Here is a 57,671-nt window from a genome sequence, read left to right on the forward strand (position 1 = left end):
GGTGCTGCGACGTTGAGTCATGCGTTCAATGTTTCGGGTTCGCATTCGGTGACGGCGGATTTTGTTCCGGCGGCTGGGTTTGTGGGTTCGTCGGCTGCTGCGCAGACGGTGACGGTCTCTGATCCGGCTCCGGTTGATGTGGAAACGTCTTTGGCGCTGGCTGTTCCGGCTGCTGCGACGACGGATGTGGCTGTTGATCTGACGGCGACGGTGACTCCGGCTGATGCTGTGGGCACTGTGCAGTTCCGTGATGGTGGCACCAATATCGGTGGGCCGGTTGCGGTTGCCGGTGGTGCTGCGACGTTGAGTCATGCGTTCAATGTTTCGGGTTCGCATTCGGTGACGGCGGATTTTGTTCCGGCGGCTGGGTTTGTGGGTTCGTCGGCTGCTGCGCAGACGGTGACGGTCTCTGATCCGGTCGTAGTCGACACGACGTCGACGACGGTGCTCAGTGTTGCCGGTGAAGCAAAGGTCGGTGTGGAGCTGGATCTTTCTGCTGCTGTTGCCGGTCAGCCTTCGGGTGATCCGGCTCCGTCGGGTGGCACGGTCGACTTCAAGGTCAACGGCAACAGTGTCGGTACCGCTCCGGTGGTCAATGGTGCGGCGACGTTGCCGTACACGTTCACCGCACCCGGTTCGGCGACTGTGACTGCTGTGTACAGCGGTGCCGGTACGTTGGCTGGTTCGACGTCGAACGAGTCTGCGGTCAATGTCACTGTCGAAACGCCAGTTGATGTGGATACGACGACGGTATTGACGGTTCCGGCTACGGGTGTTGTGGGCACAGCTGCGTCGTTGAAGGCGAATGTTTCGCCTTTGGGCAGCGTAGGCACTGTGCAGTTCTTCGAGGGCAATGTGCCGTTGGGTGCAGCGGTAGATGTGGTCAATGGGGTTGCTGTTCTTGATCACGTCTTCACCACCACGGGAAATCATTCGATCACTGCAGTGTTCAGCGGTGGTCCCGGGATGAATGCGTCGGAATCGGCTGAGTCGACGATCAACGTCACCGAAGCGACTACCCCACCCGGTGGTTCGGGTTCCTTGGGTAACATCTTCGGTTCGCTGGGTAACATCTTCGGCTCGTAGGACGGCCGATGATGGTTCTTTACCCGTAACGCGACGCGGGGCTGGAAGGTCTGACGACCTTTCAGCCCCGCTGTTCGCGTCACTGAGCTCAACACGCCGGGAACCGCAACGGTCAAGCAGCCTGTTGGTAATGGTCACCGCCGTCTTCAGTGGTGGCACCGGCGGAACAGGCTCACCCGGTGGGGTTTACTTCGGGTCCTGATCAATATCTGCTGTGCGCATTCACTACTGGTTTTGGTCGATGAAGGCGCACAGCATTTCCAGATTTAGCTCAACTGCTGTTGTGGCACTGGCTGCGGCGGTTGTTCCGTTTCAGTCAGTGCATCCAATGAGAGGCTCGAAGAACGTGAAAAACAAAAAGTTACGTCGGCTGTTAGCCGGCGCGAGTACCGCAGTGATAGCGGTGGGCTTCGCCGCGACGTTCGGCGCCCCCGTGGCGTCCGCTGCGTCAGTGAACCAGTCGACGAACTCCGGCCAGTGGACGTTCAACCGAACGATCAGCAACGGCACGCCCGCTCCGGGCGACACGATCACCGTCACCAATGCGATTCGCTGGAATGGCGGCCTTGCTCCGACTATCAGCGCCCTAAAGGACATTCATCCGGCCTGCCTGACGTACGTCGCGAACTCGTCAAAGGTCAACGGAGATGGCGTCACTACCAACGCGACCAACGCGACCTATGTGAGCATGACGGGTTCGTGGATCCGCAGCGCCGCCAACCGGAACATCGACTACACGCTCAACTACACCGTCGGCGCAAACTGTGCCCGGGACATCGCCCTGATCACGGGCGCCGGGATCAGCTCGAACCAGAGCCTGGGCTCCGAGACCGCCAATGCGGGTCCGTCTCTGACGGTCGCGAAGTCTGCGACGCAGACTGCCCTCGCGGTTGCCCCGGCCCCGCAGTCAGATCGAGCTTCGACGCTGACGGCCACTGTCTCTGCCGGTGCCACCGGCACCGTCGAATTCCGCAACAACGGCACCCTCCTGGGTACCGGCACGATCGCCAACGGCACCGCCACCTACGCGTGGACCCCGACCGGCGCTGATGCCGGTCAGCCCTTCTCGGTCACCGCGAAGTACCTCGGCGACGCCACCTACGCGATATCGACTTCGGCCGCGCAGACCGGCACCGTCGCTGCGGCTCCGACCGCACCGGCGGCCCCGACCGACCTGTCTGTCACCCCGGCGTCCGTCGTCGTCGGCGGTACGGTCACGGTTTCCGGCAAGGCCGAAGCCAACTCTTCGGTCACGGTCACTGCGGGTGACAAGACGTGCACCGCAACCGCAACCGCAGCAGGTGCTTTCAGCTGCGACATCGTCACCAGCGCGGCCGGCACCCTGACCGTGACTGCTGTTGCTGCGAATGTTGTTGGCACTGGCGCTGCTTCGGCTCCGGTCACTGTGACAGTCTCTGATCCGGCCCCTGTTGATGTGGCAACGACTTTGGTGCTGGGTGTTCCGGCTGCTGCTGAGACTGGTGCTTCGGTTGATGTGACGGCGACTGTTACTCCGGCTTCGGCGGCGGGCACGGTCTCGTTCAAGGTTGCCGGTGTTGAGATCGGTACTGCTCCGGTGGTCAATGGTGCGGCGACGTTGTCGCATGTGTTTGCTGTTGTGGGTGTGCAGTCGGTGTCGGCGGATTTCTCGGGTGCGGGTTTCACTGCTTCGTCGGCTGGTCCGTCGACGGTGACGGTCTCTGATCCGGCCCCTGTTGATGTGGCAACGACTTTGGTGCTGGGTGTTCCGGCTGCTGCTGAGACTGGTGCTTCGGTTGATGTGACGGCGACTGTTACTCCGGCTTCGGCGGCGGGCACGGTCTCGTTCAAGGTTGCCGGTGTTGAGATCGGTACTGCTCCGGTGGTCAATGGTGCGGCGACGTTGTCGCATGTGTTTGCTGTTGTGGGTGTGCAGTCGGTGTCGGCGGATTTCTCGGGTGCGGGTTTCACTGCTTCGTCGGCTGGTCCGTCGACGGTGACGGTCTCTGATCCGGTTGTAGTCGACACGACGTCGACGACGGTGCTCAGTGTTGCCGGTGAAGCGAAGGTCGGTGTAGCACTGGATCTTTCTGCTGCTGTTGCTGGTCAACCTTCAGGTGATCCGGCTCCGTCGGGTGGCACGGTTGACTTCAAGGTCAACGGCAACAGTGTCGGCAGCGCTCCGGTGGTCAATGGTGCGGCGACGTTGCCGTACACGTTCACTGGTGCAGGCACGGCGACTGTGACTGCTGTGTACAGCGGTGCCGGTACGTTGGCTGGTTCGACGTCAAATGAGGCTTCGGTCAATGTGACGGTAGAGACGCCGATCGATGCGGACTCGACAACGACGTTGACGGTTCCGGCATCGGGTGTTGTGGGTACAGCTGCGTCGTTGAAGGCGAATGTGTCGCCGATGGGCAGTGTGGGTACGGTCCAGTTCTTCGAGGGCACTGTGCCTTTGGGTGCTGCTGTGAATGTGGTCAATGGTGTTGCTGTTCTTGATCACGTCTTCACGACAACGGGTAGTCACACGGTCACTGCAGTGTTCAGTGGTGGTTTGGGTGTGAAGACGTCGATTTCGACTCCGTCGACGATCGACATCACCGCTGTGGACGACGGAACCGGTGGAACGGGTTCGCTGGGTTCCTTGGGGAACATCTTCGGTTCGTAACAGGTAACTCGTAAAACAAAGCGGGGCTGGAAGGTCTGATGACCTTCCAGCCCCGCTATTGTCTATTCGGGGATCAGAGCTTGCGTGTTCGCAAGTCGTGGCCCCGCGAGGTCTTGCAGGTACCGGTGTCGAGATCCCACTGCCAGCCGTGCAGGTTGCACGTGAGCTTGTTGCCTTCCACCACACCAAATTTGGTGAGATCGGCCTTGAGGTGCGGGCAACGACGCTGAATTTCGTAGCCACCCATCTCGATGGATGCGGTGTCGTCGTGAGCTTCGGAGAACCAACCGTCGGCATAGGCGATGCGCTCGTCGGTGAGGCACTTGAAGAACGTGTACAGGAACTCGTTGTAGCCGCCCACTCGCCAGGCCTCGAAGCGGGTGGAGAGGAAGATGGTGTTGACCCAGTCGGGCTCGTCGTCGCGCAGGACGGTACGAACCAACTCGGGTGCGATGCGGAATCCGTAGCGGTACTTGCCTTCACCGTCGATGGGTGCGCGGACGATTCGCTTCGGGAAGTCGAGAACCACTGTCTCGTCGCCCATGACGAGGCCCACCGGGTAGCCGATGCCGTCGCAGATGACGTCGGACTGCGCCATGATCGGCTCGAACTTCGCTCGCAGGGGCTCGAGGAGCGGCTCGCCTTCGGCCGACGCCCACGTAGCTTTTTCGGCTGCGAGGACAGGCGCCATCTTCTTGGCCATGTTCTCGATGTACTCGGCCTTGTTCGAGAAGATGGCATCTACGTCGGAATCCGGAATCGGATGGGAAAGAACAGCTTCGGATCCGTGAATATCCACAATGGAGCCGGGGATCATCAAGAGCCCGCCGTTGTTTCCGTGGATCCGCATCTGCTCGAGGAACACGATCTGGTCGGGGAAGATGTTGCCTTCGTCGCCGTGATCGTCGTTGAGGCTGCGCAAAGCATCGTCGAGGAAGACCGGCGGGCCGGCCGACGGAACCACCCAGGTTGCGTCGACCTGCTCGATGTAGCTACGGCAGCGGTCCATGCCACGCTGACGCTTCTGCTTACCGAAGTTGCGCTTGGTGCCGGTGGGGATGTCGTAGACCATCGGGTACCAGATGGCGCCCGAGTACTGCAGAAGGTGGATGTCGATCTTGCCGAACTGCTCGCCGAGCACATCCATGTCGACGGGACGAGCGTCGTTCATGTTGAAGCAGGTGGTCTCGCCGTCGGAAATCACGATGCCGGAGTCGCCGATCGGGCCGTCGGCCGGGGCGCGCAACGCGATGATCATGATCTCCAGGTCACCCTTGGGGCCTGAAACGGTGTGCTTGACGGAGTCTTCGGTTTCGAAGAACTTGTGGAAGCCGAGTTTCTCGAGTTCGCGCTTGAGATCCGGCACCGGATAGTCCGGCAACAGGACGGTGGCGTCCTTGTTGACGTGCTTGCTCAGGGTTTCCGGATCGAAATGATCCTTGTGGAGGTGCGACACGTAGAGGTAATCGCAATTGCCGATGGCATCCCAGTCCAACTCCGTGTTATCGGGGAACGGGAACCACGACGCGAAATAGGCGGGGTTGACCCACGGATCGCACAGGATTGATCCTGCAGTGGTCGAGATGTGAAATCCGGCGTGACCGACGCTGGTGACCTGCACTGGTATGCCTCCTGAAAGAGCTGAGCGACGCTACCAGCGTAGGCCCTCTGCGGAGGGCCCTCGATCAAGCAACCCCTGAGCACTGCAAATAAACCGACGTCACCGCTGAAAACGCCCACCCGGACGGTGGGTCAGATCACGGGTTGACGGCTAGGCTGGGGACCCGTGGACCCCGTATACAGAACAGTCATCGGCATCGCCCGTACCGTCTTCGCATTCGAAGGCCTGAAGTTCTCGGTCCAGGGTGATCGAAACATCCCAGCGTCCGGCGGTGCGGTGATCGCCATCAACCACACCGGATACATGGACTTCACGTATGCAGGTCTGCCGGCGCGCACGCCCAAGCGCTACATCCGGTTCATGGCCAAGAAGGAAGTTTTCGACAACAAGATTTCCGGCCCGATCATGCGCGCACTCAAGCACATCCCGGTGGATCGTGGCGCCGGCGCCGATTCCTACCAGGCTGCCGTCGACTTCTTGAAGCGTGGCGAACTGGTGGGCGTGTACCCGGAGGCGACGATCAGTCGGAGCTTCGAGATCAAGGAATTCAAGTCCGGTGCCGCTCGCATGGCCATCGAGGCCGGTGTTCCGATCATCCCCGTCGCGATCTGGGGTGCGCAGCGCGTCTGGACCAAGGGGTTCCCGAAGAGATTGGGGCGCACCAACACTCCGATCTCGATCGTTGTCGGCGAGCCGATCGCCCCGTTCGAGCCGGCCAGTGAATTGACCGCGAAGCTGCACTCGACGATGCAGGAGTTGCTGCTCGAAGCGCAGAAGGGCTACCAGCACCCGGCCGGCGAATACTGGGTGCCGGCGCGACTCGGCGGCAGCGCACCCACCCTCGAGCAGGCCGACAAGATGGACGCCGAAGAAGCCGAGGCAAAAGCGAAAGCACGCGAGGCACGTAAGTCGGAAGGATGAGCTGATGGCCGTCGAACCCGTCTACAGCGCAGTGGAGGGCATCGCGCGTGTCCTCTGCCGCCTTCAGGGTTTGGCGGTCACCCGCACGGGACTCGAGAACATTCCGCCTACGGGCGGCGCGGTACTGGCGATCAATCACACGAGCTACGTCGATTTTGTCCAGGCAGCTCTCGCGGTGGGTGAAACGAAGCGCAAGCTTCGGTTGATGGCAAAAACGGAACTGGCCGACAACAAGATTCTCGGTTTCCTCATGCGAGGCTGCGGTGTCATCGAAGTGGATCGGTCCGCCGGTGCCGAAGCCTTCCGGGTCGGCGTCGACGCCCTACGTCGTGGCGAGTTGGTGGGGGTGTACCCGGAGGCGACGATCAGTCGGAGCTTCGAGATCAAGGAATTCAAGTCCGGCGCCGCCCGCATGGCCATCGAAGCGGGCGTTCCGATCATCCCGGTGATTGTCTGGGGCGCCCAGCGGCTTGTCACCAAAGGCGGGCCGAAGAATTTGGGCCGCAACAAGTTTCCGATATCCGTCGAAGTTGGCTCCGCGATCGAACCCGTCGAACCGGCCGAGGCCCTCAGCGAGATCCTGCGCATCGAGATGGACGCAATTTTGCGCCACGTCCAGGACGGTTTCGTTCACGAACCGGGTGCGTATTGGGTGCCGCGTCGACTCGGGGGAGGGGCGCCGACGCCCGAGGAAGCCGCCGCGATCGACGCGCAGGAACGTGCGAAGAGAGAGCGCTGAGCCTGCGAAGAGAGCCAGCTGAGCGCGCCGCTGTCGTACCTGGCAGGCACAATGGCGGGGTGAGCCCAGACCGTCAGATCAGCCCAGACCGACCAACCATGGTCGCGACCGATGTCGACGGCACCCTCATCAACGACGACGAGCTGGTCAGTGCCCGTACTCGCGAGGTTATTCATGCCGTCGTGGAATCGGGAACACCGTTCTTGCTGGCGACCGGGCGTCCACCGCGCTGGATTTCGCCGGTCGTCGAAAGTTTGGGTTACGCACCGTTGTCCGTCTGCGCAAACGGCGCGGTCGTCTACGACAGTTACACGGACCGGGTGCTCAGTGCCGCCACTCTCTCGGTCGAGGCTCTTGTCGAACTCTCGGAGTTGGCGCTCCACGCACTTCCCGGTGCCGGCCTGGCAGCTGAACGAGTGGGCGCCAGTGCACACGACGCCGCAACACCGCAGTTCGTCAGCTCACCCGACTACGAACACGCCTGGCTCAACCCCGACAACACCGAGATGTCCGAGGACGACGTCCTGGCAGCGCCGGCCGTCAAACTGCTGATCCGTCGGCCGGGCATGACCAGCACCGCAATGTACGACGCGTTGGCCTCGCATGTCGGGACTCTCGCCGACATGACGTTTTCCACGGAAAACGGTCTGATCGAGCTCTCGGCGCCGGGTGTCACGAAGGCATCGGGCCTGGTGAGTGCGGCCGAGCAGTTCGGGTTCGATCTTTCCGGGCTGGTTGCGTTCGGTGACATGCCCAACGACATCCCGATGCTTGCGCTGGCAGATCTCGGCGTCGCGATGGGCAACGCACACGCTGATGCCAAGGCCGCAGCCGACGAGGTCACCGACACCAATTCACGCGACGGGGTAGCAAAAGTCCTCGGGCGCTGGTGGTTGTAATACACACCAGCGCCCGAGGGTGAATCTAGCTTCGAAACTGTTAGCCGACAGCCTTCATGATCTGGGTGACGATGCCCGTGATCTGGTTGAAGATCAGGGAACCGTTCTCGAAGTCGCTGCGGAATCCGTCCGGAATCAAGTACTCGTCCGAAATGGGGAGTCCGAGAACACCGGAGTCGGATCCGAAGCTCTGCCAAGCCTTGAAGATCTCACCGAGGACGGTGTACACGCCGCCGTTGGGAGAGGTGTAGATAGCGCCGTTCTGGAACAACGCTCCCAGGTTGCCGAACTTCGCCTGCAGTTCGCCCGTGATCGCCTCACCGAGACGGCCCAAGTCGCCACCTTCGGCGATCCACTTCTGAACCAGCGGTGAGCTGTCGGTCATCTGGATGACCTGGTTGACCAGGTCACTGACCGAACCTGTGCCACCGGAGACCGTGTCTGCGGGTGTCTGAGGCTTGGGGTTCGGACTGGGGTTCGGCACGTTCGGGCTGGGGTTGCTCGGACCGGCCCCGTTTGCGGCTGCCGCTGCGATCTGACGAATTTCACCCATGTGGGAGTACGCCGCATTGCCCGGGCACTCGGTGTATCCGACGTCGCGGTGCGCGAAGATGATCGGCAGGGTGACAGCCGCTCCCTGCGGATACTGGGTGAACTGGGTGCCTTCGGAGTACATGACGGTGGTGCCCAGCGGATTGAGTCCGGCCTTCTTGAGCTTCCATCCGAGGAACTGGCCAACCGAGTTCAGCATTGCCTGCGAAGGCTGCACGTTGGAGTAGTCACCCATCATCGCGATGCCGGTGGTGTTCTCGTTGAAACCGCCGGCGTGAGCGCCCTGAACCGGCCTGTCGAGTCCGCCTGCGCGGCCTTCGAAAATCTGACCGTACTTGTCGACGAGGACGTTGTATCCGACGTCGCACCAGCCCAGCGTCTGTGCGTGGTACGCGAAGATGCCGCGGACGATCCCGGCTGATTCGCCCTTCGAGTAGTTGTTGTTGCCGGCGGTGTGGTGCACGGTCGCGCCGCCCAAGCCGTCGTCGTACGTCGGATTCTGGCACCGCTTGGACTCGTCGGCACCCCACTGGGCGCGAGTGATCACTGCCGGTCCGCCAGTGGCGATCGGTGCGGCAACTGTCTGCAGATTGGAATCAGAGTCGCGGGCGCTCGGATCGATCAGCACTGCGGTGACGGCGTCGGCGGTGGTCTCGACCTGGTGGAGCGGCTTGGATACCGATGCCGGGGTGTAACCGAGTTCGCCTTCAGCCACGGGAGCCTCAGATACGGGAGCTTCAGCAACGGGAGCTTCGGCAACGGGAGCTTCGGCAACGGGAGCTTCGGCAACAGGAGCTTCCGCCACCGGTGCGGCTGCGGGTGCCAGTTCTGCGACCGGTGCCGGTGCGCTCGGTGGCGTCAGAATCTGGATGGCCTTGGTAAGGCCGACATAGACGGGTTCAGTTGCGCTGCCACTGTTCGTGGCCTGGTCAGAGCTTGCGGAATCAATGGCGTCGGGTGTGAACCACGGGCCCCAGATGCCGTCTTCGGACAGGGCGCGGATCTTGGACTTCGCCGAGTCGACGGTGTCGGAGGTCAACGCAACCATGCTGAAAGGAGTGTCGCGAGTCAGTTGCTTGACGACGGCTCCGGGTACTTCTTCGCTCTGAACCGGGGTTTCGGTGACGGCGCCGGGGGCTGCGGGAGCCGGGAGCAGTTCCGTCGGAATCGTGATTCCGGGGGGAAGCTGGAGATCCTTGGGGATCAGGCTCTTGAGATCGCTCAGGTTGATGTCGGGCAGATCGAGGCCGGTCAGCTCCTTGATCGGAATGATGATGTCCGGAACCGACGCGAGGAGTATTTCCGAGATCTGGGTGGGGGCCACCACGGATGACGATTCGTTTGCCGAACGGACATCGGGCGTGGAGTTGGTGAGGCCGTACACCGCAAACGGACTTGCGACAGCCAGTACGGCTACGGCCCCAAGTACGAATGAGGTCTTAGGTCGACGGTGTGGCAAGGGGATACTCCTCGGTTGTAGTTACTTACGAGCGAATTTCAGGGCCGGTTACGGCCTCGAGTGGAATTGACCCGAACCGGATCCGAGCAGGTCGGAGGCCGTGTTACGCGGATCAACGCCGTCTTTCGGACGCATATGTCTGCAACTCGTGATGCTGGTGTGACTCGTGTGACTGGTGTTGCTAAGTCCGGGCACTCTTGCAACACTAGTCACACAAGTCCATAACGCTCAACCTTAGGGTGAGACTTTACTCAATCGTTGTGGACTGGACCACGTGCGGAGACCCGACTTCGCAACCCCGTGAGTCCGGCGGTGATCAGGAGAGCGTCGATGGCGAAGAGCGAAAGAAGCGGAACTGCAGGTAAGACGCCTGGTGGGCGCTACTTTTTGGTGGGCGGTCCCGGCCGACGCCGCTCCGTCATGCGTATCTCGGTGCTCGGGTTGGTTCCCGCCCTCGCTCTGGGAATCGCCGTCGGCGGAATCGGGGCGTTCCAAGTCGACGAACCGTCGATCGTGCCAGTCGTCTCCGCCGACACGCAATTCACGTTGTCCGGTCACGGCAACGGTCACGGCCGCGGCATGGGCCAGTGGGGCGCCTACGGTTACGCCAAAAACCAAGGATGGTCCGGCGAGCGAATTCTCAGCCACTACTACGGCGGCACTCTGCTCGACACCATGCCGCCCGCTCAGATGAGTGTGCGACTCACCGCTCAGGACAATGCGACGCTCGACGTCTATTCCGCTGCCGGGATGGTCGTGAACGGGCAGCGCACTGCTCCGGGGGAAGCTGCGCACCTGACGGCCTTGCCGGGCGGCGGCGCAAATGTGGTTGTCACCAGCGGGTGCGGCGGCGGAGTGGTCTGGGAAGCGGTCACGGATCATCCGTGGGTGGATCCGATCGACTTGTCTCCGGATCGGCCTGCTGATCAGTTTTTGACGTTGTGCGACAACAACTCTCCGTATCGGGGTGCGCTCGGAGTTGTGCTCGACGGCGGATCTGCGCGGACCGTCAATCTGCTCGACATGGAGGATTACCTTCTCGGTGTTGTTCCGGTCGAGGCTAAGGCTGACTGGGCTGACAGTGGCGGAGCGGAGGCATTGCGGGCGCAGGCTATAGCAGCACGTTCGTACGCTGCCGTCGAGCATCGAAGCTCTTACTCGGATACCTGCGACACCCAGGACTGCCAGGTGTACGGCGGTGCGAGCAAGGAGGATCCTCGCACTACGGAGGCCGTGCGCACCACCAGCGGAGCTGTACTTTCGCGTGACGGACAGATTGTGGCAACCGAATTCTCTTCATCCACAGGTGGTTACAGTTCCGGCGGTGAGTTCCCCGCAGTGGCCGACGAAGGTGACACCATCGCTCCCACTCATGACTGGACGCAGACATTGACTGCGGGAGAGATCGCGGAAGCATTCGGAGTCGGTGAGCTGCAGTCTTTGAGGGTTGTCTCCCGTAACGGGTTGGGGAATGGCGGCGGCCGCGTGACAGCGCTCGAAGTTGTGGGCACAAACGCCACGGTCGGGGTGACGGGTATGCAGGCGAGGGTGAAACTGGGGCTGAAATCCGACTGGTTCACTATCGGTAACGACGTTGATGTGGTAGCGCCCCCGGTATCGGAATCTGTAGTAGCAGAAGCTAATTCGCCAATTGCTCAAGCGTCCGGTACGGTGGGCGAGTCGCAGATCGATGCTAAGTATCGTGAGTTCGGGGGTCCCTCCGGTTCCCTCGGCGCTCCGGCCGGACCGGAAATGCAGTTGCCGTCCGAGGCCGGCACCTTCCGCGTTTACGAGAACGGGACCATTATCTGGACCAAGGTTTTGGGTGCGCAGGTAGTAGATGCCAACGTGCTCCGCGAGTGGATACCGACGGGCGAAAGCTAGGGGAAGGTCGGTCGGTAGCACCTCGCACGAAACGGCTCTGAAGGGTTCCACCGCAATCCGGTGGGACCCTTCAGGTCGTTCAGAAGCCGGCTCAGGCGGTGGGGGCATCCCCGAGAAGGCGATACTCGAGCCACAGTTCGGCCCGCTCGGTGGGCGAGCCGAGGTCGAGCCCGAGAAGAACCTCGATACGAGAAAGTCTGCTGCGCAACGTATGCCGATGGACGTTCAAGGCCGTCGCCGTAGTGTCGTTGACTCCGTTGTGGGCCAGCCACATAGCCAAGGTCCGATACAACTCGCTACCGCCCTTCGCCTCGAGAAGTGGACGCAGGTGGGCTGCCGCAAAGGCCGTCGACCGATCTTGGTCGAGGAACGCAGACAAGCCGCTCTCCGAAAGTTCCGCGAACCGCATCGAGCGGAGGTCACGTGAACTTGCTTCGGCCGCAGCCTGCGCCGCCTGCCGTCTGGCCCGGGACAGGTCCTCCCACCACAGAACGTCCGAAACGCCGACGGTTACGTCGACCTCTTCGATGCGCGCGAGGATTCGTCCACTGTCTGTAGCCGACACGACCACGGTCAGCGCATCGTCGGTAATCCCGAAAGCGAGATCGCGGCTGAGGCCGTCGAGCAATGAGACGGACACGCTTTCCAGCAGGCCACTGCTCCCGGCAACATGAAAGACCTGGAACGGCTCGACCGGAAAACCTCCCCACAGTTCCCCGGAAATATCGCGGGCGAGGGTGTTCTGCCCTTCGAAGAGTTGATGCATCGCGACCGAACGCAGTTGGTTCATCGTCAACTGGGCGTCACGCGCCCGGGTGGTCATCAGAGTCAGCAGTGAAGACGCGGCGATGACGATGCCCTGGTTCAAGGACCCGACCGCGCCCGGACATCCCGCGACGAGATATCCCATCAACTTGCCGGTCGATGTCAACAGCGGATGCGAAATCACGTCCTCGTTGTCGCTTGTGAGAAAGCTGACCTCCATCGGCCGAGCCTGGCGTTCGGACGCTGTGCGTTCCACTCCGCTGATCGCCGGGCCGTGCGATACCTCGACCATGTGGCCCGCGCTGTCGAGCAACCCGGCCCAGCCGCCGATCAATTCCGCGACGCGGCGTACCACGGCGCGCGTCCCGTTGACTGTCAGCGCAGCTTGCAGTAGCCGGCGCAGGCTTTGGTAGTTGTTTCGAAGTTGCTTCATGTCGTCGTCGGATTGGGCCCGTGACACGGCCTTGGTGATGGCGATGAACGGAGTTTGCAGTGGGACTTCGATCAACGGGATGTCGAAATGCGAGGTCGCGTCGATCAGAGTTCGCGGTACTTCGTCGTAGTGCAGGCCAGTTCCGAATCCAATTCCGGCAATTCCGGCTGCGACCAGAGTCCGGACGAATCGGGTAGTTTCTGCCGCTGTAGTGGGCAGTGACACCCCCGTGAGAAGTAGTAATTCACCGCCGTCCAGGAAGGGCGTCGGATCTTGCAATTCGGAAGCATGTGCCCAGGTCAGCGGGCGATTTAATTGATCGTGTCCGGTCAACACGCGTAGACTTAACAGCTCGGTGCCGCAAAGCTGACGGATGGTGATCGGCATGCGTACAGTCTGCCACCCAAATTCGCCGCTTTGTAGTGCCTGTGATCACGTTTGTACAAAGTGGAGCCTTCCTGGAAGTGGCTCGAGGTTCGACACTGGCTACCGCAAAGTACCGATTTACCTCGAAGTACTGATCCAGATCCAGAAGGAGCCCTGATGTCCAGCACCGACCAGCCCGCGCTTCAGCACACGCTGAAGCAGCGGCATCTGTCGATGATCGCCATTGCAGGTGTCATCGGTGCCGGACTGTTCGTCGGCTCCGGTGTCGCAATCCGTGAAACCGGCCCCGGCGTCCTCATCTCGTACACCCTTGCCGGAGTGGTCGTCATCCTCGTGATGCGCATGCTCGGTGAAATGGCGTCGGCGTCCCCGGAAACCGGATCGTTCTCGTCCTACGCGGACAAGGCCATCGGACGCTGGGCAGGCTTCTCCATCGGCTGGTTGTACGCCTGGTTCTGGATTATCGTCCTCGGCATCGAGGCAACCGCGGGCGCGCTCATCATGAACCGTTGGGTGCCGGGCGTTCCGCAGTGGACCTGGGCGCTGATCCTGATGATCGTGCTGACCCTGACCAACATCATCTCGGTCAAGGCCTTCGGTGAGTTCGAATTCTGGTTCGCGTCCATCAAGGTCGTCGCCATCATCGCGTTCCTCGCAATGGGCATCCTTGCGATCCTCGGCCTCATGCCCGGCGTCGAAGCACCCGGAATGAGCAACCTGACCGGACACGGCGGATTCCTTCCCAACGGCGCGGGAGCGATGTTAGCCGCGGTCCTTGTGGTGGTGTTCTCCTTCTTCGGAGCCGAGATCGCCACTATCGCCGCCGGTGAATCGGCCAACCCGGTCCACGCTGTTCGCGCCGCAGTCAAGTCTGTCGTCTGGCGAATCCTCATCTTCTACATCGGCTCCATCGCCGTTGTCGTCACACTTCTTCCCTGGGACAGCGCTTCCGTCGCACTCAGCCCGTACGTCGCCGTCATGGACTCGTTCGGCATTCCCGGCGCCGGCAACATCATGGACGTCGTCGTCCTTACGTCCGTGCTGTCCTGCCTCAACTCCGGCCTGTACACCGCGAGTCGCATGATCTTCTCGCTTGCCGGCCGCGGCGACGCCCCCAAGTCGCTCCGGCGCATCGAGAAGACCGGCGTCCCCATGCGCGCAGTCTTCGTCTCGACCATCGTCGGCTTCCTGACCGTCGGCATGAACTACCTGTCCCCGGACAAGGTTTTCCTCTTCCTGGTCAACTCGTCCGGCGCGATCGCGCTCTTCGTCTGGCTCGTCATCGCCGTTTCCCAGCTCCGGACGCGCCGCAAGCTCGAAGCCGAAGGCGTGAAACTGGAACTGAAGATGTGGCTCTTCCCGTACCTGACCTACGCCACGATCGTCGCGATCCTGGGTCTCTGCGTCGGCATGGTGGTGCTCGAATCCACCCGTAGCCAGATGGTGGTTTCGCTTGCTCTCGCAGTGATCCTGGTGGGAATCGGCCTTTACCGCTATCGGAACGACGACAAGAAGACCGTCGAACTCGAAGGTGAGTCCGCGGCCACGTCCTGACCGAACGTCCTCATCTGCGAGATACTTCGATGTCCTAGTATCGGCCACGGACAGAAGAATCTTCGCGCGTGCGCACAGCAGATGAGGACAACCCATGACTACTCCCGAACCGATCGTCATCGTCGACGGGGCTCGTACCCCGGTAGGTAGCTTCGGCGGCGTCTTCAAAGACGTCCCCGCACACGAGCTGGGCGCCACCGCAGCGAAAGCTGCACTGAACCGCGCCGGAGTTGCCGCCGAGGACATCGACGAGGTTGTCATGGGCTGCATCGGCCAGGTCGGCCCCGACGCCTACAACGCACGCCGCGTCGGCATCGCTGCCGGCCTGCCCGAGAACGTTCCCGCCTACACCGTCAACCGCCTCTGCGGCAGTGGCCTGCAGGCCGTCTGGTCTGCCGCTCAGCAGATGCGCTGGGGCAGCGCCGCCATCACCCTCGCGGGCGGCGACGAGAGCATGTCCCGCATGCCGTTCTACGATTTTGCGGCCCGCTCCGGCTACAAGCTGGGCGACCGCAGCCTCGTCGACGGCACCGTCGCGATGCTCACCGACCCCTTCAGCAACGCCCACATGGGCCGCACCGCCGAAGCCGTCGCCCGCAAGTACGGCGTCAGCCGCGAGCAGCAGGACGAATTTGCCGTCGAATCACAGCGTCGCGCAGCCACTGCCGCCGCCAAGGCTGCCTTCGCCGAAGAAATCACTCCCGTCGAAACCGGTGGCCGACGCTCCGTCACCGTCACCGAAGACGAGCACCCCAAGCCCGGCACCACGATGGAAACCCTCGCGAAACTGCGCCCCGCATTCGAAGAAGGCGGATCCGTCACCGCCGGCAACGCGTCGGGAATCAACGACGGCGCCGGCGTACTGGTACTCGCCACCGGCACCGCCGCTGCCGAGCGCGGACTGACCGGACTGGTCACCCTCGAAGCCGTCACGACGGCAGCCATGGACCCCGCTCTGATGGGTTACGCGCCCGTCCTGGCACTGAAGAAGCTGTTCGAGCAGACCGGACTCAGCCCGGCCGATATCGGAATCGCCGAGGTCAACGAAGCCTTCGCCTCGCAGGCCATCGCCGTCATCCGTGACGCCGGCCTCGACCCCGAGAAGACCAACCCGTACGGCGGAGCCATCGCGCTCGGACACCCCGTCGGCGCCACTGGAGCCATCCTCACCCTGCGCGCGGCTCGCGACATGGTTCGCAACGACCTCGAATACGGCATCGTCACCATGTGCATCGGCGGCGGCCAGGCACTCGCAGCACTGCTGAAGCGAGTCTGATCATGGCGACCAAACGCAAGCCGTCGTGGTACGACGACGAGATCACCGCAGTAGCCGAACTGGCCCGTGGATTCTTCGATCGTGAACTGATCGCCAAGCGCGAGCAGTGGGACAGCCAGCATCGCGTCGACCGCTCCGTGTGGCTCGAAGCCGGCAAGCTCGGACTCCTGTGCTGCTCCATCCCCGAGGAATACGGTGGCGGCGGTGGAACATTCGCGCACGACCTCGCAATCTTCGAGGCGCAGGGATACTGCGGCGACTACGCGCTCGGTAACTCCGTACACAGCGGAATCGTCGCGCACTACGTCCTCGAGTACGGTAACGAGGAGCAGAAGCAGGCGTGGCTGCCGGGCATGGCGACGGGCGAGATCCTGGGCGCCATCGGCATGACCGAACCCGGCACCGGTTCCGACCTCAAAGCCATCACGACCTCGGCCATCCGGGACGGCGACCACTATGTGGTGAACGGGTCCAAGACCTTCATCACCAACGGTGGCAGTGCCGACATGATCGTCCTCGCCGTGAAGACCGATCCCAAGGCGGGTGCCAAGGGCGTCTCACTCCTGATCGTCGACTTGCGTGACTGCGAAGGCTTTGCGGTCGGCCGAGTCCTGGACAAGGTCGGACAACACGGAGCTGACACGTCGGAACTCTCCTTCACCGACGTACGCGTTCCCGTCTCGAATCTCCTGGGCGAGTCCGAAGGCCTCGGCTTCGGACAGTTGATGGCGCAGTTGGTGCAGGAACGCCTCATCATCGGCGCGCAGGCCATCGGCACCATGGAACGCGCAGTCGAAGAGACCGTGGCTTACACAAAAGCCCGTCAAGCGTTCGGGCACAGCCTCTTCGAGTTCCAGAACACCGCCTTCGAGTTGGCCGAATGCCAGACCATCACCCGCACCTGCCGTGTTTTCCTCGACAGTTGCATCGAGGATCACCTCAAGGGTGAACTGGACGGCTCCGACGCCGCGATGGTCAAGTACTGGCTCACCGAGCAGCAGTGCGCCATCGTCGATCGATGCGTTCAGCTCTACGGCGGGTACGGATACATGCGTGAATACCCGATCGCGCGCATGTACGAGGACTCCCGCGTGCAGAAGATCTACGCCGGTGCCAACGAAGTGATGAAGGGCATCATCGCGAAGAGCTTGTAGCAACTCGCAGAACCGCAAAAGTAGGTCCGGCCAGTTCTATGCCGGACCTACTTTTTGCTCCCACATAGAATGGGTCAATGACCGCGATCGAGGCGACCCCTCCCAGCCGACCTCTATCCGGCCGGATCGGATACGGCCTGGTCAAAGCGGCACTGCGAGTGCGACAGTCGTATACAGACGCGTTGTCGGAAGTCGGATTGCTTCCCAATCACCACGCCATCCTGAGCACGCTCCATGAGCTCGGACCTTGTCATCAGAAAGAACTCGCGTCGCGCGTCGTGGTCGATCCCGGCGATATCGTCGCCTATCTCGACACCTTGCAGGAGTCGGGATGCGTTGTGCGTGAACGTGATCGAACCGACAGGCGTCGACAGGTCGTGACTGTGACCGACACCGGTATCGCGAAATTGCGCGAGGGAGACGCGGCGCTCGACGCGCTGGAAGCAATAATTTTCGGGGGGTTGACCGAGCGGGACCGCCAGTCGCTGACGGAAGGGCTGGCCAAGCTCACACGTCCGTCGGAGTGATCTCCACAGGCTTGACGATTCCGGGTATCCGGGAGCGTGTTGTCGCCGGTCGCTTGTGACCCCAGTAGCTCGGTTGGTTGTAGGTACGTGCGACCCAACTCAGGTCGTCGATCGTGAGGCCGCCGTATCCGTACTCGATCTGAAGCCCCGACGGGCTTCCGATGTAGGTCGACGTCATAAGGTCGTTGGTGTGCCGCCCGAGTGTCTGCATCGTTTCTGTGTCGTGGGCATCGAGTAGGTCGATCAGTTGTCCCAGATCGTCGAATTGCTCGACCTCGAGCATGAGGTGGTTGAACCCCACATGGCCTGGGAATTCATGCAAAGCAAGCGAGTGGTGCCGGCCGTTGACGTGGTAGAACCGCACGGTGAAGCGATCATCGGTGATCCGATCGGATAGGCGAAATCCGAGAACGTCGACGTAGAACTGGTTGGCCAGTTCGATGTCGGGAACCTGTAGGACGATGTGGCCGAGGCCTTGATCTCCGGTCACGAAGCCGCCGCGCATTGCCCGTCCGGGTGTGAACGACAAGGGAGTCGCAGCCTTGCCCCACGACAATTCATGGCGGATTCCCCAGGGATCGGTGAACCACACCAACTCGGCAACTTGTCGCTCCCTCAGTAGCTCGGAATCGCCGGACTGTACGGTGACGCCGCTTCGGGTGAGGTGATCGGTGAAGGATCGGAGATCGGTTTCATTCGCCATTCCCCAACCGGCATAAAGGAATTCATCCTCGATTCCAGGATGTATCGCGATTCGGTAGTTGATGTCGTCGACAGCAAGTCGGATTGCGCCGTCGGAGCCGTCGGAGGCGAGCTTGCCACCCAGGAGTTCCGTTCCGTATGTCCTCCATTCTTCCGCCCTCGGTGATGCGATGCCGATATACGACAGTTCCTGGATCACGGTTGCGCTCCCTGGGTAGGTCGGATGAATCCGGGTTCACGACCATATAAACAGAGCCACCAATTATTGGCAAGGCAATCATTGGTAAATCCAACTAATAATGACGCTTGGGCACGCCCGAAGCGTCCCCGGTTCCGCACCGCGGGAGGTATCAGGTGTGATCACTACTGCTAATACACCCCCCGCCTCGCAGGTCCGATACCCTGGTTCATCGTGACCGCTGCTAATTCTGAGACCACCCCTGCCCAGTACGACCTCATCGTCGTCGGTTCGGGATTCTTCGGGCTGACCATCGCCGAGCGTGCCGCTACCCAATTGGGTAAGCGCGTGCTGGTGCTGGACCGCCGTCACCACCTGGGGGGTAACGCGTACTCCGAGGCGGAGCCGGAGACGGGCATCGAGATCCACAAGTACGGTGCTCACCTGTTTCACACCTCCAACAAGAAGGTCTGGGACTACGTCACCCAGTTCACGGAGTTCACGAGCTACCAGCACCGCGTCTTCGCTCTGCACAAGGGCCAGGCGTACCAGTTCCCCATGGGACTCGGTCTGGTCTCACAGTTCTTCGGCCGCTACTTCACCCCCGAAGAGGCGCGCGCGCTCATCGCCGAGCAGTCCAGCGAGATCGACGCCAAGGACGCATCCAACCTCGAGGAAAAGGCGATCTCCCTGATCGGACGCCCCCTTTACGAGGCGTTCGTGCGCGACTACACGGCCAAGCAGTGGCAGACGGATCCCACCGAACTGCCCGCAGCCAACATCAGTCGCCTGCCGGTTCGCTACAACTTCGACAACCGCTACTTCAGCGACACCTACGAGGGCCTGCCGGTCGACGGTTACACCGCGTGGCTCGAGAACATGGTCACCGACCCGAAGATCGAGATTCGCCTCGACACCGACTACTTCGACGTCCGTGACGAACTGCGCAGCGCAAACCCCGACGCGCCCGTCATCTACACCGGCCCGCTGGACCGCTACTTCGACTACTCCGAAGGCGAACTGGGCTGGCGCACCCTCGACTTCGAGACCGAAGTTCTGCCTGTCGGAGACTTCCAGGGCACCCCGGTCATGAACTACAACGATGCGGACGTTCCGTTCACCCGCATCCACGAGTTCCGTCACTTCCATCCGGAACGCCAGTACCCGGCGGACAAGACCGTGATCATGCGCGAGTTCTCCCGCTTCGCGGAGTCCACGGACGAGCCGTACTACCCGATCAACACGCCCGAGGATCGCGACAAGGTCACCGCGTACCGCTCGCGTGCCAAGAAGGAAACTGCCGACAACAAGGTGCTGTTCGGCGGCCGCCTGGGCACCTACCAGTACCTGGATATGCACATGGCCATCGCCAGCGCGCTGACCATGTTCGAGAACACCCTGCGTCCGCATCTGGAATCGGGTGCGGAATTGGCAGGGGATAGCGAATGAACGCACGTCATCTACTCGAAGGCGAAGAAGCTGTCAGCGGCGACGAGGTGAGCTACCTCGGCAAGTCCCTGCTTCAGCGGATCATCCTGCCGCGGGCCGGCGAACCTCTCGACGTTCGCACCCTGTACTTGGAAGAGTCCTGGAGCAACAGTCGCCGGGCGCACTCCACCTCGCGCACCTCGGTCGCCCTCGGCGCCGAGACCGAGGTTTCGTTTGCCACCTACTTCAACGCATTCCCCGCCAGCTACTGGCGACGCTGGTCCATCCTGAAATCGGTGGTCCTGCGTCTCGAACTGTCCGGTCACGGGCGCGTCGACATTTACCGCTCCAAGGCTGATTCCTCGCGAATTCACGTGGAGGGCAAGGAATTTGCCGACGGCGATTCCGCTCTGGAATTCGATGTCGATCTTGCGCCCTTCGAAGATGGTGGCTGGATCTGGTTTGATATCACCACCGACTCGGCCGTCGTTGTCGAGAGTGGCGGCTGGTACGCGCCCATCGAAGCTCCCGGCGAAGCGACTGTCGCCGTTGGCATTCCGACGTTCAACCGCCCGACGGACGCCGTGAAAGCGCTTGCCGCACTGGCGTCCGATCCGCTGGTGTCCAGTGTGATCAAGGCCGTCATCATGCCGGATCAGGGCACTCGCAAGGTTCGTGACGAACCCGGATTTACGGAAGCTGCTGCGGCGCTTGGTGATCGGCTTACCATTCACGATCAGCCCAACCTCGGCGGATCCGGCGGATACAGCCGAATCATGTACGAAGCACTCAAGAATACTTCGTGCCAGCACATCCTGTTCATGGACGACGACATCGAGATCGAACCCGACTCGATCCTGCGTGCCCTGTCCTTCTCGCGCTTCGCGAAATCGCCGATGCTCGTCGGCGGACAGATGCTCAACCTGCAGGAACGTAGCCACCTCCACGTGATGGGTGAAGTGGTCAACCGCGGCATCTTCATGTGGACGGCCGCGCCGAACGTCGAATACGACCACGATTTCTCGAAGAAGCCGCTGCGCGAATCGAAGCTGCTGCACCGCCGCATCGACGTCGACTTCAACGGCTGGTGGATGTGCATGATCCCGCGCCAGGTCGCCGAAGAAATCAAGCAGCCCCTCCCGCTCTTCATCAAGTGGGACGACTGCGAATACGGTTTGCGCGCAAAGAAAGCCGGCTACCCGACCGTCACACTTCCGGGTGCCGCTATCTGGCACATGGCCTGGAGTGACAAGGACGATGCCATCGACTGGCAGGCGTACTTCCACCTCCGTAACCGTCTTGTCGTTGCCGCACTTCACATGCCCGGCAACGGTCGTGGCCTCGTGATCAACACGGTGAAGGCAACTCTCAAGCATCTGCTGTGCCTCGAGTACTCCACCGTCGCAATTCAGAACAAGGCAATCGAGGACTTCCTCGCCGGCCCCGAACACGTCGCGAACATGCTGCCGACCGCACTCGGAGAGGTCCACGCTCAGCGCAAGGAATTCTCCGACGCCGTTGTACTGCCGTCGTCGACCTCGCTGCCACTGCCTTCGGGTGCCGATGTCGGCGATGTGAGCTTGCCGCTCACGACCGTCGCGAAGGTGACCCGTGTTCTGCGGGCCGCTGTCCACAACGTAAAGCCGGCCAAGCCGCAACACCTCGAGCGGCCGCAGCTCAACGTGCCGACCATCGACGCCCGCTGGTTCCTGCTCTCGCAGGTCGACGGCGTCACCGTCACCACCGCCGACGGCCGCGGAGTCGTCTACCGCAAGCGCAACCCGAAGCAGGCACTCGAACTGCTCAAGGAAGCCACCCGGTTGCGCCGCGAACTCGCTGCTCGGTTCCCCGAACTCAAGAAGCAGTACCAGGACGCCGTTCCTGCTCTGACCAGCACGGAAAGGTGGGAACGTGTCTTCGGCATCTCCTGAAGTCAAGATCCTGGCCGGAATTCAATCGACAGTCGGACAGCTACCGGGAGCCGTCAAGGTAGCCCGCGGGATGTCGCACTTCGGTGAGCACTCTCTCGGCTGGATCGCGATCGCTGCCGTCGGGGCTGCCGTGGACAAGCCTCGTCGACGCGAATGGGCCGGCGCAGCCGTCGGCGCGTTCGGCGCGCACGCTGCCTCCGTCGTGATCAAGCGTGTCGTCCGGCGTAAACGGCCGTCCGATCCGTCGGTGCAGGTCAACGTCGCGACACCGAGCAAGCTGAGCTTCCCGTCTTCGCACGCAACCTCGACGGCGGCGGCGGCTGTCCTGATCGGTCGACTCACCGGGCTACCCTTACCGGCGTTGCTGGTGCCCCCGATGATGCTCTCGCGTCTGGTTCTGGGAGTTCATTACCCGACCGACGTGCTCGCCGGTGCGGCACTGGGCGCCGCATCCGCGGCGGTAGTGCGCAAGGTCGAACAGAAATTTGGAGAAAAATGAGCGAGGAAGCGGCCACGGTCAGCGGACCCCCTAAGTCCCTGCCCGCCGGCATCGTCAAGGCGCTCCGCCCACGCCAGTGGGTCAAGAACGTTCTTGTACTGGCAGCGCCCATCGCGGCCGGTACCGCCACCGAGACCGACGTGCTGCTGCCCGTCGCTTTGGCATTCGTTGTGTTCTGCATGGCGGCATCGGGCATCTACCTGGTGAACGACGCGATGGACGTCGAAGCCGATCGAGCGCACCCGACCAAGCGTTTCCGTCCCATCGCGGCCGGAGTTCTGCCCGTCAACATCGCCTATGCGATGGCACTGGTACTGCTGACCGGTTCGATTGCACTGTCATTCTTCGCCAATTGGCAGCTCGCCGTGGTCATGGGCATTTACATCGTTGTTCAGCTCGCCTACTGCTTCGGCTTGAAGCATCAGGCCGTCATCGACATCTGCATCGTGTCGTCCGGATTCCTGCTGCGGGCTATTGCCGGCGGCGTGGCAGCCGGCATCGAACTCTCGCAGTGGTTCCTGCTGATGATGGCATTCGGTTCGCTCTTCATGGCCGCCGGAAAGCGGTACGCCGAACTGAAACTGGCTGAACGTACGGGCGCCAAGATTCGCAAGTCGCTCGAGAGCTACACCATGACGTATCTGCGGTTCGTGTGGACGATGGCAGCAACGGCGTTGGTGCTCTGCTACGGCTTGTGGGCCTTCCAGCAGGACGCGCTCAAGGGCACCAACTGGTACGCAATCTCGATGGTCCCGTTTGTTGTAGCCGTGCTTCGTTACGCGGTGGACGTCGACGGCGGCGAAGCCGGTGAGCCTGAGGAAATCGCGCTCGGAGATCGGGTGCTGCAATTCCTCGCAATTGCGTGGATCGGAGTAGTGGGTGTCGCTGTTTACCTCGTCTGAGTCGGCAACCAACGCCGACCCGGTCGCCGACAACGCGGCACCGCGCACCACCTCGAGTCGGGGAGTATTCCTCGGCGGGGTGGTGCTTGCTGCTGTCCTCATGTTCTGGGGAGCGTGGGAGCGTCGGTGGATCGCCGACGACGGACTCATCGTCCTGCGAACTGTGCGCAACCTGCTCGCGGGCAACGGCCCCGTCTTCAATGCGGGGGAGCGAGTCGAAGCGAACACGAGTACCGCCTGGACGTACATCGTCTACGCGTTCGGTTGGCTGACGCAGATCCGCCTCGAATATGTTGTTCTGACAATCGCATTGGTGCTCTCGACCGCTGCCGTCGTCCTGGCGATGCTCGGCACCGGCCGCCTCTACCGTGACATGCGACCCACCACCGGTGGAACGATTCTGCTGGTTCCGGCCGGAGTTCTTGTCTACATTGCGGTCCCGCCCGCCCGAGACTTTGCGACGTCCGGACTCGAGACCTGCCTGGTGATTTTCTGGATCGCCCTGCTGTGGCTGCTCATGGTGCGGTGGGCGACAGTATCTGTTCCGTCGACGTCGTCGATTCTGGTTCTTTCATTTGTCGCCGGCCTCGGCCCCCTCGTGCGCCCGGAGATGGCGATTCCCGGGGCGCTCGCACTGATGATGATCGTCGTCTCGGCATCTCTGACGTGGAAAGTTCGCGCGATGATCGTGGTTGTCGCGGGGCTGACTCCGGTCGCGTATCAAGTCTGGCGGATGGGCTACTACGGGCTTCCGTATCCCAACACCGCAGTGTCGAAAGACGCCGGTGGCGCCAAGTGGTCACAGGGCTTCGCGTACCTGTGGAACCTCGTCGGACCGTATCTTCTGTGGCTGCCGCTGCTGTTCCTGTTGGTCGGCGCGCTGCTCTTCGTCGTGTCGGGCCGACCTGGGCGTCAAGCATCTGAAGCTGCTGACGGACCGACAGGGTCGCGTTGGGTTCGGTTGCAGGCTTGGTTGCGCACTCCGCGCGCCGTCGTCACCTTCATTCTCGGCAGTGGCCTGATCCTGGGCATCTACTCGATCCGCGTCGGCGGCGACTTCATGCACGGACGCGTTCTGCTTCCGGTGCTGTTCTGCCTCCTTGTTCCGGTGGCCGTAATCCCGCTGCGTGTTCCGGCTCGCGCGGCATTCGGACGCAACCGGGACAGCGCAGTATTCGGTATTTCGGCGGTGCTGTGGGTCGGGACGGTCGTATGGGCATTTTTCGCGGCCAATACGACAGGCATGCCCGAAGGATCCGTCGTCGGACGCTCGGGCATCGTCGACGAGCGCGCGTTCTACGCCCTCAATACCGGCCACGCGCATCCGATCCGGGCCGAGGACTACCTCGACTACCCGCGGATGCGAGCGATGGTCGAAACCATCGCAGCGACGCCCGAGGGCGGGCTGCTCATCTCCGGCCCGAGTTACGACTCGTGGTTCGTTGTTCCCCCGCCCGGGCCGATCGATGAACCTGCCGAGCACGTCGTCTTCTTCCTCAACCTCGGTATGACGAGCATGAACGTCGGACTCGATGTTCGAGTCCTCGATCAGATGGGGTTGGCGTACCCGCTCGCTGCGCACACCGAAAGGCTCGAAGACGGCCGAATCGGACATGACAAGAACCTGTACGCGGACTGGGTAGTAGTCGATACGGGAATGGTGGACGTCCGTCCGTGGTTGCCGTACTTCCTGGACGAGGATTGGGTCGCGGATGCAAAACTCGCACTGACCTGCCCCGAAACCCAGGAATTGCTCACGTCGTATCGCAGTGAGCTCACCTGGCCGAGGTTCAAGCAGAACTTCCGGCAGGCATTCGATCTCGCGAAATATCGCTTCGATCGAGTGCCGGCCTACGAATTGCAGCGGTGTGGTTTAGTGCCGCCGGAGCCGGCAAAGTGATGCGTATCACTGCGAAACTTCGGTGCGAGTGTTGCGATCCTGTAACACCGCGCTGATCGGCGTCGATGTATTCGAAGACGATTCACCTACCCGAAATGCTCTGGTGAGTACTAGGGAAGAACGGCTCGGTTGCCGAGATTCATTTGTCACACAGGAACCTGTGACATAAGGTCCACCGAGCGCAGTGTGACTTGGAACGAGGTCCGCCGTCAGCCCGGATTGTCGGGGCTGACGGAAAAGCCTGTTCCCCGACGGAATCCGTCGGTATCTCTCCTCCCGGAGCGATGCCGTAGACGAAGAGAGAGAGCAGTATTCATGCGTTTTGCCAGAACGGGGCTATCGCAGCGCCTCAAGCACCGAGCACTTGCAATCGGTGCCGCAGCACTTGTGCTTCCCCTCGCCGCAGGCGTCGCCGGTAGCGCTGTTGCTACCGCTGCTCCCGCGCACGCTGCTCCCGCTCACTCCGCGCCGTGGGGTGGATTCGAGGAACTTTGGGTTCCCTCCACCATGGGCAACATCAAGGTGCAGGTCCAGTGGGCCGCACGCGGCGGAAACGCGGCTCTCTACTTGCTCGACGGCCTTCGCGCTCGTGACGACGCCAACGCGTGGACCTTCGAGACCAACGCGCTCGAGCAGTACCGCGACGACAACATCACCCTGGTGATGCCCGTCGGCGGACAGTCCAGCTTCTACAGCGACTGGTACGCGCCCTCGAACTTCAACGGTCAGGAAATGACCTACAAGTGGGAAACCTTCCTCACGGAAGAGCTCCCGAACTTCCTCGCGAACTACGGCGTCTCGCCCACCAACAACGCCGTTCTCGGCCTGTCGATGGGTGGCAGTGCTGCACTGACTCTCGCCGCCTACCACCGCGATCAGTTCAAGTTTGCCGGCTCGCTGTCGGGTTACCTGAACATCTCGGCTCCCGGTATGCGTGAAGCCATCCGCGTCGCAATGCTCGATGCCGGCCGTTTCAACGTCGACTCCATGTGGGGTCCCCCGTGGAGCCCGGCTTGGCTGCGTAACGACCCGTTCGTCTTCGCTCCGCGCCTGAAGGGCCTGTCGATGTACATCTCGGCAGCCAGCGGTCTGACCGGCAAGTACGACAACCCCAAGGGCCTGGTCGGTTACTACAACACGGCAAACGCCATGGGCCTCGAGGCAATTGCACTGGCCAACACCCGCGCATTCCAGGTCCGGATGAACACGCTCGGCATTCCGGCCACCTACAGCTTCCCCTCCAACGGAACCCACATGTGGGCCTACTGGTCAGAGGAACTGTTCAAGGCTCGCAATCAGATTCTTGACACCATGAACGCTCGGTAATCGTGACCTAGTCACTTCACCAGTGCCGTTCCGGACTCCCGAAAAGGAGATCGGAGCGGCACTTGTGCGTTCAAGGAATGACGTAAACCTAGACTTCGGTAACAATTGCACCATCAGTAACAGCGCGCCGACCCCACGCGTGACTCCTTTGCGTGTAGAAAGAGTTTCGACCGAGGTCTGGCCGCTGAACTGGCGCACCGATGCTTATTTGCCTCGATGATCAAGCATGACGATCAAGACACGCGGACCGGACGTAAGGAAAGAGAGTGAACTCATGCGAGTAGGCCTTGCCAGGGTGGACCGTAGTCGGTCCCACGGGACCTATCGATCGAAGGTCGTCGGAACGCTGGCAGCTCTGCTGGTCCTGCCGATCGCGGCAGGACTGACGACTGCAGGCACCGCCACCGCTGCACCCGTCCCGGCGCTCACCGCACCGGTCGCGACCCAGAACCAGGGTGGTGCGACCGTCGGCAAGGTGGAGTGGCTCAGCGAGCGCCGCGTCGCACTGTGGATCAACTCCCCGTCGATGGGCATTCCGATTCAGGTTCAGGTTCTCCTGGCCCGTGACTGGAATGTGACTCCGGCGGCGTCCTTCCCCTCTGTCTGGATGCTCGACGGCCTTCGCGCCACCGACATCGAGAACGGCTGGACCGCCGAAACCGACGCCGAATCGTTCTACGCGGACAAGAACGTCAACGTGATTCTTCCCGTCGGCGGTCAGTCCAGCTTCTACGCCGACTGGCTCAAGCCCGACAACGGCGTGTTCTATCAGTGGGAAACGTTCCTGACGAAGGAACTGCCGTCCATTCTCGAGAACGACTGGCGAACCACGCAGACCCGTGGCGTCGTCGGACTCTCCATGGGTGGCACGGCCGCGATGGCCCTCACCGCACGTAACCCCGGCTTCTTCAAGTTCGCAGCGTCGCTGTCCGGAATCCTGACGACGACTTCGCTCGGTATGCCGCAGGCAATCGGCTTCGCGATGAACGACGCCGGACAATTCGACTCCACCGCTATGTGGGGCCCTCCGTCCAACCCCGCGTGGGCTGCCCACGATCCGTACTCGATCGCAGACAAGCTCAAGGGCGTCAGCCTGTATGTTTCGAGTGGTAGCGGTACCACCGGTCCGTACGACCAGCCGTCTGTCGTTCCGGGCGTCAGCACCAACTACGCCGGCATGGGCCTCGAAATTCTGGCTCGACTGACGTCGCAGACATTTGCGACCAAGCTCAACACTCTCGGCATTCCTGCCCAGATCAACTACCGTCCGTCCGGCACGCACTCGTGGCCGTACTGGCAGTTCGAGCTTCATCAGCTGTGGCCGCAGCTCGCCAACGCAATCGGTACCGATGTCGAGAAGCCGCTCTGCGGCGCTTCCGGTGCGATCGGTGCAACGGCAGCGGCAAACACCTGGATCGGTGACTGCGTCACGTCCGAGTACAGCGTCGCTGGTGGCCTTGCGCAGGACTTCCGGAACGGCCGCATCTACTGGACCTCCGGTACCGGTGCAAATCCTGTTGCCGGCCGCATCGCCGGCGAATACATGAACAACGGTGCAGCAGCCGGCACGCTCGGCTTCCCGACCACCCCGGAAAATGGAACGCCCGACGGACGTGGACGCTACAACCACTTCCAGAAGGGTTCCATCTACTGGACCCCGCAGACCGGTGCGCATGCAGTGAGCGGACCGATCTTGGATGAATGGTCCCGGCAGGGATGGGAAGGTGGCCCGCTCGGCTACCCGACTGCCGCGGCGATCGCGACTCCCGGCCAGGCCGGCAACGTGCAGGGCTTCGAAATCGGAGCGATGTACAACAGTGCCAGCGGTACCTTCGCAGTCATGGGCATGATCATGGCCAAGTACGGCGAACAAGGCTGGGAAGGCGGATGGCTCGGTTTCCCCAAGTCCAACGAAGTTGTGGTCAAGGACAACGGCCGCTTCACCGAGTTCGACGGCGGAAACATCTACTGGAGCCCCGCCTCGGGTGCCTGGACCGTCGCCAACGGACCGATTTTCGACGGCTGGAAGAGCGTCGGCTACGAAGCGGGAAAGATCGGATTCCCGATCAGTGACAAGTTCGACATCCCCGGCGGAGTTCAGCAGAACTTCCAGTTCGGCTGGATCACGGTGATCGGCGACAAGACCGAAGTTCACCAGTAGAACTGCTCACCGGTAAAACTGTTCAGCAGTAGAACGAAACGTACGACACGTACCGCACGACGGGCGGGCCCGATCACTGATCGGTGCTCGCCCGTCGTGCGTTGCGTAACCTGATGATGGACTTTCGACTGAAGGCAAGGATGGACTTTGATGTCGCTTTTCTCGGGTAACCGAAACACGTTTGCGCGCGCGATCGCGGTGGGATCTTTGACACTCGTCACCGGTGGCCTACTGGTCGCCTGTGGCAGTGATGATTCGACGGTCACATCGACTCCGGTGACGTCGTCCGTCGTGGCTTCTTCTTCGTCGACGGCGGCCCCGAGCAGTTCAGGTTCGGCGGCCGCGACTACTACGATCTCAGCGCCGCCCACCAGTCCCGGTGCGGCCGCTACGGCACCGCCGGAGCAGCCCCAGAGCATCGAAGGTTTCCCGGGTCCGACAAACGTCGAGGTCAGCCCCGAATCGCAGGCGTTCCTCGACGGTCTGAAGGCAAAGGGAATCGCTCCGGAGGGTGACGGCAGCATCGCAGTCAACACTGCCAACTACATCTGTGCTGCCAACGCGCAGGGCACGTCCGACGCCGAGGTCTTGGCGCTGGTGACCGCTGTCGTGGGCTCCGCGTCTCCGGACGGCACCGCGATCACACCCGAGCAGGCCACCGCGAACGCGCAGATCTACATCGACGTCGCCAACGCTACTTTCTGCAAGTAGATGATGGCGCGAGGCGGAAAGCGGCGGGGTTGTCTGATCCCGCTGCTGATCATTCTGGTGGTTGCTGCCGTCGTGATCGGCGGTTGGTACATCCTTGCCGGTCGCGTTCCGTCGCCGGTTCCGTTGCCTCCGGGCCCGGAGCAACCGTCGTCCCAGCCGGCCAGTTGTCCCGATGTCCAGGTGGTTGCCATTCCGGGCACGTGGGAATCCAGCGTCGCCGACGATCCGTACAACCCGACGGCTAATCCAGCATCGTTGATGCTCAATGTCACCAGGCCGTTGCAGGAGCAGTTCGATCCTTCACGTGCTGACGTCTACACCGTTCCGTACGTCGCGCAGTTCTCGAATCCGGTTGCGTTTCCGCCGGACGGACAGCAGTCGTACAACAACAGTCGGGCTGCGGGAACTGCTGCTACCAACGAGTTTCTGGTAAAGCGTCACGCTGAATGTCCGCTGACGAGCTATCTGCTGACCGGCTTTTCGCAAGGTGCGGTCATCGCCGGCGACGTTGCCGCCGGCATCGGCAACGGAACGGGCGCAGTGCCGGCAGATCTGGTTCTGGGCGTCGGACTGATTGCCGACGGCCGTCGTGATCCAGCCCATGGAATCACCGTTGGCCCCAGCGTTGCCGGAGTGGGGGCGGAACTGTCCTTGAACGGGCTGAAGCTGCCGGGTCTCACGATGACGGGTGCCCGCGAGGGTGGGTTCGGCAAGCTCGATGATCGGACGTATCAGATCTGCGCGCCCAGCGACGGAATCTGTGACGCTCCGCCGGCAGCATTGAATCCGGGAAACCTGTTGACGTCCCTGCCTCGCCTGTTGGAGTACTACAACAATCCTGTGCATGCCCTGTACAACTCTTTCGCAGTGGACCCGGACGGCACGACGGCCACTCAATGGATGGCACAGTGGGCGGCTGACAAGATAAATTCTGCGCCGACTCCGCCGCACAGTTGATGTCCGCAAGACTGGTCGCAGGTGAAATGCAGAAATGATCCGGCTTGTCCTCTAAAGTGCTGTGACGTAGGTGACTCACGAGTAGGTTCGATCTACCGGAGTTGTCCACCACTCACGTCTGTCTGCCAGACGTGACCCGCCCGATAGAGGAGAAGCGATACATGAGTTCCACCGACGGCCGCCCCGGCGCGCCGTACATCCCGGTTCGCAGCTGGCTACTAGGTGGCCATGATCACAGCTCTCGATCGAGGTTTTCACGCTTCGCTGAGGTGGGTAGAGTGCACCGGCGATGCGGATGATGCGGATCTGTAACATATCGATGGTTTGGGATCGATGAAGTGATTTAGGTGAGTTGCGCACGCAGCGCGATTGGTTTGATCGAAGATATACCCGAGAGAGCGAAGGAAGTCTGGGGCGCAAGCATGACCAAATATGCTTGTGTGATCGCTTCGGAGGAGATGGAATGAACGCGCTGTTCGATGGTTTTCTCGACGAGAAGGGCCGGATCCGCCTTAAAGAAGGCTTTACTCTGGTCGATTATGTCGAGCAACACTCGCGTGTCAACGCGGACGAGCTTGCGTACCGCTACATCGACTACTCACGTGAGCGTGACGGCGAAGCGCAAGAACTGACGTGGCACCAGTTCGGTGTACGTCTGCGCGCTGTTGCCGCGCGTCTGCAGCAGGTCACCAAGCGCGGCGACCGAGTGGCGATTCTGGCACCCCAGGGCCTCGACTACGTAGTCTCGTTCTTCGCGGCCATCCAGGCCGGTTCCATCGCCGTTCCGCTCTTTGATCCCGACGAGCCTGGTCACTCCGATCGGCTGCACGCAGTCCTCGGTGACTGCAAGCCGACGGCCATCCTGACGGCCGCTTCGTCGGCTGCCGGTGTCCGGGCGCTCTTCCGTTCGCTGCCGGCTGCCGAACGTCCCCGCATCATCGCCGTCGACGCCATTCCCGACACCGTCGGTGAAACGTGGGTTCGCCCCGACATCGGTTTCGACGACATCGCTTACCTGCAGTACACGTCGGGTTCGACGCGAGTTCCCGCCGGTGTGGAGATCACGCACCGCGCTGTCGGAACCAATGCCCTGCAGATGGTCGACTCCATCGAACTCACCGAGGATTCACGCGGCGTCACCTGGCTGCCCCTGTTCCACGACATGGGTCTGCTCACGGTCATCCTGCCTGCGTTCGGTGGCAAGTACATCACCATCATGAGCCCGCGCGCCTTCGTTCAGCGGCCTTACCGCTGGATCAAGGAACTCGCGGCTGCCAAGGACGGTGCCGGCACGTTCGCCGCCGCTCCCAACTTCGCTTTCGAGCATGCTGCTGCGCGCGGTCTGCCCAAGGACGGCGAAGAGCTGGACCTGAGCAACGTCATCGGTCTGATCAACGGCAGTGAGCCGGTCACGACGTCGTCGATGCGCAAGTTCAACGAAGCCTTCGGGCCCTACGGTCTGCCCAAGACAGCGATCAAGCCGTCGTACGGAATGGCCGAGGCGACGCTGTTCGTGTCCTCGACCAAGCATTCCGACGAGGCCAAGGTCATCTACGTCGACCGTGCCGAGCTCAACAAGGGCCGCATGGTCATCGTGGATCAGCACGCAGAAAATGCGATCGCTCAGGTGTCGTGTGGGTACGTCTCGCGTAGTCAGTGGGCTGCCATTGTCGATCCCGAAACTGCGACCGAGGTTCTCGACAACCACGTCGGCGAGATCTGGTTGCACGGCGAGAACATCGGCGTCGGCTACTGGGGACGTCCCGACGAGACCGCCGAGACCTTCCACAACAAGCTGACCAACCGTCTGCCTGAAGACAGTCACACCGAAGACCTGCCGATGGACGCCAACTGGATGCGTACCGGCGACTTCGGCGTCTACGTCGACGGCGAGCTGTACATCACCGGACGTGTCAAGGATCTGGTGATCGTCGACGGCCGCAATCACTACCCGCAGGACATCGAGGTTTCCGCGCAGGAAGCAAGCCCGGCTCTGCGTCCGGGATTTGTCGCCGCATTCGCCGTTCCGGCCAACCAGTTGCCGCCCGTCGTGTTCGCGAACTCCCATTCGGGCCTTACGTTCGACGACGACGACGCCTCTGAGCAGTTGGTCATCGTCGCGGAACGTGCGCCGGGTGCCGGTAAGGCTGATCCGCAGCCGATCGCCGATACCGTCCGGGCCGCAATTGCGTCTCGTCACGGTGTGACGGCACGCGACATTCTGTTGGTTCCGGCTGGTTCCATTCCCCGTACGTCCAGCGGCAAGATCGCTCGGCGTGCGTGCAAGGCAAGCTACATCGAGGGAACGCTGCGTGGTGGCTATCAGCAATCTGCATTCCCCGATAGCGTTTGAGGAACATCCCCTTCATGATCGGTAGCTTGGTGAGTTGATGGTTGAACAAGATGGTACGCAGGGCAATACAGTCGACTCCAGCGTGAACGGCGTCGACATGAGCGTTTCGCAGTTGCGTGAGTGGCTGCGAAACTGGATTGCCAACGCGACGGGTCAGCCCGTGGCATTGATCACCGACGATCGGCCGATGGAAGAGTTCGGGCTCGCATCTCGCGATGCGGTTGCCTTGAGCGGCGACATCGAAGATCTGCTCGGCATCACGCTGACCGCGACGGTTGCGTATCAACATCCGACCATCGCCTCGCTGGCTACCCGGATCATCGAGGGCGAGCCCGAAGCACCCGAAGAGACCATTGACGCGTCGTACTACGCGTCAGGTGCCGCGACGGATGCTCACGACATCGCAATCGTCGGCATGTCGACGCGTTTCCCCGGCGCCGGGCACACCCCCTCGGATATGTGGGACATGCTCGCTGCGGGCCGCGACGGCATCAGCGACCTGCCTGAGGATCGTTGGGTCGAGTTCATGTCCGATCCCGCCATCAAGGCGGCGATCGAGAAGGCTCACACCAAGGGCGGTTACCTCGACGACGTCAAGGGATTCGACGCGGAGTTCTTCGCGATGTCTCCGCTCGAGGTTGTCAACGTCGATCCGCAGCAACGTCTCGCTCTCGAATTGGCTTGGGAAGCGCTCGAGCACGCGCGCATCCCCGCCAGCGGGCTCAAAGGCAAGCAGGTCGGTGTCTTCATCGGCAGTTCCGCCAACGATTACCAGCTGCTCGCTGTCAGCGATCCGAATGCGCATCCGTACGCATTGACCGGTACGTCGACGGCTGTCATCGCGAACCGGGTCTCGTATTTCTTCGATTTCCGCGGACCGTCCATTGCCCTGGACACCGCGTGCTCGTCTTCGCTGGTCGCGGTGCACGAGGCAGTGCGCTCGCTGCGTAGCGGCGACTCCGATATCGCTCTTGCCGGTGGTATCAACATGCTGCTGGCTCCGGCCGGAACCCTCGCTTTCGATCAGATCGGCATGCTCGCACCCGACGGCAAACTGCGCGCGTTCTCGGCTGAGGCCGAGGGCATCGTGCGTTCCGAAGGTGGCGGACTGGTTGCGCTCAAGCGGGTGGAGGACGCCGAGCGTGACGGCGATTCCATCCTTGCGGTGATCGCCGGAACAGCCATCAACCAGGACGGCCGCTCCAACGGTCTCCTCGCTCCCAACCCCGATGCTCAGGCCGACGTGTTGCGCTTCGCGTACCGCGACGCCGGCATCCTGCCGAGCACCGTCGACTACATCGAGGCGCACGGCACGGGCACCGATCTCGGGGATCCCATCGAGGCCGACGCTCTCAGTCGCGTAGTAGGTCGAGGTCGCGACGACGACAAGCCTGCACTGCTCGGTAGCGCAAAAACCAACTTCGGACACCTCGAGGCCGCAGCCGGTGCTGCCGGTCTGATCAAGGTCGTCCTGGCGATGCAGGAAAACAAGATTCCCGCGACGCTCAACTACCTGGGTCCCAACCCGCACATCGATTTCGACAAGGCTCACCTTCAGGTGACGTCGGAGACGACGGACTGGCCGCGGTACACCGGCAAGGCTGTTGCGGGTGTTTCCGGATTCGGTTTCGGTGGAACCAATGCGCACGTCGTTGTTCGTGAGTATGTGCCGGCCACTGCCGATGCTGATCTGGACGTGGAGACAGAAGCTGCCGGTGTTCTCGCCGAGGCAGCGGAGTCGATGGGTGTTCCCACCGCGGAGCAGGCCGTGGTGTTGGCAGTATCGGGCGCACTGCCGTCGCGTCGTCGCCGCGCCGCCGCTGATCTGGCCGACTGGCTCGAAACCGAAGCCGGCAGCATGACGCCGCTTACCGATGTTGCGCGCACACTCTCGCGTCGCAACCACGGTCGTTCGCGTGCTGCCGTTGTAGCCACGACTCGTTCCGAGGCAATCAGCGCATTGCGCGCTGTTGCTGCCGGAAAGCCTGCTCCCGGAGTGTTTTCGGCTGATTCGCCGTCGCCCAAGGGTGCTGTGTGGGTGTTCTCGGGCTTTGGCTCGCAGCACCGCAAGATGGCCAAGCAGCTGTACACGGAGAACTCGGTGTTCAGGGCAGCCGTCGACGAGGTCGACGCGCTGATCGTGCACGAAGCCGGGTATTCGGTGGCCGAGATGTTCCTCGACGATGCTCTCGAGTACAACGTCGAAACCGCTCAGGTCGCTATCTTCACCATCCAGATCGGCTTGGCCGCGCTGCTGCGTCATCACGGCGCCGACGCCGAAGCGGTTGTTCCCCACTCGATGGGCGAGGCTGCCGCGGCTTACATTTCAGGCGGCTTGAACCTCGAAGATGCTGTGCGCGTTATCTGTTCGCGTTCACGTCTGATGGGCGAGGCCGAGAGCGGTCTCGTTGGTGACGACATCCGTCTGATGGCTCTGCTCGAGTACAGCGCAACCGAGATCGAAGCGCTGCTGCCCACCTACCCCAAGCTCGAGGTCTGCGTCTACGCAGCTCCGACGCACACGGTGATCGGTGGACCGCAGCCCGACATCGAGGCGATCGTTGCCGCAGCCGAGGCCGACGGGAAGATGGCTCGCGTCCTGCAGACCAAGGGTGCAAGCCATACGTCGCAGGTTGATCCGCTGCTCGGTGAGCTCGCTGCCGAATTGGCCGGTCTCGAAGCATCGACGCTGAAGCTGGGTGTCTACTCGTCCGTCGACAAGGAAACCTTCTACCGGGCCGGCCACGAGCCGATCCATCAAGAGGCGTACTGGGTCAAGGGCCTGCGCCACAGCGTGTACTTCACCAACGCTGTACGGCTCGCAGTTGCCAACGGGCACACCACGTTTGTGGAGCTTGCCCCCAATCCGGTGACGTTGATGTCGGTGGCTGCGACGGCATTCGATGCCGGTCTCCACGACATGGCGCTCATCCAGACGCTCAAGCGTAAAGAAGACGAATCTGCCGGCGTTCTGGCGGCTTTGGCTCAGCTCTACGTGCACGGCCATGCCGTGAATCTCGAATCCCTGCTTCCGGCAGGCGAATTTGCAGTCCTGCCACGCACTGCTTTCCTGCGCAAGCCGTACTGGCTGGACATTCGTGTCAGTGCCGGTGGGGCGTCCCGCGTTCCGGGTTCGCACGTTGCACTGCCTGACGGCCGCCACGTCTGGGAGGTCGACGCTGCAGTTGCCGGTGATCTGAATGCTCTCGTGACTGCCGCTGCCGCGCAGGTGCTTTCGGACGTAACGCTTACCGCAGCTGTTCCGCAGGGCGATATCGCTGCTGCCGCAACGTTGACCACAACACTCAACCCGCATCCCGGTGGTGCGTCGTTGCAGGTGCATGCACGTGAAGGTGGCAACTTCCGGTTGCTGCTCGACGCCGTCGTCACCGCGGGTGAGGCTTTGCCGGAACTCGTTGTTGCCGCACCGGTTCGGTCCACGGGCACGATGGAAGCCCTGACCGAGGTCGTCGAAGACGCCGGTGACAAGTGGGACCCCAACGGTTCGCAGAGTATCGACGATCGCCTCAAGATCGTTGTCGCCGAATCGATGGGTTACTCGCCGGAGGATCTGCCGGCCGAGGTTCCGCTCATCGAACTGGGCTTGGACTCGCTGATGGCGATGCGTATCAAGAACCGCGTCGAGTACGAGTTCGACATTCCGCAGTTGCAGTTGCAGGCCGTCAAGGATGCAAGCCTGCTCGAGGTCAACAAGTACCTGCGCTACGCGATCGAGAACCGCGAAGAAGTTCAGGAGATGGCGGACAAGCAGGCGGCCGAGAAGTTGGCGGCGGATGCTGCTGACGACGAGGCAGTGACAGTGGAACCGGTGGTGGAGATGCCTGTTCCGGTTGCTGCTGCTCCTACGGTTCCGGTCCCGTCTGATCCGTCTCGTGCGGGAACTGCGGACGACGCCGGATCCGACGTTCCGCCGCGAGATGCGGCCGAGCGCTTGACGTTTGCGACGTGGGCCGTAGTCACCGGCGCATCGGCCAAGGGCATCTTCAACACCTTGCCCGCTGTCGACGACGAGACGGCCGAGAAGTTGTCGGTTCGACTCTCCGAGCGGGCCGACGGCGAAGTCACTGCCGACGACGTGCGCAATTCCACGACCATCGAGGAACTTGCGGACATCGTCCGTCAGTACCTCGAGGACGACGGCAAGATCGACGGCGTCATGCGTATCTTGCGTGCTCGCCCCGAAGGTTCCACTGCGGTACCGGTATTCGTATTCCATTCGGCCGGTGGGTCGACGGTGACGTACGAGCCGCTGCTCAAGCGTCTGCCGGCCGACACTCCGATGTACGGATTCGAGCGCATCGAGGGTCCGATCGAGAAGCGTGCCGCAGAGTACGTTCCACTACTGCGCGAAATTCAGGGTGACGGCCCGTACGTGCTGTACGGCTGGTCGCTCGGTGGAGTGCTGTCCTACGCGGTAGCGAACATCCTGCGTGAGCAGGGCGCCGACGTGAGGGTTGTCGGCATGCTCGACACCGTCATGGCCGGCGTGGACGTCCCCAACACCGCAGAAGAGCGCCGCAAGCGCTGGGAGCGGTACGGAGCCTTCGCGAAGCGCACCTATAACCTGGATGTTCCACTGCCGGTGGATATTCTGGCCGAGATCGAATCCGATGAAGATCAGATTCAGTTCCTCATGGACATGATCAAGATGAGCGGCGTCAAGATTCCCGGCGGCATCATCGAGCATCAGCGCACGTCGTGGTTGGACAACCGTGCCATCCAGACTGCCGATTTCAAGAACTACGACGGCGACGTCGTGATCTACATGGCTGACAAATACCACGATGAACTCATCTCGCTCGAGCCTGCGTTCAAAACGCGTAAGGCAGACGGCGGTTGGGGCAGCTACGTGAAGAACCTCGAGGTCGTCTACATCGGCGGGGACCACCTGCAGATCGTCGACGAGCCGTACATCGCGAAGGTCGCGGCAGACCTCACCAAAAAGCTGGCCCAGATCGAGACAGCGGAAACCGGAGTTCAGAAGTGACGACGACCACCGCGGAGAAGCTAGCTGAACTCCGCGAAAAGTTGGAAAAGGCAAAGGAACCCGGCTCGGCACGGGCCATTGCCAAGCGTGACGCCGCCGGCCACAGCACGCCGCGCCAGCGCATCGACATGCTGCTCGATCCGGGCAGTTTCATCGAGATCGGCGCACTGGTCAAGATGGCGGGCGAAGGCAACCCGTACAGCGACGGCGTCATGACCGGCCACGGAACCGTCGACGGGCGTCCCGTCGCCGTGTTCGCACACGATCAGACCGTGTTCGGCGGTGCTGCAGGCGAGATGTTCGGCCGTAAGGTCGCGGCCGTCAACGACTTTGCGCTCAAGGTGGGTTGCCCGGTCGTCGGCATCAACGATTCCGGTGGAGCTCGAATCCAGGACGCGGTCTCCTCGCTGGCGTGGTACGCCAACATGGGTTCGCGCCAGGAGCCTTTGTCGGGACTGTGCCCTCAGATCTCGGTGATTCTCGGCAAGTGTGCCGGCGGAGCGGTGTACGCGCCGATCAACACCGACGTCGTGGTCGCCACCGAAGAGTCCTACATGTTTGTGACGGGTCCCGACGTCATCAAGTCGGTGACCGGCGAAGAGGTCAGCCTCGACGACCTCGGTGGTGCTCGTAAGCAGGCCGAATACGGAAACATCCATCACGTCGCTCCCGACGAGAAGGCTGCTTTCGACTGGGTGCGCGAGTACTTGAGCTTCATGCCTTCCTCCTGCCAGGAGAAGGCTCCCGCGATCAATCCGGGTCTCGAACCCGAGATGACCGAGTCGGACCTCGAGCTAGACGCGTTCATGCCGGACGCCGACAATGCCGGTTACGACATGCACGACATCATTTTGCGGATCTTCGACGACGGCACCTTCCATGAAATCGGTGCCCAGGTCGCGCACAACATCATCACCGGGTTCTCCCGCGTCGACGGACTGCCCGTCGGCGTTGTGGCAAACCAGCCCACGTACCTCAGTGGCGCACTTGATGCGGCCAGTTCCGACAAGGCTGCGCACTTCGTTCGACTGTGCGACGCGTTCAACATTCCGCTCGTCTTCGTTGTCGACACGCCGGGCTTCCTGCCGGGCGTCGAGCAGGAAAAGGTCGGCGTCATCAAGCGTGGCGGTCGCTTCCTCTTCTCGTACATCGAGGCCACCGTGCCCAAGGTGACTGTGGTGGTACGTAAGTCGTACGGCGGCGGCTACGCCGTTATGGGCTGCAAGCAGCTCGGCGCCGACATCAACTTGGCCTGGCCCACCGCTCGCATCGCCGTGATGGGTGCCGAAGGAGCCGTCAACATCATGGGCCGGCGTCAGTTGGCCGAGGCCGGCGAGAACGCGCCCGCAGTCCGCGCGCAGTTGATCAACTTCTACAACGAGTTTGTCGCGACGCCGTACATCGCTGCTGAGCGTGGATACATCGATGCGGTGATCGCTCCGTCGGAGACTCGCCTCCAGATCCGCAAGGCTCTGAAGTTGCTGAAGGACAAGGCGGTTTACAAGAACCCGCGTAAGCACAACTTGGTCCCGCTGTAACTGTCATTTAGTTGCTTTGCTCCGGTCAGCCGCTCAGGGATTGAGCGGCTGACCGTCGAGTGCGTCGAACTGGCGGCGCAGCGCTTCGATTGCTGCCCGCACAGCCGGTCGATCACTGTCGGTTCGCCAGGCCAGGTAGATGCTGCGTCCCAATGGCGGGATCGTGTCGAGCATTCGGACGGCTTCTGGCGGTACAACTCTCGCAAGCCGTGGAATCAGCGCGACGGCAAGTCCTTGGGCGACAAACTCTACTTGCGCGGGAAATTCGGCCACCTCGTATTCGATGCGAGGATCGAACCCTTGAGCGCGCAGCATTCTCACGGTGAAGGCGTGGAAGTCCGTGCCCGGCGTCCAGGTGGCCCAGGCTTGATCGGACAGGTCTCTGAGTGCGACGATCTTGTTGTCGGCCAATGGATGTGACGCGGGAAGTGCGACGACCGCCACATCGTCGTGTACGGGGATGAACGAGATCTCGTCGGGCAGTTCGACGGGAGCAGTACTCCAACTGTCCACTACTACGATGTCCAGGTCGCGGCGAATCAGGGCCGGCAGGAGTTCTTCGGATTCGCCTTCGTGGAACGTGATCTCGAGCCGGGGATGATTTTGTTTGATCTCGGCGATTGCTCGCGGCAGCACAGTTCGACTGGGGGACACCAATGCGCCGACGCGTAGTCGACCCGTCACTTCGCTCTGCAGCGAGGCGATTTCGGCTTCGGCCTGGGCGAGTACCGAGAGGACCTCACCGGTTCGGCGGGCGAGCACCCATCCTGCTTCCGTGAGACGCACACCGCGGCCTTGGGGTGCGAGTAGTGGCACTCCGACCTCGCGTTCGAGCTTGTTCAACTGCTGAGAAATGCCCGAAGGGGTGACGTGCAGGGCACGGGCGGCAGCAGCGACTGATCCGGTCTCCGCGACTGCATGCAGCGCGCGTAGTCTTTCGAGATTGAACACAGTAGCAATGCTACTGAATAATCGGTGTGAATATTCGCTTGTGCTGAATAGTTAGCAATAGGAACATTGTCGTAGTGACGTCTTTGACCGGTACGACTACCGGAACACCCAACCCCGTCGGAATTGCTCCGGCACGCATCGATCCTCGAGTGCTGGTCATTGCCGGTGCAGCAGCGATTTCCGTCAGTTCGATACTGATCAAACTCGCCGATGTCGGACCGTCGACAGCTGTCTTCTTTCGCTGTTTCCTCGCACTGCCTCCTCTTGCCTGGATGGCGTGGCGTGAATGCCGCAGGTTGGGTATGCCCACCCGCAGGGCAGTGATCCTGCAATTGTTCGGCGGAATACTGCTCGGCGTGGACTTCGCGCTGTGGTCGCAGTCCATCCTGATGATTGGTGCGGGCATTGCGAGCGTCGTCGTGAATGTGCAGGTAATCGTGGTCCCTGCGCTGTCGTGGTTGATACTCGGCAATCGGGTTCCCCGACGATTCTTGTTCGCATTGCCGTTCCTGTTCGGAGGCATTGCCCTTGCCGGCGGTGTGATCGGTGGCGGGGTCGCGGGACCAGACCTGATGTGGGGAACAGTGCTGTCTCTGGTCTCCGGAATCGCTTACGGCGGATACATATTCATGGTCGGCTTCACCGGGGCGTCGGATCGAGCCGCTAGTCAGGTATTGATCTCCACGATCTCGGCCGGTATTGCCGGTTCCATGATCGGATCACTGTGGGGGCGGATCGATTTTGTTCCGGGCTGGGACGCGTTCTTCTGGCTCGTCGCGCTGGCTCTCGTCGGTCAAGTGTTCGGCTGGGTGTTGATGGGCCGTTCGCTCCCGAGGCTTTCCGCCGAAGTCGGAGCGACACTCCTACTCATGCAGCCGGTACTCGCTGTCCTTCTGGCAGTTCTCCTCGTAGGTGAGCGGCCCAGTGTTATGCAGCTACTCGGGTGCGTTGTCGTCGTCGGTGCGGTATCAGCAGTCTCCGTCAAACGCACCCGAGCAGTACTCGCCTGATCAGTGCACCCGCATCTCGCCCGGAATCCACCTACCCGAACGGGTAGCGGTGCCGGTGTCCACAACTGCCGCAGTGGCATTCGGGAAGAAGCGGTCGTAGCGCTCGAGGGAGCCCCAGTCACGGGACCAGTCGTCTTTCAGGTAAGTCGGGACAGTGGTGGCACTGGCGAGTACCTCGGTGAATCCGAGGGGGCCGCCGTTGTCTGCGGACTGCCAGGTATCGGTCGAGCTCACGGCCAAGGGGCGGTCCGGAAGGATGCGGAAGTTCGGCATCTCGGCAACACCATTGAGGTGAGTGAACGGGCGCTGGCACGGGAACTGAAGGCCCACAGCCCAGTCCAGGAGTACCGGCTGCTCGGTACCCACGTACGAGTTCAGGGACTCGAGCTTGGGGACACGCGGCGGCGTGAACGCCATCCACTGATCGCCCGTCAGGTTGGGATCGAATGCGACCACCCGGACGGCGTCGGCGTCGGGGGAAAGTTCGTCGATGGGGATGCGAACATTGCGCCACGACGGGGCGGGCCCGATATCGCGAGGCATGTACGAGCCCTGCGCCGCGACGGTTCCGTCGGGCTGGGTTTTGCCGTACTCGACCAACAGGGATTGCCCGTAGGTGACTGCGCCGGTGATGTCGACGGACCAGACGCGCCCGGCGACCGACATGACAACGAGGGGGGATTGTTCACTGCGAGCCGGTAATTGGTACCAGCTCGAGGTGAGTGAGGCGGGTTCTTGGACGCCGGTTTGGTAGCTACCCATGATGGGAGTAACCGCCGGGTCGAGACCGAAGGGGAGCTTGGCGGTACTGCCGTTGGCGCCGATGTTGCCGGTGCCGCCGCTGGTGCCGGCACCTGATCCGGTGACGAAGCTGGGGCCGACGCTCTGGTTGTCGGTGTTGCCCATGCCCTGTTTGACTTCGATGTAATCGGCGGTCAGATCGGTGGGAACTCCATTGGCGGAGAAGCCCTTCGCAGAGGCGCCGGACAGGGGATCTTCGGCATTGAACCCCGGTGTGGGGATGACGCGAAGGTTTCCGGAGTTGACGTCGGTCTCCACGAGGACGTCGTCGGCCATGCCGCAGGTTTTGCCGGCGAGGGCTTCGATGTTGCTGCGTCCCAAAGAATATGCCGGGTATTGCGAGATCGCGCCCTTGAGGAGTGAGAGTACTGCAAAGAGGACCATCAAGCCTGCGATCACGGTCAGTGGTGCTGCCGCGAACTTGCGAATTCGCTTGCCCTTGGCGGTGTTCGGATTTTCGGGTGCCGGCGCGAATCCTTCGCGCAAGTACTGCCACGCTGCCACTGCCAGTGCGAGTGCAAAGAGTCCGAGGAAGAGGGTGTTGGATTCGCGACCGTTGAAGGAGACGGTCTTGTCGAACCATGGCACGCCGTAGCTCGAGACGTACCAGTAGCCGTTGATACCGGCGAAGGTCAACGCCAACATCAGCAGGAGTCCGGCAACGAACACCGAGCGGTTACGACGCGACCGCAGAGCCGTCGCGGAAACCGCGACAGCCGTCAGAGCTGCGAGGGAACCCGCGATGCCCGCATACGCGCCGAAGTGGTGAGTCCACTTGGTGGGGTTGAACATCATGAAGAAGATGGTGCCGAAGACGACGCCCACGAGGCGCCAGGACGGACCCGTCGCAGCGCCGGGAACGCGGCCGCGGCGCAGCATCACGAAGAGTGTGGTGAACAGGCACAGGATCATCGTCAGGAACGCGAAACGGCGCGCCACCGAGCCGTCGACGGTCTCGACGAAGAGGTAGTAGTACCGCAGGAAGTCCTTGTACCACTCGAGGTTCGGGCCGATGATAGTGCGCACGCGGGTGGCTTCGAGGACGCCGGCCAGAGTCTGATCCGCGAAGATCACAACCAGCACGATGGTTCCCGCTGCCATGATCGGCGCGAGCAGAGCTGCAGTGCCGACCTCGCGGTGACGTTTGACGACGATGCGGATCAGAGGGCGGGCACCGGCGAGAAGCGCTGCGATACACATCAATCCGGTGGGCGCGGCAGCCAAGGTGAAGGCGCCGACCAGAACTGCGATGGCAGCGGGGAACAACCGGCCGGTGGCGATCGCGCGCTCGATGGAGCACCAGGTCAACAGTGCGCCGAGTGCAACGATCGGCTCGGGGCGCAGGCCGTTGTTGTAGGCGAGCCAGAACGCGAGGAAGACCATGCCGCCGGTCCACAGCGCGACGTTGCTCCGGCGGACGGCGCGTCCGAGCCGGGGAACAACTTCACGACTGATGACCATCCAGCACAGGATTCCGGCGATCAACGCCGGCAGGCGCATGAACGGGCTGGCCGTCGAAACCTGGGCCATCGCGGTCAAAACGTCGTAGTACCAACCGAACGGGGCCTCGGGAACACCGAACCAGCGGAAGTAGTTGGCCATGTATCCGGCGTCGGGGGCCACCCGGGCCATGGTGAGAAGGTAACCGTCGTCGGCAGTGTTCGCGCCGATGAAATGCCACAGCACCAAGGTTCCGACGACAACGCCGTCGAGGCCGGAGAACTTCCACCAACGAGTGGGGAAGAAGCGCCGGTGAGTACGTCCGTCGGTGCCGTCGAGTTTTGCGAGCGCAACCAGCGCGACGATGGTCGAGATGGCTGCGGTGATCATCGCGACGAGCTTGAGCGTCGTCGGGCTGGAAGAGAAGCGTGAGTCGACCGTCATCGAGAAGCCGAGGCCTTCGGGTGCTGCACCATCGGGCAGATCGCTGAACACACCGACCACCTGGGGCCGGAAGTCGCCGTCGAGTTGCCCTCGAAGCGGATTGCCGTCGGGGTAGGTGAGTCCGACAAATTCGGCAGCAGTCCGATTGATGTCGGAGTTGAACGTGATGGCGGTGCATCGACCCGATTCGACGTCCTCGCGCGTAGCCGACGCCACCACCACATTGCGGTCCAGGACGTCGACGCTGGTAGCGGACACCCGCACGAACATGGAGCTGAGCGCCGCGCCGGCGCCCTGAGCGGGCGCAGTCGACAGGAGGATGCCGCCGGTTTCAGGTAGGGATCCGACTGTGCTGCAGGGGATGGACGCGTTGACGTCGATGGGGACCTGCGCCATCAGGGGTGCCTCGACGTCGCCGATGACGCCGTTCTGCGGCCAATTGACCGCCGCTGTCGTTTGGGTAACCGGCAACAGCGGCGTAGCCAGTGCCAGGAAGAACCCGATGAGGCCGGCGACAATCGCAACCAATCGAGTTCGCCGGAAGAGTTCGCGGGCATCCGGAAGGGATGGCGGCGGCGAACTCGGAGCTACGGGTGACACTGTTACGACGTCGGGCACGGCTACCGATGGTATGCGAGCGTTCCGTGTGGACCTACCGTGCCTTCGGGTTGGTAGGTCCACACGTAACAGCTATTAGCGACAGTAACTTTAGGATTGGTTGCGAATCGGTCCGGGAGTCCAGGTACCGGAACGCGTTTCGGTAGTCACGTCGAGCCGGGCGGTTGTGGCCGCCGGATCGAGCGGTGTGTACTGCTCGAGCGAACCCCAATCGCGATCCCAGTCGTTGTTCAGATATGTCGGCAGTGCCGTCGCCGCGAGGAGTTGGCTGGTCCATCCGAGCGGTCCGCCGCCGAGGTGGTCTTCCCACGCGTTGGTGGATTCCGCGCCGATGCGGTCGGGCAGGATGCGCCAGTTGGGCACCTCGGCCACACCGTAGAGGTGGTCTACCGGCCGCTGGCACGGGAACGCCAAGCCCACAGCCCAGTCCATCAGTACCGGATCTGTGGATCCGACGACGTCCTGGAGCGTCCGCATCGTCGAAACCCGTGGCGGGGTGACCGCAACCCACTGCTCGCCACCGATGTCGGTATCACTGGCGACCAGACGCACGGTGTCGGCGTCGCCGGGAAGTTGATCCATCGGAACACGCAGGTTGCGCCACGACGGCGACGGACCGATGTCGATCGGATCGACGCGTCCCAGAGAAGTGACACTGCCGTCGGGCTGTTTCCGGCCGTATTCCACCTGAAGTACCGCACCGGGTGTGACGATGCCGTCGGAGTTCACGTAGCGGATGCGTCCGGCGGCAGCGATCGTCAGGACGGGTGCCGCGTCACTTCGTTCGGGAAGTCCGTACCAACCTGTGGTGAGCGAGGCCGACTGCGAAGCGCCGTAGCTACCCAGGACCGGTGTGGTCGCCGCATCGAGGCCGAACGGGAGGGCGACATCGCTGCCGTTGATTCCGGCGCCGGACCCCGCGCCACCCTCGGTTCCCGCTCCGGTGCCGGGGTTGGCTGTGGTGGACGTGTTGGTGGTGTCGAGGCTGTTGGCGCTGCCCGCAGTTTTGTCCTCGGCGTCAGCGGTGAGATCGCTGGCCACACCGTTGGGACTGAACCCGACGGCGTCACTTGCGCCGAAGGCGCCGGCGCCTTGGAGGTCCGTAGGCCGGTCGATCAGCGTGAGCAGACCGGCATCGGGATCGGCTTCGACCAGAACTTCTCCGGCCAAGCCGCATGATCCGCCGAAGACGGATTCGATGTTGGACTTGCCGATCGAGTACGCCGGATACTGCGCGACCGCGCCCTTGAGCAGGGACAATACCTCGAACAATACGACGGCAGCGGCTGCAATAGTCAAGGGTGAAGCGGCAAGCAACCGGGCTGACTTGCCGTTCTTGTCGTTGCTGTTTCCGTTCTGGAGGGGTTCGCGGACGTGGTACCACGCCGCCAACAACAGAGCGAGAATCGTCAGGCCGAGGAATCCGGTGGAGAAGCCCTTGCCGGCGATGGACGGCGGCTTGTCCCACCAGGGGACGCCGTAACTCGAGACGTACCACCAACCGTTGGAACTGGTGAAGGCAAGCGCGAGAATGAACAGGATTCCGGCGGCAAACAGTGCGCGGTTCCGTTTGGAACGCATGCTCGACGCACTCACACCAACCGCCACCAGCACCGCCACTGTCGCGGCCAGACCGGCGTACACACCGAAGTGGTGAGTCCACTTCGTCGGCGTGAACTGCATGAGGAGCAACGACGCGAATACGATGCCGAGGATGCGCCGGGACGGTCCGATCGCGGTGCCGGGAATGCGGCCCTTGCGCAGGATCATCATGACGCAGAAGACGAGTCCGAGGAGCATGACAAACATGCCGAATCGGCGGGCCAACGAGCCGTCCGGAGAGATAGTCATCAACGCGTCCCAGCGGACGCGCTCTTCGAACCACGGAACGTTGGGGCCGATAGCCGTTCTCACCCTGGTTGATTCGAGTACCGTCGCCAAAGTTTGATCGGCAAAAACAGCAACGAGCACTATGGTGCCCGCAGCAAGGATCGGCATGATCTGGGAGAAGAATCCCACTCGTTTACCCCGCGCGACCAGAATTTTCACGATGGGGCGTGCCCCGGCCAGCAGCGCGCCGATCGCGATCAGACCCGACGGACCGGCAGCGAGGGAGAATGCGGCAATCAGAACTGCCATGGCCGCGGGGAGTAATCGACCCGTGGCGATAGCGCGCTCGATGGAGCACCACGTCAGTAGAGCGCCGAGGGCAATGATCGGTTCGGGGCGCAGGCCGTTGTTGTACGGCAACCAGAACGCCAAGAACACAAGCCCGCCGGTCCAGATGGCAACCTTGTTGCGGCGCACCGCAACCCCGAGCCTCGGAATGACCTCGCGGCTGATCACCATCCAGCACAGGATCCCGGCGATCAACGCGGGCAGGCGCATCCACATACTGGCGGTGCTGACCTTCGCGAGCGTCGCGAGGACGTCGTAGTACCAACCGAACGGGGCCTCGGGTACACCGAACCAGCGGAAGTAGTTGGCCATGTATCCGGAATGCTCCGAAACCCGCGCCATGCCGAGCAGGTAACCGTCGTCAGAAGTGTTGGCGCCGAGCACATGCCACAGGAGCAGGGTTCCGATCACCACGGCGTCGATGCCGGTGAATTTCCACCAGCGTGACGGAAGGAAGCGGCGAGCGCGACGGCCGTCGACGCCGTCGATCCGATGCAGCGCGTACAGCGAAACGATGGTGGACAGTGCCGCCACGATCATCGCGAACAGTTTGATCAGTGTGGGACTGGACGAGAACCGGGAGTCGACGTCCATCTGGACGGACAGGCCGGCCGGAGCAGCGCCTTGTAGGTCGGTGAAGATTCCGACGACCTGGGGGCGGTAGTCGCCGGTCAGAGTGACCGGGGCCCGATCGGTTCCGGTCACGGTGGCGACGGTCTGCTGGTAGTCGCTGGTGATCGTGATCGCGGTGCATCCGCTGAGTTGATCGAGCGGCGCTGAGATCAGGATTGAATCGCGGGTCAGTGCTTCGAGGCTGTCAGCGGTAGTTCGGACCGTGAGTCCCCGGGCATCGCGGTCCGGTGCACCGTTCGGCATGGTCGAGACCAGTGTGCCGCCGCTTTCGCCCAGTTGGCCGAGGGTGGAGCACGGGATGGTGATGTCCAGTGTCGTCGGCGAGTACGAAATCAGCGGAGCCGAGACGCTGTTGAGTGCGCCGTCTTGCGGCCAGTTGATGCTCGCTGCTTCCTGCTTCACCGGAAGAAACGGTGTTGCCAGAGCCAAGAGCAGACCGAGCAGGCCGGTGACTATTGCGATGAGTCGCGCCGTCTTTACCCGGTGGGCGTCCGACTCGTGTGGAGTTTCGGGACCAGGCGGGAGAGGTTTCGGGGGTACTACTACTTCAGACGGCACAAGGAACGATGTTAGGCGAGTATCGCCCGTCACATCCTGAGAGACGGGCTCAGGATGCGGCTTTTTCCCGCGATTGCGGCGTTTCGAGTGTCTTGGCGAGCGTGTCGAGTGAAATGCCCAACACTTCGGCAACTGCGCTGATGGTGAAGAAGGCCGGTGTCGCGATGCGGCCCGTCTCGATCTTGCGCAGGGTCTCCACGGATATTCCGGCATCAAGTGCCACCTGGACCATGCTCCGGTCGCCGCGTGCAGAGCGCAGGAGTTCGCCCAGTCGCTGTCCTCGTTCGAGTTCTTCCGCCGTCAACGGCACACGCACCATATGCCTATAGTAATACCGGTATAGTTATTCGAAACAAGAGAAGGTGCTTCACGATGGTGGAACTGAAAACCGCAGGAGAGATCGATGCAATGGCAGCCGCAGGCAAGATCGTTGCCGACGCTCTGGCGGCGGTGCGAGAAAATGCTCGCGTCGGCGTGACGCTACTCGAGCTGGATGCGATCGCCGCAGACGTTATATCCGGGGCGGGAGCATCGCCGGTGTTCCTCAACTACGCGCCCCACGGGGCGTCGCCGTTTCCCGGTGTCATCTGCGCCAGTGTCAATGATGCTGTGGTGCACGGTATTCCGGACGCATATCGACTGAAGGATGGCGATCTGATCAGCATCGACGGAGGAGCGAAACTCGACGGTTGGTGCGGCGACTCGGCTATCAGCTTCGTTGTCGGGCAGGGGAGACGCGAGGATCAGGCATTGATCGACGCTGCCGATCAGGCGCTAGCGCTGGGCATTGCGGCCGCGATACCGGGAAATCGGTTGGGCGACATCGGGGCCGCGATCGGAAACCACGCCCGCGGTCTCGGGTACGGAATGCTCGCCGATCACGGTGGGCACGGCATCGGGCGCGAGATGCACGAAGGACCGGATGTGCCCAACGAAGGTCGCGTCGGCAAAGGCCTGCGACTTCGGCCAGGCCTTGTGATCGCCATCGAGCCGATGCTCATCGCCGACGGCACCGACGATTATCGCCACGATGCCGACGGCTGGACGTTGCGGACATTGACCGGCGCACGAGCCGCCCACAGTGAACACACGGTGGCGATCACCGAGGACGGACCGGTGATTCTGACCAGGTGACCTAGTTGGTGGTTTTGCCGCTCACGAGGCTCCGAACATCCCACACCCAGACGTCGTCGACGGGCTTGGCGTCGAAGCCCACCAAATCGTTGACAGTCTGGCGGAGGGCGTTGTCGTCGTCAGCTTTGGGGAGCACGAGGACGTCGGCGTGCCAGAACTGGAGATCGGTCAATGCATTGGCGCGGGTAGTCGCGTCGATGGCGGGGATCTGGCCCGTTTCCTTGGTCTTCACCAGGAGTGACGAGGTGGGACGTGACTCGGCGCCGTAGATGCCGCCGCGGGTGACCGAATGCGGGCCGACGAAGTAGCCGCCGGCGATCGGGAATGCAAAATCGGAGTCGACCTGCCACTGCATCGCCCGTACTTCTTCTCCGTTGGATACGGGCACCGATACGAGAGAGCCGTCGCTGACGTACCGCTCCCACGATCCGCTGCTGATGAACTCGGGAGTGGCCGGGCGCTCGACGGTATCGATGCGCGTCGGAATGAGAACAACCGATGCGATCGCCAACACGATCAACCAGGCGCCGGGCACGATGCGACGTGGGATGCGCGGATCTCGAATTTCGACCAGCGCGCGGTACGTGCCGAGTGTCAGAAGCAGGCCGATGGCGGGAATCGCACCCATCGCGAAGCGTGACTCCAACACCGACTCGAACAGTGGCAAGTGCGCCAGGAACTTCCACGGCAAGGTGATGCCGGTGTGATCGCCGTTGTACACAAGCTCGGATCCCAGCGATAGCACGCCCATGAACACGATGACAGCTGCGCCCGCGCGAACGAGTTTGTTCTTCCACAGCCACACAGTTCCGCCGAGGATCAGTATGACGATCGGCCAACCGAAGTACGCGTTCTCCTCGGTGGGGTTCATTCGGAACTCGGCGCCGTTCGAGTCGCCGCCAACGGATTCGGTCGGAAGGGTAGTGAATGCCCCGAAGTCGGCTCCGGCTTGACCGTGGCCGACACCGTCATAGCTGGCGGGGCCGAAGAACTGTGAGTACAGCGGAATTGCCGTGATGAGAATGGACACGATCGCGCCGACGGCCAGGCCGGGCAAGCTGCGCCTGATCGCGGCTCGTGCTTTGGCGAAATCCGAGCACGCATAGGCCGCGCCGAACACGAGCGCGGACATCGTGAAGATGAGAAGCGGTTCTTCGCCGAGGAAGATCTGCCAGGCCATCAGCAGTCCCAGGATGATGCCGTCCCGGACCGGCTTGGTTCCACGTGAAACGCGGATGACCTGCATGAAAATGAACGGAATTACGAAGAAGCCGACAAAGTTCGGGTGTCCGTTGGCGTGCGAGATCATGGCCGGGGCAAATCCGCAGAATGCGCCACCGGCTGCAGCTGCAAATTTGGTGCGGATGGAATCGCCGGTCAGGACGTGACGGGAAAAAGTCCAGTACCAGGCAATTGCGGTACCAGCGAGGCCTAGCGTCAACCCGATCGCGTACGCCGGTGTCGGACCGAAGATTAGCGTGAGCGGCGCCAGCGGCATGCTGATGCCGAACATTGCGGTGTTGGCCATCAGATTCACACCGAGCGGGTAGTTCAGTAGGTCGCTGTACAGCGGCGTGCGGAACTGCGAGAGAGCGTGAGCCGTATCGGCGAAGAACCATTCCCACATGGACTGGTCGCGGCCGGCATTGACCAGGTATCCGGATTCCAGATTGCGCCAGAGGTTCGACATCACCCACACAGCAGCGAGGACGAAGATCACCATGATCGCCAGATCGATCATTCGACTGCGGTTGACGACTGAACGGATCCGCCCGGGGGTTGCCTCGACCAGTTGTTGTCGGCTTTCGGACAGAGTCTCGGTCATGCAGTCGGAGCCTTCCGGATGTCATCCATCTCAGTGGTTACGAGGTGGCAACTCAGGTATCGATTCGGTAACTTCTCCCGTCAGCCTAACGAACAATGTGTTCACATTTCGCCGACAGTGCGGTGAGCGGGATATTTGGGACACGTCCATTCGTCGATTTTGGATCTGACGTGCTCGGATCGAGATCATCGGCCGCCGCAGTTTGACGGCTTTGTGACGTGGGTACCTCCGAAGAGTCTTGCTCGAATTCGTGCAACTCGAATTCGTTGACACAGCCTCGACGAATTCTGTTCTGTCCACGAACCGGAAATTCGTCCGGGGCCACTACCGGATGGGATGGTGCTTGTGCATGACGACTCCACGGGCTTGTGACGGCGCAGCGACTGAGAACAGTGTGGGAAGAAAGTCTCGTATCGGCGTGGTCGGGGCCGTCGCGGCCCTTGCTATCGCCTTAGGCAGCACCAGTGCATCGGCCGGCGTCGACAACGCCAGTTCGATTGTCGACTCCAAAGGAAACCGGATAGAAGTCCTGCAAATGGACACGTCAATCCATACCGTTCCGCCGCTCGACAGTTCCCCGCTCAGCGTCGAGTTCTTCCACGACGGAATTGCAAGCGTAAAGATCGACGGACCAGGCGCCGACAGTTTCACCGGCACGAAGCTGACAATCGGCTATCAGATCGGTTATCCGATCGCCTTGGCCGGTGCAACTGTCGTGCTCAACACTCCGGGACTCGACTGGGGCGTGACCGGTGGAACGAATCTCGGTATCGGCGATATCGCGAACGAGCCGATTCTGGGACTCGACATCTCGAACGGTTTTGTGATCGGTGGAGACATCATTCCGTCGCAGGAACTTGATGTTGATCTGTCTCCGGGCGGAATCACCGATGTCGCATTGCTGGAGGGCCAGTCGTTCGACGGTCCGGAAGCGTCGGTGCGGTTGTCCGGAGTTCACGGGTATGTGCAGGGCGCCCTCGGACCGGTAACCATTCGGCCATATGCAAAGGCGGTCACGTCCAATGGTGACACGGTAGTGACTTACGGTGCGCCGCAGCGTCTTCAAGGTTAGGGGCTGATGCGACTCAACAACCCTCGCCGTTACGCTGCAATAGCGTGACGGCGAGAGTTGTTGCTGCCCTCAGGGTTCGACCTGGTTTTTGAATCTGAACTCGCCCAACTGTGTGTGCGCGAGTGTCGAACAATTTTCACGACGATCGCTACCGATGCCCAGATGGTGCATACCGCCGTCACGAGCAACAAGACCATCCAGTCGTGCGCGAAGAGTCCGATGATCGCGCCGACAGTGAAGGCAAGTGACACATTCACGACACGTCCGGATGCATCTGAGGAGAGTAGAAAATCCACAGCAGGCTCGATGTTGTCCGAGGCTCCACTGTCCAGCGAGGGGCGTTCCTGCACAGGAAGATCCAAGAGGTCGCCCCACTCCTGGAGTGCGACCGTATGTGCAGTATCCGCGGGAAGGTCGTCCGGAGGTCGCGCGGCGGAGACATCGATCAGTGCCCGCGCCAGAGTGAGCACTTCGACGCGATGGCGGATGGCAACACCCAGCAACTCGTGGAACGCTTGCTCCGCGCCGTACGGCCGCCCCCGCGCAATGACAAGAGTGTGCTCCGCTGCATCCAAGATTGCGCGATGCGGAACCAATTCGCGACTCGGCGCAAAGAGTTCGCTCAATGTCATCACCTGCCCCGGCAAGATGGTGGATGCAGTTGCTGTCAACTGCCCCATGTAACAGCCGAATACCCCGGAGATGACGGCGACAAACTCGGTGTGAACGGTTGGACTTACCTCGCCGGTGCAGGTGCGTTCAAGGCCCCGAGGCAACTTTCGATCAGATCGGCGACGATCGGCGCAGACTCTGCCGGTCCGTGAATTCTGCCTTCCCAGGTGGCAAAAGTTACGACACTGAGAACCGCCAGCGTGCCCGTTCGCAACTCCGCGATATCGGCCGGCAACGGGGAGATGGACTCGATCCGGCGTCGAACGTCCCGGAAACTCTCAGCGCGCATGTGTTCACGGATGGTCGACGACATCGCCGGATCAAAAATCGACTGCACCAGGAACCGAGCGTACAAACTGTGCTCACGTTCGATGGTTTGCTCCGCCAACGGCAGGATCAACGCTTCCACCAGTTGGCGCATGGTGGGAGGCTGCGGCCCGAGGTCGATTGCGTCGAGGAGTTCACGGCGACGCTCCCCGGCAGGCTTCATCCGCGAATCGACCACCGCTGTCAGCAACCCTTCACGTGAACCGAAGTGGTACTGCGCGGCCGACTTGTTTGCCTGCCCCGCTTCAGTTTGGACATCACGCAAGGTCATCGCGGCCAGGCCACGCTCTGCCACCAATCGCTCGGCCGCATCGATCATTGCCGCTCGGGCATCGGTTCTCGTCACCGTATGAAGTTAGGGTGCGGAGGGCACTGCGTCAACGCCCTCGTCAGGAAGCCCACTGTGAGGTCTATCCCGGTCGGCTTGCGCCGGTGCGGGTTACCACCACAAATGGTCCCTGCTCGGTAACTGTGAACTGCGGGCTGTCGAACAGTTCTTTCGGGAATGTGACTGTGTATCGGCGAACATTGGGATCGTTGGGATAGACGTCCTCGGCCAGACGCAAGGTGTAGCCGTCGGCTCCCTGGCGGAAGACGAAGGCGTCGGGTGCCCGCCACGGTGCGGAATCCAAAGCCGCGATCAGCTCGTCGGACGTATCGAGTTCCGACCACTTCTTGATCAGTTCCGCGCGAGCGCGGAAGTCTGCCAACGGATTTGCGTAGTGCGACGTGAGTCCCTGGAACCCGTAGTACGGGTAGAAGCTCAAAAATCCGATGTCGGCCGTCAGCACCACGAGGTCATGGGGTTCGCGACCCAACTGCTCGCGAATGATGCGATCGACGTCGGCATAATTCGCTTCGGCTCCGGGCGGACGTTTGTCGCCCCGTTCGCCGTTGCCGTCAGTATCGCTGTAGGCGACAGCGATATCCGGTGCCAATACTTGTGGGATGTTCTGCGCGAAAGCAATTGTGCCGATCACGCCGAGTGCAACCAACACTGCCTTGACCCGAGGATTCTCACTTGTGGCCAACACAATCCATCCCGCGAACTCGAAGAACCCGAACACGCCGGCTGCTGCGAGGAGGGCAATGAGTACGGGTTCAAGTCGGAATCCGAGGAGGGTGGTGCCCGCGACGGTGACCGTCATAGACAGTAGAGCCCACAGGTAGACGGAGATAACGCCGATCCCCAGCGCACGTGCGCGGCGTGAGAACAGGAAACGGGAAATCAACCAGACGGTGCCCAACATGCAGAGCGCGCCGACGAGTGAGAATTTCAGCATCGGGAAGGGCAGTACCGCACCGGAATCCGGCAGGTAGTGCATCGCTGTGCCGGACTCCGCGGTAGCGCCCGAGAGGGCCTTGATCAGATAGGGAGCCCACACGATCAGCGCAACCAGGCCGGAGATTACCGCGATTGCTGCCAACCGAACCAGCGGCCCCAGTGCGGCTTTCCAGGTGTTTTGGGCGCGCGCGGCGAGTACCGCGGCAATGACCCCCATCAACGTCACGGCAAAGGCAGTGAACCCGAGATACAAGGTGTAGACGGTTGCGGCGAATCCGAGGAACAAACCGGTGCCCAGAACAGCGCCCGCTCCGGCGAAGCGTTGTGCGCCCGGCCGATCCAGCGCGCCCCACGCCAAGATCAGTACCGGCGGAATCAGCAGGTTGACGACGGCGCCGTAGGCCTCAGGAGAGTTGTACGCCAACACGACTGCCGTGACGGCCAATGCGGCGACAACAGCCCAATCGCGTCGAATCAGCTTGGTCCACAACACCAGTGCGACAACGGCAACTACCGCCAATGAGCCGATTGCGTAAGGCTTGAACGCTTCCCAGCCGTCCATTCCCAGCAGGTTCGCGACCCGTCCGCCGATCCAGAACCAGCCGGCCGGATAGAAGGGCGGCAGATCGACGTACGTCATGTCATGCAGCGCAGCAGAATCCGTGAGCCTGGTCAGGTACTCGGTGCGAAACTGTTGATCGACGGAAACCCCGTGCAGATACAAGGTTGTCGCAGCGAGGGGAAGCCCGAGCGTCGTCGTCACGAATCCCGAGAGTCCAGCCCACGACAGGAGTTTCGCGAAACGTTCGGCTTTTCGGGCGCGGAACATTAGAACGGCAATGCCGATTACGGCGATACAGACGACCTGCAGGACCGTCGTGACAGCCTGCGTGACATTCGACGACGTGAACGCCGGCCAGTCGACCTTGCTGAAAGCGAACAGTCCTACCGCCGCAACGGCGACGGCCACGAATGCAGCGAGCAGCATTTCCACCACCGTCGCCGCGGCATTACGCCACGGCGACGGGGACAGATTCTTCAGAGCAGGCTCAGTTGTTGTCTGTGACACGAAAAGAGCTTAGACCGGCAACTTCCGGAAAACCGCGCGCGGGACGTGGCGCAGGCCCATCATCACGAAGCGGAACGGACCCGGAGCCCAGACGATTTCCTTGCCCTTGTCGGACGCTGCAACAGCGAGCTTCGCGACGTCTTCCTTGTTGACAGTGAGCGGCGCTTCCTTGACGTGGGCGCTGAACTTGGTACGCACCATGCCCGGACGTACCACCGTCACACTCGGCCCGAACTCTGCCAACGCCTCGCCGAGGCCCAGGTAGAAGCCGTCCAGGCCGGCCTTGGTGGAGCCGTAGACGAAGTTGGCGCGCTTAACGCGCTCACCGGCAACCGAGGACATCGCGATGATCTTGCCGAAGCCCTGAGCCTTCATCTTTTCGCCGATCAACACACCGACGGACACTGCCGCGGTGTAGTTGACGTTTGCGACCAGCACAGCTTTGCGCTGGTTCTGCCACAGTTCCTCGGGGTCGCCGTCCAGGCCGAATGCAACGATCGCGACGTCGACGTCGCCGCCGGACCATGCCGCATCGATGACCTTGGGGTGGCTGTCGAAGGCCACGGCGTCGAAGTCGACAACCTCGACCTTGGTGGCGCCCTTGGCTTCCAACTGCTTGACCGCGGCATCGCTGCCGGGATCACCGGGGAGCGTCGCCAGAATGACGCGAACCGGCGCCTTCTTCAGGTACTCCTCGCACATAGCGAGGCCGATCTCGGATGTTCCACCGAGAAGTAAAACAGTTTGCGGGTTACCTACAGCGTTGATCACAGTTCCAGCCTTCTGGACATATCGGAGGCGAAAACGCCTGTGGGGTCATACTTTCGGCGCGTCGCGATCCACTCGTCGATGCGCGGGTACATGGCGTGGAAGGTTTCTGCGGACGTCCGCGAATCCTTGGCCGTGTACAGGCGTCCACCGAATTCGAGGACACGCTTGTCGAGTTCGGTGACAAACTCGTTGAGCCCCGGCTTGATGCGGAAGTCGACGCAGATGTTCCAGCCCGGGATCGGGAAGCTGAGCGGTGCCTGATTGCCCTCGCCGAAGAGTTTGAACACATTGAGGAACGAGTGGTGCCCGCTACGCTGAATGTCGACGATGATCTTCTTGAACTCTTCGACCGCCTCCGGCGGCACCACGAACTGGTACTGCAGGAAACCGTTGGATCCGTAGGCGCGGTTCCACTCACCGAACATGTCGAGCGGGTGGTAGAACTGCGTCAGGTTCTGGACTTTGCCCTGGTAGTTGCCCGCCTTGCGGAACCAGACCTCGCCGATCGCGCTGAAGTTGAACTTGTTGGCGAGGCCGTTCGGGAAGACGTCCGGGAACGTCAGCAGCTGCGGCGCGTCGAACGCGAGGGGGTCCTTCTGTAACTTGGTGGGAAGCTGATCGAGCTTCGCCAGGGAACCACGCGAGACTGCCGCGCGGCCGAGCTTCGGGGGCGCGGAGATCGCGTCGAACCAGGCGCTCGAGTACTCGTAGTTGGCTTCGCTACCGTCGCTGTGCAGCGCAATGGTCTCGTCGAGAGTGTGGGTGACATCGCCGTCGGCGATGAAGTACGCCGTTTCGGTAGGCGTCATCTTGATGGTCGCGCGCAAGATGATGCCGGTCAGGCCCATGCCGCCGATGGTGGCCCAGAAGAGAGCAGCCTTGGGATCGTTGCGCCCGCCCTTGGGGGTGAGGGTACGAACCTTGCCGTCGGCCGTCAGCAGATCCATCGACACGACGTGGTTGCCGAAGCTGCCCGCGCTGTGGTGGTTCTTGCCGTGAATGTCGGATCCGATGGCGCCGCCGATCGTGACCTGGCGAGTACCCGGCAACACCGGAACCCACAGGCCGAACGGCAGAGCAGCCTTCATCAGCTGATCCAGATTCACTCCGGCGTCGACGTCCACCAAAGCGGTGTCACGATCGATCCGATGAATACGGTTGAGCGCATTCATGTCGATGACCAAGCCGCCGGCATTCTGCGCCGGATCACCGTACGAGCGGCCGAGACCGCGCGCGATGACACCACGTCGCAAGTGCGACGGCTTGGACTCGTTCTTTTCCGCAACCTGGGCAACCGCGCTTGCGATTACTTCCACGTCGGGGGTGGACAACACCTGTGCGGTGGTGGCGGCGGTGCGTCCCCAACCGGTGAGGGTGCGGGC

The 57,671-nt window shown here is 62.1% G+C and carries 39 protein-coding genes (1 of these 39 running past the window's edge); 25 read left to right on the plus strand and 14 right to left on the minus strand.

Annotated elements, in window-relative coordinates; genetic code table 11:
* Positions 1–1,086 (plus strand): Ig-like domain-containing protein (locus MTX36_RS13005; RefSeq protein WP_243620152.1); only part of this gene is annotated, 1,086 nt, incomplete at its 5' end.
* A gap of 346 nt (positions 1,087–1,432) precedes the next feature.
* Positions 1,433–3,736 carry an Ig-like domain-containing protein gene (locus tag MTX36_RS13010; RefSeq protein ID WP_243620153.1) on the plus strand — a complete coding sequence of 768 codons (2,304 nt, stop codon included), beginning with the start codon at positions 1,433–1,435 and terminating at the stop codon, positions 3,734–3,736.
* A gap of 73 nt (positions 3,737–3,809) precedes the next feature.
* On the opposite strand, the gene MTX36_RS13015 is transcribed toward MTX36_RS13010, so the two are convergent.
* The gene (locus tag MTX36_RS13015; protein WP_243620154.1) at positions 3,810–5,357 is read right to left on the minus strand and encodes an MBL fold metallo-hydrolase; all 1,548 of its coding nucleotides are present in this window, start codon (positions 5,355–5,357) and stop codon (positions 3,810–3,812) included.
* Positions 5,358–5,522: 165 nt separating this feature from the next.
* Here MTX36_RS13015 and MTX36_RS13020 point away from each other — a divergent pair, with 165 nt between their 5' ends.
* The 3 genes from MTX36_RS13020 (at position 5,523) to MTX36_RS13030 (ending at position 7,916) form a co-directional block, all read left to right on the plus strand.
* Positions 5,523–6,278, plus strand: coding sequence for a 1-acyl-sn-glycerol-3-phosphate acyltransferase (locus MTX36_RS13020; RefSeq protein WP_243620155.1), 756 nt, complete (start codon positions 5,523–5,525; stop codon positions 6,276–6,278).
* Between the two features lie 4 nt (positions 6,279–6,282).
* Complete coding sequence (locus MTX36_RS13025) at positions 6,283–7,017, plus strand: 1-acyl-sn-glycerol-3-phosphate acyltransferase (RefSeq protein WP_243620156.1); 735 nt, start codon at positions 6,283–6,285, stop codon at positions 7,015–7,017.
* Between the two features lie 77 nt (positions 7,018–7,094).
* Positions 7,095–7,916, plus strand: coding sequence for an HAD family hydrolase (locus tag MTX36_RS13030; RefSeq protein ID WP_243620282.1), 822 nt, complete (start codon positions 7,095–7,097; stop codon positions 7,914–7,916).
* 40 nt (positions 7,917–7,956) lie between these two features.
* On the opposite strand, the gene MTX36_RS13035 is transcribed toward MTX36_RS13030, so the two are convergent.
* Positions 7,957–9,927: a peptidoglycan recognition protein gene (locus MTX36_RS13035; RefSeq protein ID WP_243620157.1), complete on the minus strand. Its 1,971-nt coding sequence runs from the start codon at positions 9,925–9,927 to the stop codon at positions 7,957–7,959.
* A gap of 330 nt (positions 9,928–10,257) precedes the next feature.
* On the opposite strand from MTX36_RS13035, the gene MTX36_RS13040 reads away from it, so the two are divergent.
* Positions 10,258–11,811, plus strand: coding sequence for a SpoIID/LytB domain-containing protein (locus tag MTX36_RS13040; RefSeq protein ID WP_243620158.1), 1,554 nt, complete (start codon positions 10,258–10,260; stop codon positions 11,809–11,811).
* 91 nt (positions 11,812–11,902) lie between these two features.
* Here MTX36_RS13040 and MTX36_RS13045 read toward each other — a convergent pair whose 3' ends face one another.
* The gene (locus MTX36_RS13045; RefSeq protein ID WP_243620159.1) at positions 11,903–13,396 is read right to left on the minus strand and encodes a PucR family transcriptional regulator; all 1,494 of its coding nucleotides are present in this window, start codon (positions 13,394–13,396) and stop codon (positions 11,903–11,905) included.
* 156 nt (positions 13,397–13,552) lie between these two features.
* Here MTX36_RS13045 and MTX36_RS13050 point away from each other — a divergent pair, with 156 nt between their 5' ends.
* The 4 genes from MTX36_RS13050 (at position 13,553) to MTX36_RS13065 (ending at position 17,907) form a co-directional block, all read left to right on the plus strand.
* Positions 13,553–14,950, plus strand: a complete 1,398-nt coding sequence (locus MTX36_RS13050; protein WP_243620160.1) for an amino acid permease — start codon at positions 13,553–13,555, stop codon at positions 14,948–14,950.
* A gap of 94 nt (positions 14,951–15,044) precedes the next feature.
* Positions 15,045–16,226, plus strand: a complete 1,182-nt coding sequence (locus tag MTX36_RS13055) for a thiolase family protein (RefSeq protein ID WP_243620161.1) — start codon at positions 15,045–15,047, stop codon at positions 16,224–16,226.
* Between the two features lie 2 nt (positions 16,227–16,228).
* Positions 16,229–17,380, plus strand: coding sequence for an acyl-CoA dehydrogenase family protein (locus MTX36_RS13060; protein ID WP_094270725.1), 1,152 nt, complete (start codon positions 16,229–16,231; stop codon positions 17,378–17,380).
* A 77-nt stretch (positions 17,381–17,457) separates the two neighbouring features.
* Positions 17,458–17,907 (plus strand): MarR family winged helix-turn-helix transcriptional regulator, encoded by a 450-nt coding sequence (locus tag MTX36_RS13065; RefSeq protein ID WP_243620162.1) that lies wholly within the window; start codon positions 17,458–17,460, stop codon positions 17,905–17,907.
* Here the strand turns inward: MTX36_RS13065 and MTX36_RS13070 are convergent.
* A complete protein-coding gene (locus MTX36_RS13070; protein ID WP_243620163.1) occupies positions 17,888–18,808 on the minus strand; it encodes a VOC family protein in 921 nt (306 codons plus the stop codon). The two genes, MTX36_RS13065 and MTX36_RS13070, sit on opposite strands and share 20 nt — an antisense overlap.
* 213 nt (positions 18,809–19,021) lie before the next feature.
* Here MTX36_RS13070 and glf point away from each other — a divergent pair, with 213 nt between their 5' ends.
* The 12 genes from glf (at position 19,022) to MTX36_RS13130 (ending at position 39,501) form a co-directional block, all read left to right on the plus strand.
* A complete protein-coding gene (glf, locus tag MTX36_RS13075; RefSeq protein WP_243620164.1) occupies positions 19,022–20,236 on the plus strand; it encodes a UDP-galactopyranose mutase in 1,215 nt (404 codons plus the stop codon).
* On the plus strand, positions 20,233–22,146 hold the full coding sequence (locus MTX36_RS13080) for a glycosyltransferase (protein WP_243620165.1): 1,914 nt from the start codon (positions 20,233–20,235) through the stop codon (positions 22,144–22,146). Before glf ends, MTX36_RS13080 begins: the two co-directional genes overlap by 4 nt.
* Complete coding sequence (locus tag MTX36_RS13085) at positions 22,127–22,645, plus strand: phosphatase PAP2 family protein (protein ID WP_243620166.1); 519 nt, start codon at positions 22,127–22,129, stop codon at positions 22,643–22,645. The genes MTX36_RS13080 and MTX36_RS13085 overlap by 20 nt, the downstream gene beginning before the upstream one ends.
* Positions 22,642–23,547 (plus strand): decaprenyl-phosphate phosphoribosyltransferase, encoded by a 906-nt coding sequence (locus MTX36_RS13090; RefSeq protein ID WP_243620167.1) that lies wholly within the window; start codon positions 22,642–22,644, stop codon positions 23,545–23,547. The genes MTX36_RS13085 and MTX36_RS13090 overlap by 4 nt, the downstream gene beginning before the upstream one ends.
* Positions 23,525–25,447, plus strand: a complete 1,923-nt coding sequence (gene zomB, locus MTX36_RS13095) for a flagellar motor control protein ZomB (protein WP_308198225.1) — start codon at positions 23,525–23,527, stop codon at positions 25,445–25,447. The genes MTX36_RS13090 and zomB overlap by 23 nt, the downstream gene beginning before the upstream one ends.
* A gap of 315 nt (positions 25,448–25,762) precedes the next feature.
* Positions 25,763–26,773, plus strand: coding sequence for an alpha/beta hydrolase family protein (locus tag MTX36_RS13100; RefSeq protein WP_243620168.1), 1,011 nt, complete (start codon positions 25,763–25,765; stop codon positions 26,771–26,773).
* Positions 26,774–27,047: 274 nt separating this feature from the next.
* A complete protein-coding gene (locus tag MTX36_RS13105) occupies positions 27,048–28,934 on the plus strand; it encodes an alpha/beta hydrolase-fold protein (RefSeq protein WP_243620285.1) in 1,887 nt (628 codons plus the stop codon).
* Positions 28,935–29,084: 150 nt separating this feature from the next.
* Complete coding sequence (locus MTX36_RS13110) at positions 29,085–29,645, plus strand: DUF732 domain-containing protein (RefSeq protein WP_243620169.1); 561 nt, start codon at positions 29,085–29,087, stop codon at positions 29,643–29,645.
* Between the two features lie 3 nt (positions 29,646–29,648).
* Positions 29,649–30,602 carry a cutinase family protein gene (locus MTX36_RS13115; RefSeq protein ID WP_243620287.1) on the plus strand — a complete coding sequence of 318 codons (954 nt, stop codon included), beginning with the start codon at positions 29,649–29,651 and terminating at the stop codon, positions 30,600–30,602.
* Positions 30,603–31,065: 463 nt separating this feature from the next.
* Complete coding sequence (gene fadD32 / locus MTX36_RS13120; RefSeq protein WP_243620170.1) at positions 31,066–32,955, plus strand: long-chain-fatty-acid--AMP ligase FadD32; 1,890 nt, start codon at positions 31,066–31,068, stop codon at positions 32,953–32,955.
* A gap of 37 nt (positions 32,956–32,992) precedes the next feature.
* A complete protein-coding gene (gene pks13, locus MTX36_RS13125; protein WP_243620171.1) occupies positions 32,993–37,963 on the plus strand; it encodes a polyketide synthase Pks13 in 4,971 nt (1,656 codons plus the stop codon).
* A complete protein-coding gene (locus MTX36_RS13130) occupies positions 37,960–39,501 on the plus strand; it encodes an acyl-CoA carboxylase subunit beta (protein ID WP_243620172.1) in 1,542 nt (513 codons plus the stop codon). Before pks13 ends, MTX36_RS13130 begins: the two co-directional genes overlap by 4 nt.
* Before the next feature lie 33 nt (positions 39,502–39,534).
* On the opposite strand, the gene MTX36_RS13135 is transcribed toward MTX36_RS13130, so the two are convergent.
* Positions 39,535–40,452 carry a LysR family transcriptional regulator gene (locus MTX36_RS13135; protein WP_243620173.1) on the minus strand — a complete coding sequence of 306 codons (918 nt, stop codon included), beginning with the start codon at positions 40,450–40,452 and terminating at the stop codon, positions 39,535–39,537.
* 74 nt (positions 40,453–40,526) lie between these two features.
* On the opposite strand from MTX36_RS13135, the gene MTX36_RS13140 reads away from it, so the two are divergent.
* Positions 40,527–41,462, plus strand: a complete 936-nt coding sequence (locus MTX36_RS13140) for a DMT family transporter (protein WP_243620174.1) — start codon at positions 40,527–40,529, stop codon at positions 41,460–41,462.
* Here the strand turns inward: MTX36_RS13140 and MTX36_RS13145 are convergent, their stop codons facing one another.
* The 3 genes from MTX36_RS13145 to MTX36_RS13155 form a co-directional block, all read right to left on the minus strand.
* Positions 41,463–44,765: an arabinosyltransferase domain-containing protein gene (locus MTX36_RS13145; protein WP_243620175.1), complete on the minus strand. Its 3,303-nt coding sequence runs from the start codon at positions 44,763–44,765 to the stop codon at positions 41,463–41,465.
* 90 nt (positions 44,766–44,855) lie between these two features.
* Positions 44,856–48,134 (minus strand): arabinosyltransferase domain-containing protein, encoded by a 3,279-nt coding sequence (locus MTX36_RS13150; protein ID WP_374230478.1) that lies wholly within the window; start codon positions 48,132–48,134, stop codon positions 44,856–44,858.
* A 49-nt stretch (positions 48,135–48,183) separates the two neighbouring features.
* Positions 48,184–48,453, minus strand: a complete 270-nt coding sequence (locus tag MTX36_RS13155) for a helix-turn-helix domain-containing protein (RefSeq protein ID WP_243620176.1) — start codon at positions 48,451–48,453, stop codon at positions 48,184–48,186.
* 53 nt (positions 48,454–48,506) lie between these two features.
* Between MTX36_RS13155 and map the strand changes: the two genes are divergently transcribed.
* Positions 48,507–49,268 (plus strand): type I methionyl aminopeptidase, encoded by a 762-nt coding sequence (gene map, locus MTX36_RS13160; protein WP_243620177.1) that lies wholly within the window; start codon positions 48,507–48,509, stop codon positions 49,266–49,268.
* 1 nt (position 49,269) lies between these two features.
* Here the strand turns inward: map and MTX36_RS13165 are convergent, their stop codons facing one another.
* Entirely contained in the window at positions 49,270–51,093 is a 1,824-nt protein-coding gene (locus tag MTX36_RS13165) for a DUF6541 family protein (protein ID WP_243620178.1), read from the minus strand.
* 349 nt (positions 51,094–51,442) lie between these two features.
* Between MTX36_RS13165 and MTX36_RS13170 the strand changes: the two genes are divergently transcribed.
* Positions 51,443–52,165 (plus strand): MspA family porin, encoded by a 723-nt coding sequence (locus MTX36_RS13170; protein WP_243620179.1) that lies wholly within the window; start codon positions 51,443–51,445, stop codon positions 52,163–52,165.
* 29 nt (positions 52,166–52,194) lie between these two features.
* Here MTX36_RS13170 and MTX36_RS13175 read toward each other — a convergent pair whose 3' ends face one another.
* From MTX36_RS13175 to MTX36_RS13195, 5 genes are all read right to left on the minus strand, one after another.
* Complete coding sequence (locus MTX36_RS13175; RefSeq protein WP_243620180.1) at positions 52,195–52,836, minus strand: hypothetical protein; 642 nt, start codon at positions 52,834–52,836, stop codon at positions 52,195–52,197.
* A 65-nt stretch (positions 52,837–52,901) separates the two neighbouring features.
* A complete protein-coding gene (locus tag MTX36_RS13180; RefSeq protein WP_243620181.1) occupies positions 52,902–53,510 on the minus strand; it encodes a TetR/AcrR family transcriptional regulator in 609 nt (202 codons plus the stop codon).
* 64 nt (positions 53,511–53,574) lie between these two features.
* The gene (locus MTX36_RS13185) at positions 53,575–55,437 is read right to left on the minus strand and encodes a galactan 5-O-arabinofuranosyltransferase (RefSeq protein WP_243620291.1); all 1,863 of its coding nucleotides are present in this window, start codon (positions 55,435–55,437) and stop codon (positions 53,575–53,577) included.
* Positions 55,438–55,527: 90 nt separating this feature from the next.
* Positions 55,528–56,289, minus strand: a complete 762-nt coding sequence (locus MTX36_RS13190) for a decaprenylphospho-beta-D-erythro-pentofuranosid-2-ulose 2-reductase (protein WP_094270748.1) — start codon at positions 56,287–56,289, stop codon at positions 55,528–55,530.
* Positions 56,286–57,671 carry the 3' portion of an FAD-binding oxidoreductase gene (locus MTX36_RS13195; protein WP_243620182.1) on the minus strand. Its footprint extends 48 nt past the window's final position, so only the last 1,386 of its 1,434 coding nucleotides appear in the window; the start codon falls outside the window, past its right edge — the gene reads right to left on this strand; it ends in the stop codon at positions 56,286–56,288. The genes MTX36_RS13190 and MTX36_RS13195 overlap by 4 nt, the downstream gene beginning before the upstream one ends.

The sequence above is a fragment of the Rhodococcus sp. ARC_M6 genome, assembly GCF_022810305.1.
GTDB lineage: Bacteria > Actinomycetota > Actinomycetes > Mycobacteriales > Mycobacteriaceae > Rhodococcus_F.

What these genes read in the sequence shown, in the direction of transcription:
- MTX36_RS13025 (WP_243620156.1), top strand. Translation starts at nt 6,283, where the DNA reads ATGGCCGTCGAACCCGTCTACAGCGCAGTGGAGGGCATCGCGCGTGTC.
- MTX36_RS13040 (WP_243620158.1), top strand. Translation starts at nt 10,258, where the DNA reads ATGGCGAAGAGCGAAAGAAGCGGAACTGCAGGTAAGACGCCTGGTGGG.
- MTX36_RS13045 (WP_243620159.1), bottom strand. Translation starts at nt 13,396, where the DNA reads ATGCCGATCACCATCCGTCAGCTTTGCGGCACCGAGCTGTTAAGTCTA.
- MTX36_RS13050 (WP_243620160.1), top strand. Translation starts at nt 13,553, where the DNA reads ATGTCCAGCACCGACCAGCCCGCGCTTCAGCACACGCTGAAGCAGCGG.
- MTX36_RS13055 (WP_243620161.1), top strand. Translation starts at nt 15,045, where the DNA reads ATGACTACTCCCGAACCGATCGTCATCGTCGACGGGGCTCGTACCCCG.
- MTX36_RS13060 (WP_094270725.1), top strand. Translation starts at nt 16,229, where the DNA reads ATGGCGACCAAACGCAAGCCGTCGTGGTACGACGACGAGATCACCGCA.
- MTX36_RS13065 (WP_243620162.1), top strand. Translation starts at nt 17,458, where the DNA reads ATGACCGCGATCGAGGCGACCCCTCCCAGCCGACCTCTATCCGGCCGG.
- MTX36_RS13080 (WP_243620165.1), top strand. Translation starts at nt 20,233, where the DNA reads ATGAACGCACGTCATCTACTCGAAGGCGAAGAAGCTGTCAGCGGCGAC.
- MTX36_RS13090 (WP_243620167.1), top strand. Translation starts at nt 22,642, where the DNA reads ATGAGCGAGGAAGCGGCCACGGTCAGCGGACCCCCTAAGTCCCTGCCC.
- MTX36_RS13100 (WP_243620168.1), top strand. Translation starts at nt 25,763, where the DNA reads ATGCGTTTTGCCAGAACGGGGCTATCGCAGCGCCTCAAGCACCGAGCA.
- MTX36_RS13105 (WP_243620285.1), top strand. Translation starts at nt 27,048, where the DNA reads ATGCGAGTAGGCCTTGCCAGGGTGGACCGTAGTCGGTCCCACGGGACC.
- MTX36_RS13110 (WP_243620169.1), top strand. Translation starts at nt 29,085, where the DNA reads ATGTCGCTTTTCTCGGGTAACCGAAACACGTTTGCGCGCGCGATCGCG.
- MTX36_RS13115 (WP_243620287.1), top strand. Translation starts at nt 29,649, where the DNA reads ATGGCGCGAGGCGGAAAGCGGCGGGGTTGTCTGATCCCGCTGCTGATC.
- fadD32 (WP_243620170.1), top strand. Translation starts at nt 31,066, where the DNA reads ATGAACGCGCTGTTCGATGGTTTTCTCGACGAGAAGGGCCGGATCCGC.
- pks13 (WP_243620171.1), top strand. Translation starts at nt 32,993, where the DNA reads ATGGTTGAACAAGATGGTACGCAGGGCAATACAGTCGACTCCAGCGTG.
- MTX36_RS13155 (WP_243620176.1), bottom strand. Translation starts at nt 48,453, where the DNA reads ATGGTGCGTGTGCCGTTGACGGCGGAAGAACTCGAACGAGGACAGCGA.
- map (WP_243620177.1), top strand. Translation starts at nt 48,507, where the DNA reads ATGGTGGAACTGAAAACCGCAGGAGAGATCGATGCAATGGCAGCCGCA.
- MTX36_RS13165 (WP_243620178.1), bottom strand. Translation starts at nt 51,093, where the DNA reads ATGACCGAGACTCTGTCCGAAAGCCGACAACAACTGGTCGAGGCAACC.
- MTX36_RS13170 (WP_243620179.1), top strand. Translation starts at nt 51,443, where the DNA reads ATGACGACTCCACGGGCTTGTGACGGCGCAGCGACTGAGAACAGTGTG.
- MTX36_RS13185 (WP_243620291.1), bottom strand. Translation starts at nt 55,437, where the DNA reads ATGCTGCTCGCTGCATTCGTGGCCGTCGCCGTTGCGGCGGTAGGACTG.